Raw genomic sequence first — 57,671 nt, forward strand, 5'->3', positions numbered from 1 at the left:
TGGTCTCTCGGACGCGCACGCCGGTAATTTGCTCCACGGCATCGTTTAAGCTTTCGAGATGCTGGACGTTAACGGTCGAAATGACGGAAATTCCGGCATCAAGAATCGTAAGGACATCTTCATAACGTTTTTTAAAGCTGCTTCCCGGCACATTCGTATGAGCCAATTCGTCGATCAGCACCACCTCCGGAAAACGCTCCAGAATAGCAGGGACATCCATCTCCTGAAGGGTGGTTGTTTTATAAGGAATTGAAGCTTTGGGAATCATCTCGAGCTCGCCGATTTGCTCCATCGTATCCTTGCGGCCATGCGTCTCGAGCAGACCAATAACGACATCGATTCCTTTGCGGCGGAGAACATTTCCTTCCCTGAGCATGGTATAGGTTTTGCCAACCCCGGGTGCCGCGCCGATGTATACCTTGAAGGTGCCGCGTTTGAGGCGGTTGGTGGATTTCTCCTGCTCCGCCGGACTGAGTCTTTTATAGAAGGAATTGGCAGCGGCGTTCCGGTGCTTGACTGGCAGGATGCGTTCTCCTTCCGTTTCTGTCCGGTCCGCGACGAAGAAGACATCGATATGGCGGGCGTAGCGCAATATGCCGTCCACCACGGAGCCCCGAAGAAGCTCCTGCAGCGGGGTGTGCTTGGAGTGGCCCAGCACGATCCGGGTCACGCCATGAGCCATCGCGTAGTTGGCCATATGCTCCGGCAGCTGGCGCCGGCGAAGGCGAGGGATGGCAAGCTCCTCGAAGCTGGCTCCGATTTTCTCCGTCAGTTTGATGATGGACCGCTTGAACGCGGCTGCTTCCTTCGACAAAGCAAGGTCAGCGGGGACGAACGAGACTACCAACAGCTCGCCGCTCAGCCTTCTGGCGACTTGTTGGCCGCGCCGAATATGGATGGAACCGTTCCAGTAATATTGGGCCGCAACCAGAATCTTCTCCGCCGCACCCGATGGCCCAACCAATCCCTGCTGTCTCCGATGGCTCTCCAGCGATTCGTTCACATCCTCCGCCATCAGACGCAGAGCGAGCTCCCGCAGCTTGCCTAGATTACCTCTGCGGAGCAGATGAGGGGAGCTGGTATTGCACAGATTTCCTTCATCCAGACGCGTCAGAATGGTTTCCGGCGTAACGTCGATGAGACGAACTTCATCCGCAAGCTCCAGCGTATCGTCCGGTACCGTATGCTCGGCTTCGATCCCGGTCAACTGGTAAGCATGATCCGAGATATCCTCCAGCTCGTAAACATTAAGGGTTGTGATGACACTGATCCCGTGATCCAGCAAATGCTTGATATCATCCAGACGGGTGGGAAATTCGCTGCCCGGCCGGTTGCGGTGTGCAAGTCCGTCCACCAGCAGAACTTCGGGATTGCGTTTCTTGATGGCCGCAAGATCGAGGTCCTTGCGTTCGACGCCATCCTGCCGCCAGTGAATGCTTGGAATCCGGTCGAGCTCGGCAAGCTGCTCCATGGTATCCGGCCTCCGCATCGTGGAGACGGCGCTGGCGACTACATGAAGACCCTGCTGCTTAAGCTGCTGGCCTTCGCGCAGCATATGATACGTTTTGCCGGTTCCGCTGACGGCGCCGATATAGATTTTGAGCCGTCCATGATGAAGCTTTGTGATGGCCTGAAGCAGCTCTTCAGGGGTTTTGCGACGAAAACTGTCGTTCATAGGATATTCCTCCTTCCCGGTTGGCTTAGGAAAGCCCCGCATGCTCCTATTGAAGGGTCAGGCGGGGCTGATGTTATTTGCGAAGCTGGCTTAATTCGATATTCAGTTCAAGCACATTCACGCGGGGATCGCCAAACAGGCCAAGATCCCGTCCGTCCGTATGCTTCTCTACTAGCTGCTTCAGCGTATCCGCCGGCAGGCCGGTCAGCTTGCTGATTCGCGGGATTTGGACTTCGGCAGATGCCGGCGTAATATGCGGATCCAGACCCGAACCGGAGTTGGTGATAAGGGCAATTGGAAGCTTGCTTATCGGGACATCCGGGTTCGCTGCCTGCCAGGCAGTAATCGAGTCTTGCGTCCGTTTCAACATGTCGGGATTCGACGGTGCATAGTTGTTGGAGCCGGAAGCTTCCGCTTTATAGTCAATGCTGGATACTCGTCCCTGGAAATAAGCCGGGTCGGTGAAGCTTTGCCCGATTAGGGAGGAGCCGATAATCCGTCCGCTTGCATCCTTGATCATGCTGCCGTTGGCCTGATGCGGAAAGATCAGCTGGGCGAGGCCAGTGGATACAAGCGGGTATATAATTCCGCAAAGGACAATAAAAGCTATACCGGCTCGTATGGCTATGGCAAGAATAGAGCTATTTGATATTGAACCGGAGTTCGAATTCGAGTTTGTCATAACAATCTCTTCCTTTCAGGACGTTCTAGATCCATACATGAACGAGCAGGTCAATCAGCTTGATCCCGATGAATGGGGCAATTACGCCGCCAAGCCCGTAGATAAGAAGGTTTTTGCTTAACAGCTTCGATGCGCTCATCGGCTTATAAGCGACCCCTCGCATCGCCAGCGGAATAAGGAGCGGGATAATTACCGCGTTGAAGATAAGCGCGGATAGAATCGCCGATGAAGGCGAACCCAGCTTCATAATGTTCAGAGTATCCATCTGCGGAATCGCAAGCATGAACATCGCCGGAATGATGGCGAAATATTTGGCGATATCATTGGCGATACTGAAGGTCGTTAACGCGCCGCGCGTCATCAAGAGCTGTTTGCCGATGGCGACAACCTCGATAATCTTCGACGGGTCGGAATCAAGATCAATCATATTGGCGGCTTCCTTCGCCGCCACCGTTCCGCTGTTCATGGCAAGGCCAACGTCAGCTTGAGCAAGAGCAGGAGCATCATTCGTTCCGTCGCCGGTCATCGCAACAAGGCTGCCCGCTGCTTGTTCGCGGCGAATGAGCGCGATTTTATCCTCCGGCTTGCTCTCGGCCACAAAGTCATCCACGCCGGCTTCGCGGGCGATGGTTGCTGCGGTGAGAGGGTTATCACCCGTACACATAATGGTCTTGATCCCCATGCGGCGGAGCTGCTCAAATCTCTCCTGCATGCCGGGCTTCACCGTATCCTTCAAATAAATAATGCCATAGATGCGGTTATCCACCGCTACGGCAAGCGGCGTACCCCCGAGAACGGCAACTCCTTCGCCGGTAGAGTCAAGATCGGAAGGAACGGTACCTCCTTGCGATGCTACCCATTTCTTCACGGCATCCACGGCGCCTTTGCGGACCTTCCGTCCATCCGGAAGATCAAGACCGCTCATCCGGGTCTCGGCCGTAAATGGAATGACGGCTGCATTCTCTGCAAGCTGAGACGGAAAGCTCAGCTGTCTGGTCTTCATCAGCTCAAGCACGGAGCGGCCTTCCGGCGTCTCGTCTTTGGCCGAGCTGAGTGCCGCCCACTGTCCAAGCTCCTCAATACTGGTTCCTTTGACAGGAAGGAAGTCGCTCGCCATCCGGTTACCGTAAGTGACGGTGCCTGTTTTATCCAAAATCATGGTATTAATATCTCCGGCTGCTTCTACGGCTTTACCCGACATAGCCAGCACGTTGAACTGCGTGACGCGGTCCATGCCCGCGATGCCGATAGCTGACAGCAGACCGCCGATTGTTGTCGGAATGAGACAGACGAGCAGGGCAATAAGGACCGGAATATCGAGCTCAACCCCTACATATTTGGCGATAGGGGCAAGCGTCACAACAACAATCAGGAAGATCAGCGTCAGACTGGTCAGCAGCGTGTTAAGCGCCAGCTCGTTAGGCGTTTTTTGACGCTTCGCGCCTTCGACCAGGGAAATCATCCGGTCAATAAACGACTCGCCGGGATCACTCATAATTCGGACCTTGATCTGGTCGCTGACAACGCGGGTGCCGCCCGTCACGGAGCTGAAGTCGCCTCCGGCTTCCTTGATGACCGGTGCTGATTCCCCCGTAATCGCCGATTCATCAACGGAGGCAAGACCTTCAATGATTTCGCCGTCACCGGGAATCATCTCTCCTTCGGAGACGAGAACAATATCTCCTTTGCGAAGCTCGGATGACGATACTTGCTTTATAGCGGTGCCTGTTACTTTATTTGCCGTGATGTCCTGCTTGCTTTTCTTGAGTGAATCCGCCTGAGCCTTGCCGCGTCCTTCAGCCAATGCTTCGGCGAAGTTGGCGAACAGGACGGTAAACAGCAGGATTAGAAAAACGGTCAGATTGAATCCGACGCGGCCCTCGGTACCAAAGTAGCCGGGGAAGATGGTCATCAGCAAGACAACCAGGGTGCCGACTTCAACGACAAACATGACGGGATTTCTCATCATGGTCAGTGGATTTAATTTCAGAAAGCTGTCCTTCACCGCACGGTTTACGATAGCGGAAGTCAGCATGGATTTACGTTGTGTGGTCACGGTTATTCACCTCATCCTTATCCGTTAGCGAATCGTCAAATGCTCTGCAATAGGGCCAAGCACTACGGCAGGCAGGAACGTCAGCGCGCCAACAATCACTACGGTCCCTACAAGAATGCCGGCAAACAGCACGTTGTCTGTCCGGAAGGTACCCATCGTCTCGGGGACAGGCTGTTTGCGAACAAGCGAGCCGGCTACCGCGAGCATGGCGATCATCGAAATATACCGCCCAAACAACATGACCAGTCCGGTCGTAATGTTCCAGAATGGCGTATTGTCGGCGAGACCCTCAAAGCCGGAGCCGTTATTAGCAGCCGACGAGGTATATTCATAAAGCACCTGCGAGATGCCGTGGAAGCCCGGATTCGTAATAGCGCCTTGTCCCAGGTCGGTCAGGAAGGCGATTGCCGTCGGAGCCAGAATAATGAAGGGGTGAACCAGAATCGCGATGGCGATCAGCTTCATCTCCCGCGGCTCGATTTTGCGACCAAGAAACTCAGGTGTCCGTCCAACCATCAGGCCTGCGATAAATACGCCGAGAATGGCATACATGAGCATATTGACGAGTCCGACACCCTTACCGCCGAATACCACGTTCAGCATCATTTCCGCCAGCGGGACCATCCCGCCTAACGGGGTCAGCGTGTCATGCATGTTATTAACGGTACCTGTTGTTGCCGCCGTCGTAACCGCTGTGAACAGGGCGGATTGCGCCATGCCGAATCGGACTTCCTTGCCCTCCATACTGCCCTGCGAAGCATCGACACCCAGGTTATTCAGTACCGGGTTGCCATTCACTTCGGCGGTATAAACCGTTGCCAGGAAGACAAGGAACAGCGTCATCATTGCGCTGAATACGACCCAGCCCTGCTTGCGGTTGCCTGCAAAGCGCCCGTAGACATAAGGCAGGGAAGCAGGCAACGCCCACATCGACAGGATCTCGATCACGTTCGTCAGCGGATTCGGATTCTCGAACGGATGCGCCGAGTTGACTCCGAAGAAACCGCCGCCGTTGGTGCCCAAATGCTTAATCGATTCAAGCGAAGCAACCGGACCGATCGCGATGCTTTGCGTTGCTCCCTCGAGCGTTGTTGCCGTTACCGTTGGCTGCAGGGTTTGCGGCACATGCAGGCCGACCAGCACCAGCGTGATGAGCAGGGCCAGCGGAAGGAAGATCCGCGTATGGGACTTCACGAAATCGGAGAAGAAGTTGCCGATCGTTGAGCCTCTGCTTGTGATCCCGCGGATAAAAGCTATCGCAACCGAGAAGCCGGTAGCCGCCGACGTAAACATCATCATCATAATGACGGCCATCTGCGAGAAGTACGACAGCCCGGTCTCGCCGCTGTAATGCTGCAGATTCGTATTGGTGATAAAGCTGATGACCGTATTAAAGGATAAGGTTTCTTCCATGGCGCCAATTTTATTGGGATTACCCGGCAGCGCGCCTTGCAGGCGAAGGAGCAGATAGCTGATCGCGACAAGCGCGATATTGGTCAGAAGAAAACTTAGCGCATACTTTTTCCAGGTCATGCCATCACGTGATTTCAGGCCGATTATCCTATAAATAAACCGTTCGGTTCCGCCAAAGATGCGGTCGGTCCGGTTAGGTTCATCGGAGTATACGTGATACACGTAGGTTCCAAGTGGTTTGACGAGCAGAACAAGCACGCCAATCACGATTATCATCTGTAAAATATCCATTGTGACCTCCCGAAAGGGTTAGAATTTCTCCGGCTTAATTAATGCGTAGATCAGGTAAAGAAAGATAAACAAGGCAAGCAGCAGCGTGACAATCATCGTTTCTCCTCCTCATGGATGACAGCGTCGCACCAATGCATAAAGCCGGCGAAGAGTACAAATACGGCTGCCAGAAGCAGTACCATGTAGATATCTTGCATATTTTGTTCCTCCTTAAAAGAATTGCTACATAAACAGCCTAGTGTAGGCTGTTTGTGGTAATTCTTGCTTCGAAAGCGTGGACCTAAAGAATTGCTACATAAACAGCCTAGTGTAGGCTGTTTGTGGTAATTCTTGCTTCGAAAGCGTGGACCTAAAGAATTGCTACATAAACAGCCTGGTGTAGGCTGTTTGTGGTCATTCTTGCTTACCCGTTTAACTCGTTTGTAATGAGAAAAGACGTTTCCGCGCTGCCGGAATAAATCACGAAGTTAGCGCCCATTCCCTTATAGATCAGTCTCGGATTCGAGCTGTCTGTAATGACATAGATCGATTTCGACGTCCAGCTGCGGCAGATCTGAATATATCGGCAGCACAGATTCAAGCTTCTCTCGAATAAAAAGATCCGGCCAACCGGCAGCTCCGGTATACGCCAGGTAGCTTCATCCATGGTGTTGATGACAATTATTGTGCTCACTTGCAGCATAAGCATTCGCTCATATTCATTTTTGTTGTTTACAATTGCCGCAAACGGGATATGTCTGCGCTGCAGCTGTTTAATAAAGTCCTCACCCTGCACATTGGGTGCCGAGACGAGAATATAATCGTTCATGTATTTCGCTCCTCTGTTGTTAGAGGAATCAACGACAAACAAAAAAAGCCGCGGAAGAGGGACTCTTCACGCGGCTTATAAGCGCAGCAGAAAACAAACCGCGCCTATACTCACGATCATCGTTGCCTCTCTTGGTACGCTGACGAGGTTAGCTGACGGATTCGGGCGTAAGAGTCGCCCTACGCCATAACGGCCATATTACGGCCGCTGCGGCGATTCACCCCGTGGACGTACGGCTGTTGTCGCCGTTCATCCGATTGGTTCCCCCGTTCCCTTGGTGAAAGGGATTAAGCGATAAAGACACTTGAATAATAGAAAAAAGCCGCAGAGGAAAGTCCCCGCGGCCCGTTTGGGTCACAAGATAACATCATCCTCTCTACCTGGAAAATGCGCCGCAGCTCAGTAGCTATGCTGCAGCCGGCATTTTCATCGCTTACGAGGTTAGCTGACGGATTCGGACGGTGAGAGTCGCCCTACCGGGTCCGGCTGCATGCAGCCTTTTCCGGATTCACCCCGGACAAACAGGACGCAGCCGGCTCTCACACCGTCTGCGACTTCTGCTTATCATTTGGTTCCCCCGTTTTCCATTACGGAAACTCAGCGATTGAACACTACATTTCTTTTGGATGAATCGTATATTACGCCTGACTACAGCAGATGTAAATGAACGATAGAGGCGGCATATTGTCTAATTATGACATTGCAATTGGTTAGAGCGTTTACATTTACAGCGATCTCTATGATGCTCTTTCTGAAGCTGTATATCTCTCGAATGCGGCAATAATGCACAAAACGACTACTTTGGAGAGGCCCATTTACGGCTTGTTACTCGATTGAACAACCAAATAACAGGGAAAAACCGTGCTACAGCAGGGTTGGCGTAATGAAGCGGGGCAGAAACAGTCAAATAAGACGTAAAAACCGTGTTACAGCAGGGTCGGTGTACTGGAATGGGGCAGAAGCAGCTGAATAAGACGTAAAAACCGTGCTAGAGCATTGTTGGCATGTTAATGGCGGTCTATCTGGCGATGGGAGAGGCTATGATGGAAATGGGGGGAATCTCCCCTTGTTTTCGTCCGCCAATTTTGGGACAATAGTAGTCAGTATGCGGTTTAGGCCGCGTTTGTGAAAAGAGGATAAATGATGAGTACACCATCCATATATGGATTTACTTTAGATCAATTAACGGCATGGCTGGGCGAGCGCGGACATAAAAAGTTCCGGGCGACGCAGGTATGGGATTATTTGTACCGGAAGCGCGTGACGAGCTTTGCGGACATGAGCGAGGTACACGCGGACTGCGTGAAGCTGCTGGAGGAGAATTTCGCGATTCAGACGCTGGCCGAGCATACGAAGCAGGTGTCCAAGGACGGCACGGTTAAGCTACTGCTGAAGCTTGATGACGGCAACCTGATCGAGACGGTCATGATGCGGCATAAATTCGGTTTATCGGTCTGCGTGACAACGCAGGTAGGCTGCAATATCGGCTGCAGCTTCTGCGCGAGCGGCCTGCTGAAGAAGAGCAGGGATCTGACGAGCGGCGAGATTGTCGAGCAGATTATGAAGATTCAGCTTCATCTGGATGAAGCGGGTCAAAGCGAGAAGGTCAGCCACATCGTCGTCATGGGCATCGGCGAACCGTTCGATAACTTCATCCATCTCAATGACTTCCTGACAACCGTGAAGGATCACAAGGGCCTTGCGATCGGACCGCGCCATATTACCGTTTCGACGAGCGGTCTCGCGGACAAGATTCGGGAATTTGCCGATAAGGACCAGGGGGTTAACCTCGCCGTATCGCTGCATGCGCCTAACAATGAGCTGCGGACGCGGATTATGAAGATCAACCGCGCCATCCCGATCGAGAAGCTGATGGACGCCATCGATTATTACCTGGAGCAGACGAACCGCCGGATTACGCTGGAATATATCCTTCTGAAGGATGTGAACGACCAGCATGAGCATGCTCTTGAGCTTGCCGAGCTGGTGGGCGACCGCCGCCGTTCGCTCGTCAACGTGAACCTGATTCCGTATAATCCGGTTGACGAGCACAGCCAATATCAGCGCAGCGAGAATGATTCCATCAAGGGCTTCTACGACACGCTCAAAAAACAAGGCGTCAGCGTCAGCGTCCGCCTCGAGCACGGCGCCGACATCGACGCGGCTTGCGGCCAGCTGCGAAGCAAGCAGATGAACAAGGAAAAAGCGGGATAACCATACAAGAAAGCCATGATCAGAGGATCATGGCTTTTTGCTTAGGAGCGTTACGGGATTGATGACCGATGCAGGCGGCGATGCAGAACTGCGCGGCATAATAGGTGGTCATGATCAGAATATCCGAGCCCGCAACCTCCGAGACGAACTTATTCCAGGCCAGAACGGAGTCCGATGCCATGAACAGCAAGGCGCCGGCAACCGCCCAGACGTTGCCGGACATCATGGCCGACCATCCCATCAGCGATATCGCGGTTACATACACAAGCACCGGTCCCTTCAAGCTGCCGTCTCCCGATTTCGCGAGCGCATCCAGCAGTTCATTGCCCATATAGACGGCATATACTCCAATGGGAAGGATCGTTGCAGCCCGCCAAACGGAGAACTTCCATTGACTGAAAAATCCGCTTAAATAAAACAGATGCCCGATCAAAAAGGCGGACAGTCCTACGATGAAATGGTCGAGGGTAACATCTCCGATGATGCAGAAGACAAGACCGGCAAGCAGAATGCGTTGGAACCGCTTACCGTTTCCGGCAGATTGCAAGTAAGCATAGGCGATGATGAGAATCATCGGGATAGCTTTGAAAATTAGCTTGACGGCATGCGGTTCAGCAGGAATGATAAAAATGTACAGCAAACCCGTAAGCAGGATGAGTGCAGGCATGATTTTATACAATCAACATCGCTCCTTTTACACAGTACTATAGCATAGATTTTACCTTGGATTAGGCAGAAATAAATAGACTTCTATCGTAAAGGCGGGGTACATAATGAACGGATCTTTATTGCTCGAGAAACAGCAGGTTTATTACCGCACCGGCGCAACCCGTAGTCTCGAATTCCGCCTGGCACAGCTGGCGAAGCTGCGCCAGGCTATCGTGGAGCGGGAGGATGCGATCATGCTGGCGCTTCGCGAGGACTTGAACCGAAGCGAGCAGGAAGCTTTTATGCTGGAGATTGGGCTCGTGCTCAAGGAAATCTCGTTTGTTCGGAAGCGCCTGAAGCGGTGGATGAAGCCCGCCAAGGTGAAGACCGCGCTCACCCATGCCGGCAGCAAAGGGTATATTGTGCCCGAGCCGCTTGGAACGGCGCTTATTATCGCACCGTGGAACTACCCGTTCCAGCTGGCGGCCGCTCCGCTCGTTGGTGCAATTGCAGCCGGCAATACGGCTGTATTGAAGCCATCGGAGCTTTCTCCGGCGGTATCTAGCATCCTATCCTCGCTTATTCAGGATACCTTCGATCCCTCGTACATTGCCGTCATGGAAGGCGGGGTTGAAGTCAGCAGAGAGCTGCTGAACCTGCCGTTCGATAAAATCTTCTTCACGGGCAGCGTCAATGTCGGCAAGCAGGTCATGGCTGCGGCTGCGAAGCATCTCACGCCCGTTACGCTGGAGCTTGGCGGCAAAAGCCCGGCGATCGTTCACCATGATGCCAATCTCAAGCTGGCTGCGAGACGCCTTGCCTTTGGCAAGTTCATCAATGCGGGACAGACCTGCATCGCTCCGGACTACGTGCTTGTGCACCGCAGCGCAGAAGGGGAGTTTGTGGAGCAGATGCGCAAGGCGGTTGCGAAGTTTTACGGTGCGGAGCCGCTCACCCATCCGGATTACGGCAGAATCATTTCGGAGCGGCATTTCAGCCGGCTCGCCGGCTTCCTTCGGGATGGAGAAGCCGTAATAGGCGGCCGTGCCGATGAGCTGGCGCTCCGCATTGAGCCGACCGTTCTTACCGTGGTGGATTGGAGCATGCCGATCATGCAAGAGGAGATATTCGGCCCGATTCTGCCGGTGCTTGTCTATGACGAGCTGCAGGAGGCGATTGATCTGATTAATGCGCGGCCAAAGCCGCTTGCCCTCTATTTGTTCAGCGAGAATCCGGCTATTCAGAAGCGGGTGACGGAGGCGGTGCCTTTTGGAGGTGGGTGCATTAACGATACGCTTATGCATCTGGCGACGCCTTATCTGCCGTTTGGAGGGGTGGGCGAGAGCGGCACCGGGGCTTATCACGGCGAGTACAGCTTCAAGACCTTCTCCCACATGAAGAGCGTATTAAAGCAAACGACCAAGTTTGACTTTGCGTTCCGTTACCCGTCTGCCAAGGGTGGTCTGTCGATCATTCGGAGGCTGATGAAATAGCAGGTGGAGAGTGAAAACGTTTTATCTATTTTTTGGAAAAAATTTATTTGACTTCTGTCCGGTTTGCTCAGTAACATGGGGGAGCACAACCATTACTTGACAGCCGTTGTCCATCGCATCCCTGGCGTAATGGTGTATTCCATGTAGGAGGTCAAGCAGATGGAACAACGGTTAACCGATAATCCGCAGGAGCAGGAATTCAGTCTGAAAAGCATTCTGCTTCCGCTTGTCGCGATTATTCTCGGCTGCTTTATGGTCATTCTCGACACTACCGCCATGAACGTTGCCTTATCGAAGCTCGTAGAGGATTTCCATACGCAGCTTCCCATCCTGCAGTGGACGGTAACGGGCTATATGCTTGCGCAGGCTGCCGTTATCCCGCTCGCGGGCTGGCTGTCCGACCGGTTCGGCGCCAAGACGGTCTTCCTGACCTCGGTCGTTCTCTTTACGATCGGCTCGCTGTTATGCGCGCTGCCGAATGACCCGCATACGCTTATTATGTTCCGCGTCATTCAAGGACTCGGAGGCGGCTTTGTGCTGCCGGTTGCGATGGCTTATGTCTACCGGCTGAGCCCGCCCAATAAGGTCGGGCAGGTCATGGGTATGCTCGGCGTACCGATTCTGCTGGCTCCGGCTATTGGTCCGATCCTCTCCGGCTGGCTGGTCGAATATCATTCCTGGCGCTGGATCTTCCTGATTAATTTGCCGGTCGGAATTATCAGCGTATTGTTTGGTCTGTGGAGTCTGCCGAAGCTGGCGACCAAGAAGCTTGCCGGATTTGATATTCCGGGCATGATTCTGGGTCCGCTCGCCTTCGCCGCGTTGTCCTATGGCGTCAACCAGGGCGCGGAAAGCTGGACGTCGGATAAGACGCTGGGCGGTCTGATCGTCGGCGGCGTCGCGCTGATCGTCTTTATCTTCGTAGAGCTGCGCGCGAAGCATCCGCTGCTGGATCTGCGGGTATTCCGCTCGGTCGATTTCTCGTTTGGCATCGTCGTGCAGTGGATTGTTCAATTCTCGCTGTTTGGCGCGATCTTCCTCTTGCCGCAGTTCCTGCAGCAGGGCCGGGGATACGGTGCCTTCGATACCGGGCTTACCTTGTTCCCGCAAGCGCTGGCTTCGGCCTGCATGATGCCGATCGGCGGTTATTTATTCGACCGGATCGGAGTTCGCTGGCTGGTCGTTATTGGACTTAGCCTGGTATCGGGCGCGATCTTCCAATATTCGCATCTCGATATCCATACCGGCAGGGAAGATCTGCTGCTCCCGCTTATTATGGCGGGCTCAGGTATGGGATTAATGATGATGCCGCTTAACTCCCATCTGATTAACAAGACGCCGCGCGAGCTGGTCAGCCGGGTGACTTCGCTTACCAGCGCCATGCAGCAGGTTATCAGTTCCCTTGCGGTAGCGCTGCTTGTAACGATTCTGACGAAGCGGATTGCCAGGCTGATGACAGAAGCGAATGTTCCGCCCGAGGTGCTGGCGAATCAAGCTTCGGGCAATGCCGCGCAGGCGGATCCGGAGCAGATGCAGCAGCTTCTCGCGCTTGCCGTGGATGCCTTCGATTATACGTTTGGCATCATGCTGTTTGTGGCCATAACCGGCGCCGTATTAGGCCTGCTGCTCCGCAGAGGCAAGAAGAGCCCGGGCGAGAACACGCAGGCGGATAAGCCGGAAGCGGCGCTTGAAGGGCTTCATATGGGATAATCGTTGAGCGCTCGGCTGACCTTAGCCGGGCGCTTTTTTTCGCTTCGAACAGGTATGAAATGGTTGGAAACGATCACAATATAACGAGTTCTGCCTACACCAATTAATCCCTGAAGGAGCAAAGATTCAACATGATGAAGCGCAATAAACGTTTGAAAATGACCGTCCTCGCGGCTTCGCTGGCGCTTGGCTTAAGCCTTGCGCCAGCCCAGGGCTGGGCGGCTAACCAGGCGAGCGATCGGGCGCCGCAGCAGGTTTGCGTTAACCCGGCAGCCGAGAAGCTGAAGGATGATCTCCGGCTTCTGTGGATCGACCATGCCGTATGGACGCGCAATACGATGATCAGCATGCTGGCGGGGATCGAGGATGCTAACCCGGTGCTCCAGCGGCTGCTGAGGAATCAGCAGGATATCGGCAATGCGATTAAGCCTTATTACGGCGAAGAAGCCGGCAATAAGCTGGCCGTGCTGCTTAAGGAGCATATCGAACTGGCCGGCAAAGTGATTACGGCGGCGAAGGACGGCAACAAGAGGGATTTCGAGAAATACAACAAGGAGTGGTATCGGAACGCCGACGATATCGCGAAATTTCTGAGCGGCGCCAATCCGAACTGGGCTTACGCCGATCTGAAGCAGATGCTCGATAAGCATCTGGATCTGCTGGCGGCCAATCTCACGGCAAGGCTGGCGAAGGATTGGGAGAAGGATATTGCCGCTTACGACGAAGGGCAGAAGCATCTGATGATGCTCTCCGATGCGCTTGCCGCCGGTATCGTCAAGCAGTTCCCCGGGAAGTTTGGCGTTCCGGCAGCGGGAAGCCTGGTTCCCCGGGCTAATCCATAAGAGTCGGACCAATCGTTAACAGCATAGACAAGATAGACTGTCCCGTTAGCCCGGGACAGTCTTTTTTTCGATTAAACAGACTTATTTGTCGGGTGTTCATCTCTCACTTCTCCGGTTTTGCCGCTGCCTGTCTCATTAGATAATAGAGTCATAGCAGGAGTAACAGAAACGGAGATGTGGCGAGATATGAAATTTGGCGTTTGTTATTATCCGGAGCATTGGCCGGAAGAGCGCTGGCCGCTGGACGCGAAGCTGATGCGGCTGGCCGGCATTAATGTCGTGCGTATCGGTGAGTTCTCCTGGTCCAAGCTCGAACGAAGAGAGGGCGAGTACAGCTTCGAGTGGCTGGACAAGAGCTTGTCCATCCTCGCTTCCGAAGGTATTCAGGTCGTATTGGGCACGCCAACCGCTACCCCGCCCAAATGGATCATGGACCGTCATCCTGATATATACATGCGCGATAACAAAGGGATTGTCCGGGGCTTTGGCCACAGGAGGCATTATTGCTACAACAATCCAGACTACCATGCGCATGTCCGCTCTATCGTGACCAAGATGGCGGAGAGGTACGGCGGCCACCGGAGCGTTATCGCCTGGCAGATTGACAACGAGTTTGGCTGCACGGATACAACGCGGTGTTACTGCCAGAATTGCCGTACCGCCTTCCAGCAATGGCTGGAGGACAAGTATAAGGACATTGATAACCTGAATGAGCAGTGGGGAACGGTGTTCTGGAGCCAGATTTACAATGCGTTTAGCGAAATTGAACTGCCTGGCTACACGGTGTTTCCGCTTCATAATCCCGGAATGGAGCTGGACTTCCGGCGTTTCTCTTCGGATTCGGCAGTTCGGTTCCAGAAGATACAGCTGGAGCTTATCCGTTCCATTGCTCCAAACCAGCCTATCACCCATAACATGATGGGCATGTTTAACGAAATCAATGATTTTGACTTGTCGATAGAGCTGGATTTCACGTCACTGGACAGCTACCCGAACCTGATGTTCACCGACAAGCCCGACCCTCGTAACGCGGCACTGGCCCTTGACGCAACGCGAGGCTTCAAGCAGTCGAACTTCTGGGTGATGGAGCATCAGAGCGGCCCGCCCGGCGGGAACCTTCTCTTCCCGACCCCAAGGCCGGGCGAGCTCCGCAAATGGACCTATCAATCGATTGCCCATGGAGCGGATGCCATCCTGTACTTCCGGTGGAGAACTTGTTTATTCGGGGCCGAGCAGTTCTGGCACGGTCTTCTGCCGCATGACGGCATCCCCGGCAGACGCTACGATGAAGCGGCCCGTACGGGAGAAGAGCTGCAGAGGCTGCTGCCTCTCATGGAGGGAATCGGCAGCGGCGCGGAGGTTGCGATAATCCGCTCCTACGAGAATGAATGGACGATGGAGGTGCAGCCGCAGACCTTCGAGCACCGTTACGACCGGCAGCTGACGGCCTACTACCGCCACTTCTACAATAGCCGGGTTCCGGTTGACATCATCTCGGACGACAGTTCCTTCGAAAGCTATAAGCTGATTGTCCTGCCGCATTACATGATGGCGAAGCCGGGTGTTGCCGAGAGGCTGGAGCGTTACACGGCCGCTGGAGGCACGGTGGTGCTAGATATTCGCGCCGGAACAAAGCTGTGGAACAACCGGATGGACGATGCAACGCTGCCGGGAGCATTCAGGGAGCTGCTCGGGATTCGAATTTCCGATTACGGCACGCTTCGGAAGGGCGAAACGCGCCGGATTGCAGCCGCTAGCGGCGAGACTGTCGGACATGGAACGGTCTGGTATGATGTCATCGCTTGCGAGAAGGCGGAAGCCATCGCATGGTATGCCGACGATTACATGGCCGGCACACCGGCGGCCACGCGCAACGCTGTGGGCGCAGGCAACGCTTATTATTTTGGCATTGGAGCCGATCCTGACTGCATGCGCAGCCTTATGGGGCAGGTATGCGAATCGGCGAACATCGTCCCGATTGCCGGCATATCCGCGCCAGAGGAGGTGGAGCTGGCGAGAAGGGCTGACAGCACGCAGCGGTTTATCTTTGCGATTAATCATGCCGGAGAGGAACTAAGCATTCAGCTTGCCGTCCCGATGCGGGAGTTGATCTCGGATCGCGTGCTGGAAGGTACAGTCGTTATTCCTGCCTATGGCGTGTATGTATTTGCCTAGATGAACCAACGAAAGACAAACCTGCTGTCAAGAAAGGAGACTAACATGGCCAAACCCGCCAAAACACTAACGAATCAAGAGATTGTTCAACCGGCCGGGAAGAAGGCGGGCAAAAGCCTCGTCATACGTAGACAGTATCAGCTGCTGCTCATGTCAACGCCTTTCGTGCTTCTCGTTATGCTGTTTTCCTTCGGTCCGCTATGGGGCTGGATCATGGCCTTTCAGCATTACAAAGTAGCCTTGGGCCTTTGGCAATCGCCGTGGGCAGGCTTTGATAACTTCGAGCTGCTCTTCCGGGATCCGCAGTTCTTTAACGCGCTGCGCAATACCGTCGTCATGGGGGTACTGAATCTGGTGACGGGCTTTGTGGGCGCGATCGGGCTCGCGCTGCTCTTGAACGAAGTGCGATTCGTATTCTTCAAGCGGGTCATTCAGACATTGACGTACATCCCGCATTTCGTGTCCTGGGTTGTTATCGCGAACATCTTCGCAACGCTCTTGTCCCCGGATGCCGGCGTTGTGAACGCGATTCTGATGAAGCTGGGATTTATCCAGGAACCGCTCTATTTTCTCGGGGAGGAAAAATGGTTCTGGTGGATTCACACGGCGGCGAACTTCTGGAAGGAGCTTGGCTGGAATACGATTATCTACCTTGCGGTGCTTGTAGGCCTTAATCCGGAGCACTATGAAGCCGCGGAAGTCGACGGGGCAACGAGGTGGCACAAGATGCGCTATATCTCCATTCCGGGCATTATGCCAACAGCCGTCCTGCTTCTTATTCTGAGCGTTGGCTGGATCGTGCAAAGCGGGTATGAATCGCAATTCCTGCTTGGAAATCCGGTAGTTATAAACCGCTCCGAGGTGCTGGATCTCTATGCACTGAATTACTCGACCAGCATAGGCGATTATTCATACGGGGTAGCGGTCAGTATGTTCAAATCAATCGTCAGTCTTGTGCTTGTCCTGCTGGTCAATTACGCAGCGAAGAAAACATCCGGCAGCCGTTTATTCTAAGCCATGCCGGCGTGCCAAGGAGGTGAGAGAACATGTTAGTCAGGCGGTCTATAGGAGATGTCATCTTTAGTGCACTCAACTACATCCTGCTGCTGGTGCTTGGAATCGGAACGTTGTTCCCGTTCCTCAATCTGGCTGCCATCTCCTTGAACGATGCGGGCGATACGCTGAAGGGCACCATCTATGTCTGGCCCCGCGTCTTCACCCTGGAGAACTACAGCACGATTTTCGCCAATGACGGTCTGGCGGCAGCGGCGGTCCGTTCGGTCATCCGGACGGTCGTAGGCACGGCGCTTGGCGTTCTATGTACGGCCATGCTCGCTTACGCGCTGAGCAGGAGGGAGTTCTTCCTCCGCAAGCCGTTCAACATCATTCTGATTATTACGATGTACGTCAATGGCGGTCTAATCCCGTTTTATCTGCTGGTCAAAAATATCGGACTCATGAATCATGCAGCCGTCTATATCCTGCCGATGCTGATCGGAGTGTTTAACGTCATCATTATGCGAAGTTATTTCGAGCAGCTGCCGGAAGGAATTGTCGAGTCGGCCAAGATCGATGGCGCATCGGATTTTCAGATTCTGTTCCGCATCGTGCTTCAGATCAGCTTGCCCGTGTTATCGACGATTACGCTGTACATCGCTGTTCAGCATTGGAACTCCTGGTTCGACAATTATCTATACGCGAGCAGGAACGAGAACCTCAACCTGCTGCAATATGAGCTGCAAAAGATTCTGATCAGCTCCGTCAACCAGGTCATGAGCGCCAATACCCACATCGATGCAACGGATGCCAGAAGGACCAATCCGGAGACGATCCGGGCGGCTATGACAATCATCGTCACCCTGCCGATTCTGCTGGTTTACCCGTTCCTGCAAAAGTATTTTGTTAAAGGCATGACCTTCGCTGCCATGAAGGAATAGGCAGCCAAGATTAGTGTTGTCGGATCCATGAATCCGGTGATATTATCATGACAAGATGAGAGGGTGTCCATATGTCAAAGACATGGAAAAAAGGGTTAACACTGATGGCGGCTTCGGTTATGCTTACGGGTGTAATGGCCGGCTGCTCCTCCAATAACAACGGGGGCGGCAATACGGAAGCTTCGAACAACGGCGGTAACGCGCAGGCAACCAATGCCACAAATGAAGGCGCTTCCACGGAGCCGACGAAGGCGCCGGTTGAGCCGATTACTTACACCATGAATACAGCGGACGAGAAGCTGACCTGGGATACGCCGATTCAGAAGATTTTTACCGAGAAAACAGGCGTTTCCTTCAAATACGATCTGATCGTAGGCGAAGAAACGCAAAAGCAGGATCTGTGGCTCGCTTCCGGCGACTATCCGGACATTATGGCCATGGGCCCGCAGGAAATCCAGAAATATAAAGACGGCGGCGCCCTTGTTCCGCTGAATGATCTGATCGATCAATACGGCCCGAACATTAAAGAGAAGTTCGGCGAATACTTTAACCTCCTCAAGGATGCGGACGGCAAGATCTGGTCCATCTACGGCGTGAACAAAAGCCGTGAAGCCAAAGCCGACGCCGCCGCAAGCTTTATTGTCCAATACGACGTGCTTAAGGAAGCGGGTTATCCGCAGATTAAGACGCTCGACCAGCTTTACGAAATCCTCAAAGCCTACAAAGAAAAACACCCGCAGATTGACGGCAAAGACACGATCGGCTTCTCCGGCGCTATGGCTGGCTGGCAGGTCAACATCGAATACAACAATCCGATTATCAGCGCATCGGGATTGCCTGACCACGGCAACTTCCGGATTGACGCGAATGGCAAGGTAGAGTATAACCCGGTCTCCGAAGACGCGAAGAAATATTATTCCTTCCTGAACAAGCTTTATCAGAACGGGCTTTATGACAAAGAAGCCTTCTCGCAGGACGATCTGCAGAAGAAGCTGGCGCAAGGCCGCGTACTAGCAGCTTACGCACCAAAATGGATGGTCGGCAACGTAGAAACGCAATTCCGTCTTGACGGGCATGCGGAGCGTCAATACGCGTACCTGCCGCTGTTCTTCTCGGAGGATACGGTAGATCAATCGAATACGGTTGTTCCGACCTTCGCCGGCAGCTTGCAATGGGCGGTAACAACGTCCGCGAAAAATCCGGAGCGCTTTATCCAATTCATCGATTACTTGTTCTCGGATGAAGGCCAGATTTTATCGCAATGGGGTATTGAAGGAACGCATTACGAAGTGAAGGACGGCAAGCGCACCCTGCTGCCGGCGGAGCTGGAAGCACGCAAGAATGATCCTGACCACGGCACCAAAGAAGGCTTTACGAGCAACGGCACGGGCAGCGGCTCCTGGTTCAACGTTGGCGACGGAGCGAAGCTGAGCGACGGCGATTACGCGACTCCGTTGACCAAAGACTATCAGCTCAGCCTCTATGACGATACGACCAAAGAAGTTCTCGCCAAATACGGCAAGCAAACCTGGGCGGACTTCCTGCCGCCGGCTGAAGTGGTACCGGGTTACTTATGGCAGCTGTCGCCGCCTGAGAATATCAGCCTGCAAGCGAAGAAGATCGAGGAAGCCTGGAAGAAATATTTGCCGAAGCTTATTATGGCGAAGAGCCAGACCGACTTTGACGGCAGCTGGGACGGCATGAAGTCGACCATGGACAAAGCGGGGCTGCAAGAAGTAAATGATGCCTATACGCAGCTGTGGGCAGACTTTAACAGCAAATTTAAAGCCACCATCGGAGAATAAGCGCAGGCAGTAAGCTGCTTTAATATCGCGTACGCCTTGAACACTTGTGCAAGGCGTACGTTCTTTTGCTTCCTTGCGCGATATACGAAATTCAGGAGATGAGGGATAAGACGCATGAAGATCCGGACCAAGCTCATTCTAGCCAACTTGTTCATCGTCTTATTCCTGCTCGGCTCGGTCACTTATGTGCTGACCCAGCGCAGCAGCAAGCTTGTGCATGAGCACATCGTACAGAACGCAACCTTGTCGCTGTCGCAGATCGGACAGAACCTCGACAACCGGCTGGCCTCTTACGAAGATGTCGCGAACACGTTGTTCCTGAATCCTTCGCTCAACCTGATTCTTGATCAGCGTTATGCGGATCAGCTGGAAGCCTACGAAGTGTACTCGGAGCAATTCCAGCCGTTTCTTTCGGCGATCCAATCAACCCGAGACGTCATGAAGGTAGATGTGTACACGGATAATCCATCCTTCTTCTTTTCCAATGTGCAGCTGCTCGACAACGAGATTCTGTCCTCCGACTGGTACAAGGAGGTTATGTCCAATAACACGGGAGGCTACTGGACGCATCCTTATCTGACTTTTCCGAAAAAAGAACCGGTCATCAGCTTCCGCAAACGGCTGAACAACGTGAACCGGGATTCGCCAAGCGTGGTGTCACTGGAGATCCGGCTCAAGAATCTCGCGCAGCTCGTTGATCTGGAGAGCAAGAACAAGCGCGTCATTTTCGCCTTGTCCGACGGGACCGTGCTGATCGACAGCGATAAGGACAACGCGGTCCAGAATATCAGCCAGCTGCCGTTTGGCGGCGAGGTGATGAGGGGAACGGACGGAAGCTTTGATCAGATGATGAATAAGGATTCCTATCAAATCCTGTACCAGACGCTTGATTCCCGGAATATTGTCAAAGGCATGAAGGTAATCGCCTTTATTCCTACGCAGGAATTATCCGCGAAGCTGCTGCAGCTCCGTTCGCTTGCCGTCCTGCTCTTTGCCGTGGCGCTTGCCGCATCCGTTCTGCTGATCTCCATCATGTCTGTCAGTTTGACCGGGCGGTTAACCGAGCTTGCGATGAAGATGAAGCGGCTGAACCGGGATAAATTCGACAGCTTTGTCGAGGTCAAAGGCAGTGACGAGGTGGCGCAGCTCGGTGAAATGTTTAACTTGATGGTCCGCAGGCTGCGAGAGCTGATCGGCGAGGTCTATCAGTCGGAGATTGACCGGAGGGAAAATGCGCTTCGGACGAAGGAAGTGGAGCTGTATGCGCTGCAGACCCAGATTAACCCGCATTTTCTGTTTAATACGCTTAATATGATCCGCGGCAAGCTGCTTATTGCCGGCGACCGGGAGAATGCCAAGGTTATCGGCCTGCTCGCCAAGTCTTTCCGCATGATGCTGAAGAAGGGCGGGCCAACGATCCGGCTGTCGGAGGAGCTTGATTTCATATCCAGCTATCTGCAGATTCAGCAGTACCGGTTCGGCGACAAATTTACTTACGAGATTGACGTTCCTGAAGAGGAGATGGATGCGCTGGTTCCCAAGCTGTGCATCCAGCCGATTGTCGAGAATGCCATCTCCCATGGGATTGAGCTGAGTCCAAACCCTTCCCATATCCGGATAAGCGGACAGCGGCGAGGGGATGAGCTGCTTCTGATCGTCACGGACAACGGGCTTGGCATTTTCGCGGAACGACTGGCGGAAATTCAGAAGCGGTTAAGCAGCGATGACAGTTTGGCCGGCGATGCGCATATCGGTCTGCAAAATGTGCAGCACCGGCTGCGTCATCTGTTCGGGGAACGGTTCGGGCTTGAAATCTCGAGCGAGGCCGGGGCATGGACGAACGTAACGATGAGCATACCGAGGAACGAACAGGAGGAGGCGCCGGATGTACGACGTATTAATCGTGGATGACGAACCGGTTGCGCGGCAGTCGCTGCGTTATCTGATTGATTGGGAGGAGCTGGGCTTTACCGTTAAAGGGGAAGCGCAGGATGGACGTCAGGCGCTTGATATGCTGCGAAGCCAACATTATGCCCTGGTTCTTACCGATATTCGGATGCCAGTCTTGAACGGTCTGGAGATGGCTGCGGAGATGCAGGAATTTACGGATACTCCGGTTGTGATCTTGAGCGGCTACGATGATTTCGCCTATGCGCGCGAGGGTCTCAGGCTTGGCGTGAAGGAATATCTGCTTAAGCCCGTTGATGAAGAGGATCTGATTGCTCTATTGAAAAAGCTGGCCGCCGGCATGCGCGAGCAGCAGCTTCTCGAGAAAAGGCAGCGCCTTGGCCTGTCGGCCGGACGGGATCAGCTTCTGCGCCGCTGGGTGCATGGGCAGATTGCAGCCCGGGAGCTGGAAGAGCAGCTTCGTCTGCTTGGACTTCATGCCAATGAAGAAAAGTATGCCTGCCTCCTGCTGGAGCTCGATTTCATTGCGGACGGAGAGATGCGGGAACGGGATACCGATCTGATGCGTTTTGCCATCCGCAATATCGCGGAGGAATTAACGAATGGCCGCGGGTATGTATTTGAGGAGTCCGAGGAGAGGATCGGCATCCTGTTAGGCGGGGCTGCCAGCGTGATGGGCGTGGATGAATGCCGGCAATGGGCGGAGAAATTGCTGTCGTCGGCGGTCAAGTATGCCAAGGCATCAGTTACGATTGGCGTTGGCGGCAGCATTAGCGGGGTAACGGAAATCAAGCAGTCCTGGAGCGAGGCGGAAGAAGCGCTGGACGGGAAGTTTTTGTCCGGGGCGGGAACCGTTCTGATGCCGCGCGGGAAAGCAGGAGCAGGAGATGGGGAGCCGGATACGCTCCGGAGCCTGGAAGCTGAAGTGCTGGAGATGGTGCGAGGCTGCCGGCGAGCGGATACGATGCGGGCATTGGCCCGGCTGTGGGAGTGCTATAGGCTGGAGCAGTTGCCGGAAAGCCGCGCCAAGATGTCGGTATTGGAGCTGCTCATTCAGCTGTTCCGGCTGATGAAGGAGCAGGGCGCAAGCCATGACCGCCTGTTTGATTCTTCCTTGGGGGATTATGAGCGAATCATGAGGATCAAGACGATGGATGAGCTGCTGCGGTTTACGGAAAGCAAGTGCGGGGATGTTGTGGATGCCATGCTTCGGACGAAGGAGGTTCGTCCGAATAAAATCGTTGCGGAAGTGAAGCGGATCGTGCTGGAGCAATACGGCGGCCCGGTCAGTCTGCGGGATGTGGCGGCTACGATCTATATGAATCCGAACTATCTTGGGAAGCTGTTCAAGGCGAACACCGATCAGTCTTTTAACGATTATGTCCTGCAGGTGCGGATGGAGAAGGCGAAGGAGCTGCTTCTTCACACGGATAAAAAAGTATACGAGATTGCCCAAGAGGTTGGCTTCAGCGAGCTTGATTGGTTCTATAAACGATTTAAAGCGTACACGGGTTTAAGTACAGGCGATTACCGGAATGCCCGCTGACGGGTGAGAAGGAGGAGAAGATGGACGAGAATAGAGCGTGGATGGCGAAATGGATCTGGGCAGAGCCGGATCAGAACGGTCAAGTCACCAATGGAAGCATGGAGACGGTGCTTTTTCGAAGGAGCTTTCACATTCTTCCTGACGACAGCGGCAGGCAGCTTAAAATCGTTGTCTCCGCCGACAGCCGGTTCCGGCTGTATATGAACGGACAGTCCGTTGCTTACGGACCGTGCAAAGGGGATCTTAATGTTCACTATTACGATTCCGTGGACGTAACGCCGTATCTGCGTCCGGGTACAAACGTGCTGGCGGCGCAAGTCGTTCATTATCATGGCGAAAAGGGCCCGGCTTCCGTCTGGCGCAAGGACCGGGGGGTGTTTTTGCTCGAAGGCAGCCTGCTGGACAGGGAGAGCCGGGAGCTGGAGAGACTGGACACCGGTCTTGAAGGATGGTTATGCGAACCGGTTTCTGGAGAGTCGGCGAAGCTGGCGCCGGAGACGGCTACGCTCTTTATAGGGGGCGGAGAAATTGTGGATGGGGCCGGCTGGCCTCATGGCTGGCGGGATCCGGCCTTTCATGATGCGAGCTGGCGGGGAGCGGCGGTTGCGGCGGAGACGCATGACAACATGTACGGGGGGCTCAGCAGCTGGCTGCTTACTCCGCGTCCCATTCCTTTCATGAGAGAAGAGACCCGCGAGTTTACGGCGATCGTCCGCGGAGAATGCGGGGAGCGGGTATGGGCCCGCGAGCCAATGGAGCCTCGCGGGCGGCTGGGCATTGAGGTGCCGGCTCGCAGCCGGCTGGTGCTGGAGCTTAACGCAGGCGAGCTTGTGGCTGGCTTTCCGCAGCTGGCTCTCAGCGGCGGAGCAGGCGGTACCGCATCCATTCTGTACTCCGAGTGCTATGAATATGAGCGTCTGCCGAATGGGCAGCGCAATAAAGGTGTACGGGATGACCCGGAGGGCAAAGATTTGTACGGATTTGAGGATACGTATCGGATCGCGGGCTTCGGACGGGATAAGGGTGAGCACGAAAGGTATGAGCCGTTTCACCGGAGAGCGTTCCGGTTTATCCGTCTTACGGTGGAGGCGGCTGACGAGCCCGTTGTAGTGGAGTCGATGGCTTACCTTCGAACAGGCTATCCGCTGGATGTAAAGGCAAGCTTCGTCAGCTCGGATCCGTCGTTGTCGCCTCTTTGGACGATTAGCTTGAATACGCTTCGCAACTGCATGCATGAAACCTACGAAGATACGCCTTATTACGAGCAGATGCAATATGAATTGGATAGCCGACTGCAGGCGCTGTTCACATACTATGTCAGCGGGGATGACCGGCTGGGGCGCAAGGCCATCTATGACTTTCACAGCTCGCTGCTGCCAACCGGCATGCTTCAGAGCCGGTATCCGTCCGTTAACCGTCAGATTATCCCGGGCTTTGCCTTGTTCTGGATTATGATGGTTCATGATCATTATTGGTACACGGGCGATGCGAACCACGCGGCACGGTACAGGCCAACGATGGATGCTGTACTTGCCTGGTTTGAAGCTCGGGTAGAGCCGGATTCCGGGCTGGTTGGCATTATGCCGGAGGCGTATTGGTCCTTTGTGGATTGGACGGAGGAATGGCGCCATAACGCAGGCGCGCCGCCATCGGGCAGAACGCGTCCGAACACGATTTATAATCTGATGGTTGTGGATGCGCTGCTGAAGGCGGCCGAGCTGAATGAAGCAACCGGACGGCAGGATACGGGACTGGAATACCGCCGCCGCGCGGAAGCTTTGCAGCAAGCCATACGTCGGCATTGCTGGTCGGAAGAACAAGGCTTGTTCATGGATAGTCCCGACTCGCCCGACGCGCTCAGCCAGCATGCCCAGATCTGGGCGGTATTGACGGATACGGTCACTGGCGAGGAGGCGAAGCAGCTAACTTTGCGGACGCTGGAGACAAAAGGCCTTGCCAAGGTTTCGTGCGCGATGGCTTATTATTTGTTCCGCGTGCTCGCGAAGACCGGCCTGTATGCCAGAACCTTGCCTTTATGGGACGATTGGAAGGCGCAATTGGATCAACATTTGACCTCCTGGGTGGAGGACCCGGTATCGGTTCGAAGCGACTGCCATGCTTGGGGCGCATTGCCGCTGCATGAATTCCCGGCCGAGCTGCTCGGCGTGCAGCCGTTAACGCCGGGCTTTGCGACCATTGCCGTTGCGCCAAGAATCGGAGATCTTCGGGAGGCCTCCGGTACCGTTATAACGCCGCATGGGGCCGTTCATATCCACTGGCGCATTCAGGAAGGACGATTCCGCCTGCAGGTAGACCGGCCCGGAACGGTTCCCGTTCAGATTACGCTGCCCAACGGAGAATTGCGCTATGGTACCGGGGCGGGACCGCTTGTATGCGAATGCGACGTTTCTACTATTGAACCTGAAGAGGAGCTTATGCCATGAAGCTGGGAATAGCCTATTATCCGGAGCACGAGCAGCCGGAGCAATGGGATATCGATTATAGCAAGCTGGTAGCGGCGGGTATCCGTTCCGTCCGGATCGCCGAATTCGCCTGGGCGGTGCTGGAGCCGCGCGACGGGCAGTTTGAATGGGGCTGGCTGGATGCGGCCATCGAGCGTGCGGCATCGCACGGAATCAATGTTGTGTTATGCACGCCAACGGCATGTCCGCCGGTCTGGCTTGTGGAAAAGTATCCGGATGTGCTTCCCGTTAACAAGCAGGGAAGAGTCATCGGCTTTGGCGCCCGCCAGCACCGTTCTTATTCTTCGGATCATTATGTGCTGCACGCTCTGCGGATTGTGAACAGAATGGTGGAACGTTACGGCGATCATCCTAACGTTATCGCCTGGCAGCTGGATAATGAGTTTGGCGGAGAAACCAAATACGATTTCAGCGACGGGGCAAGGCGCGCTTTCCATGAATGGCTCGGCAAGCGATACGGCACGATTGAGGCGCTTAATGAGAGATGGGGAACCACCTTCTGGTCCCAGCGTTATGAACGGTTCGATCAGGTTCCGCTGCCTGCTCCGATCGGGGCCGACGTGCATATGTGGCAGCATCCAAGCCTGGAGCTGGATTTTGCCCGATTCTCCTCGGACAGCATGGTTCGCTTCGCGGGTCTTCAGGCGGCTGCTCTTCGTCCTTATGTAGGAAGCCGGCCGATTACAACCAATGCCTTCATGTTCTGTTGGGGAGATAATCTGAACTGGACGGATCTATTTGCGGATCTGGACGTTGTGGGCATGGATATCTACAGCAACAAGCCGCACGAAATTGCTTTTTATGCCGATGCGTGCCGTGGGGTGCTGGGCAAACCATTCTGGATGATGGAGTATGGAACGGGAACAACGGAGCTGGAGCGGGATATGCAGCTGGTCCGGGGCCGAGGCTGCAGCCGGTTCTATCTGTTCAAGATGAAGCCGTTCCCGTGGGGGCAGGAGCAGAGCGGCGGACAGCCGGAGCTGGTCACGCTGACCGGGGAGCCATCCCGGAATTACGGCGTCGTTCAATCGTATACCGTGAAGCATGGTCATGAGGCGGAATTAACCGAGACGGAGCGCGCAGGAGTAGGCTTGTATTATCATTTTGACAGCTCCTGGAGCTATCAACTGTCGGTGTCCGATAAAATCGCTTATCCGGATTACCTCGTTCATAACATCTACCGCCATCTCTATGAAGCGGGTATCCGCACGGAGGTCGTGTATACGGCAGACCAGCTGGCCGGACTCAAGACGTTAATTATTCCTCTTCATCAGATTTACGATGCGGCGCTGGAGGAGCGACTTATTGCGTTCGTGCAAGAGGGCGGCAGGCTCATTATCACCTCCGATCTGTTCCGCAAGAATGAGGACAATGTGTATCAACGCGTCGTGCCGCGTCTATTCGCTGAGCTGCTGGATTGGCAGGAGAACAACTTCGCAGGCGACGTGCTTGCCGAGAGCAGCGTTATGATTCGCAGGTATAAGAGCAGCAAGGGCGAGACCTGGCTAGTTCATCGCAACGCGACATCGGAGCAGTGGAAGGATGTACTGAGCGGAATAGTCGAATAATATTATTTGAAAAAGCCCCCGGTCGGCAGATTGAATATCTGTGGACCGGGGGCTTTTTGAGCTTAACGATGCGGCGCATCGTTAAGCGGCCAGCTGGTTCGCTAAGAGGTAACTTTTATCATTTCATTGTATGATAAAGGGACAACGAACGCCCGCAGGGAGGCGGGGAAAGGAATGTATTTATGTTACAGCCGTATACGCAGAGAGTAGTCGATATCATCAAGAAAATTCCAGAAGGGAAAGTAATGACCTATGGGCAAATCGCGGGGATGGCCGGAAGCAGCAGAGGGGCAAGGCAGGTCGTGCGCATCCTGCATTCCTTAAGCGGCATCCACCAGCTGCCTTGGCACCGGGTTGTTAATGCTAAAGGGGAAATTGCCATCCAGGATGATGAGTCCCGGATGATACAGCAGCACCTGCTCGAGGCTGAAGGGGTTTATGTGGGAATTCATGGACGGATTGCGCTTGATGAATTTCGTTATGAACCGGACATCCCTCCGGACAGATAAAGCTCCTCATATGTTAACCTTTATGTTAAAATAGGGTTAACATATACATGGGAAGGAGCAACCCGGATGCAATCGATAACGTTAAGAGGGCATCATTTATTTTGTCTGCTCGGCTATCGGGGCAAGGGATATTCGGAAGGCTTCTGCACGAATATGACCGCGATATACGAAACCTTGCGCGGGCAGCCGCAATCCATAATTGAGATAACGGAAGGTCCCGATATGATCTGCGAGGCCTTCCCTTCGGACCAGCCCAACCACTGCCATAATCCAAGCGTTTATCGAAAAGACAATGAAATACTGAGCGAGCTTGGGCTGGCGGTCGGCAGCCGCCTCAGCTGGGAGCAGCTATGCGGCCTTGTGGCCGACGCCATTCATCCAAGCGATATTCATCGTCTTTGTTATGATTGCCCTTGGGAGCCTTATGGTCTTTGTCAGGAAGGAGTGGCCCATATCCGGGAGGCGAAAGCTCTGCGGGCACTGCCTTGAATTGTCCCAGCAAGAATAAAGCGGCAGCCTAAGGCTGCCGCTTTGCAAGCTTCTCCTGAGCCATCCGGATCATCTCGCGAATCATCGCTCCGCCGATTTTCCCGCCTACATGGCCGGCATCCTCGGTCTTCATGTCTCCGTTGCCGCCCCCGCGGTTCATTCGAATCCCCAGCTCGCTTGCTACTTCATATTTCACGTCATCTGGCCTGTTCTCGTCCACCGCAAATCCTTCCTGCCGCATGACATTCGCCTTTAAGGTCTGCATCGCCGCCCCTGCTTCAGGAACCAATAATCTTCTGCTGCGTCTTGCCATTTCGCCTCACCGCCTCATCGAAATTTGACGGTCTTACTTTTCCCCGCAAGCCCTCCAATTATGAAGAGCCGGGAGCTAAATATATTGGCTGAGAATGGCGTCTACCTTCGTCTTTTTGGCTATAAAGGTATGCCGCTTGAGCAGCCGCTGGTTCAGCGTATTGCGGTCATGCACGACGACCATGTAATTGCGTTTGCCGGCAGTGGTCAGGACCTCATGCTTATGTTTAATGACGCCGCTGTGCCCGTCCACTGTTTTATAACGCAGTCCGCCGAAATACTGCTCCGACTTGTAAATCCATGTATAAAACGGCGGAGAGGATTTACTTACAGTAGCGATCCTGTGCCTGATGCTGTCATATATATAGCCGGCCTGGTTAATGAGGGCCCGCGTACTCGATTTCGGCTTGTATTTATGAAGCTGATCGATGAAGGTATGGTGGTAGGTGTCGTCGCAATCCAACCGGACCAGATAGAGGTATGCATTGCTGCCAACGGTTTTGCGCAGCTTTTCTTCATATTTCTTGTCTGCTACGAACCGGATGTTGACTGGCAGCTTTGGATATTTCGCCAATTGCGCCCGGACGATTCCTTCTGTCCTTTCCGTGTAGCGGATGAAGACATGGAAATTCTGGTTGGTTTGTTTGAGCAGGCTCTGAAGGGTATATTTCATGAAGATGGCCATCCGGTATTTGATCCACTGGGGAGTTAACCCGATTCTATAGACGCCGCCCCTGTTCGAACGGTTATTAAACTCGATTTCAACTACAACCGCTTTTGTCATCTCGCGCGCCCTCCTAATAAGAATTGCCATTATCCTGGCGCATTCCCAGTCGTTCGCGGCAATTTTTTGTCTGAGATAATATATTCGGACGATAAGGATTGGCTATAGGCGGCATTCATCCTCGATAAAAAATGTGGCAGAATATCCGGACCCCTCGCTTAGCACACTTAAAGGTGTACCAAATAACCGAGGGAGGTCTTCGCCAATGAAAAAGACAATATTCTCAACGCTTTGTGCCGCGACTATTCTGCTGTCCGCCGCTTCCGCTCCAACCTTTGCCGCAAATGCCAAAGATGAAGTAGCAGCAGACAACTACCGCTCGACGCATTATGGTGCAACCACTTATGGCACTTATGGTACTGATGGCGGCAGCACAATAAACCGCACAAACGACTACAATGCAACAACAAACGGTACAAGCCGAATGAATTCCAATACCTTTGGTACAACGGGTACAAGAGGTACAGGAAACTACGGCGTTACGAATCAAATGAGCAGCTATAGCACAAATGGTACAGGCACAACAATGAATGGCAACTACCGTTCTTTAGCCAACAATACGGCCGACGATGATTTCGATTGGGGCTGGCTTGGTCTGCTTGGTCTCGCTGGTTTGTTTGGCCTCAGAAGCCGTGACCGTGAGCGCACCTAAAAAACGGGCTAACGAGGAAGCGCCCCCTGTTCGGTACAGGGGGCCATTTTATGGAGTTGCAGCATATAAAAACCTCTTGAGAAGGAGCAATAATAAATGGGCATTCTGAGCGGTAATCCGAAAGATGAACCGATGCATTATGGGGAGGTTTATGCCGTGTGGCAAGCGTCTATGGCAGCCAAAAGCGCGGTTTCCTGTTATCAGGCATACTTGAACCATGCGGGCGACAAAGACCTGAAAAAGGCTCTGGATGCCCTTATTGATCAAGCAAAACTAGAGATCAAAGAACTGGACGTATTGCTCACGGATAACGGGATTACCCCAGCACCCACACCGCCGGAAAGACCGCCGGTCAAGCTTGAAGATATTCCTGCCGGGGCAAGATTCGCGGATAGTGAGATTGCTGCCGGCATAGGGGTTGATGTGTCAGCGGGCTTGGTGGCTTGCAGCCAGGCTATGGGCCAGTCTATCCGGGAGGATATCGGCGCGTTATTCGGAAAATATCATGTGGCGAAAGCAGCCCTTGGCCTTCGTATTCTGGAGATGCTCAAAGATAAAGGCTGGTTGGTCCCTCCTCCGCTCCAACTGAAACGTCCGGAGCCTGTAAAAGCATAAATTCATGGAAAGCCCTGCTCCCGGAGCAGGGCTTTTTGTAGGATTGACGAATATTTCAGATACATATAGACTGGGAGAACTTTCTTTTGCCCGCATGCCGTTGATGGAAGGGGGATTGCGATGTGGGAGAGATTGCAGCCCGGCGATCAGGCTATAGGAGCTCTACAATCGCCTTTATTTATAGCAGATGAAGTGAAGATGAACCTGCTGCACCGGATTTGCGAGATGAGCCAGTCGGTCGTTTACCGGCACAAAAGCGGCTCAGCGATATTTGCAGGCTCTCAGGGACACAATGCCTGGTTATGGCTGGATGATAGGCTGCGAGATGAGGAAAGGCTGCCGATTATGAAGGGACTGGTGAGACTTGCCGGTCATACCCTGCGCGGAATTACGGCAGAGCCAAGGCATGCCAAGCTGTTCGCGGAGCTGTACGCCGCTCGGTACCGAATGCGTCCCGAGTACAAAATGGGGATGGAAGCTTATTATTGTCCGGAGATTGTGTACCCGGCAGCCGTGAAAGGGTTGCTCCGGCCGACCGTTTCCGCGGATGTTCCGCTCATTGCGGATTTTATGGCAGGCTTCGCCGAGAGTGCATACGGCTACAAAGTCCATCCGGCCAGTCAAATCCCCGCTGCGGAAAATACGATTGCATCGGGTAACCTATATCTGTGGATGGCTGACGAAATTCCGGTATCGATGGCGCATATCGCGCATCGCTCACCGCGTCACGCGCGGATCAATTATGTCTATACTCCACTGGCCTTGCGCAAGCAGGGCTATGCAAGCGCAACGGTGGCGGCCTGCTGCGGTCTAATCGTACAAGAGAACCGGGTACCCATGCTGTATGCCGATCTGACCAATCCGGATTCCAATAAGGTATATCGGAACATCGGATTCGTGGAGAGCGGCAAGGTTGCCGATGTGAAGTTTGTGCCTTAATGGACGAACAAAAGAACCCTCTCCAGCTTGGGAGAGGGTTTTCTATTGCTATCGGGTACCGCGGTAGCTTTCCGGCGGACCAAGATAGCTGGGCTTCAGGCCGCCGGTATCAACGATGATCTTTTGCAGGACAACGATCGGATCAACCATCCATATTTTTAACGTATGATAGCCTGCTTCCGGTAAACTATGCTTCGTGACCGCCGTGCGTATGTTCAGAATAACGCTTTGCTCCCAATTAGGCTCCGAGTAGCTGCCGTCTGTGGCCAAACCAATCGCGCTGACAACCTGAATAGGGCCGTCATCGAAGGATACCCCAAGCCGCAGGCCCTGTCCCGGGATAAAGTCGATGGTTGGAGCGATCAAGGCGGATACGGTCAGGTTACCCGGCGTCACCAGATAAATCCGATACTCCAGACAAGGGGACTCGCCCGGAGCGGGCTCGGGAATGGAGGCGGCGGTTACTGGAAATACAGCCATGGACGACAATGTTCTGCCGTAATTGGGGATGACCTGCCAGCTTGCTCCGGCAGCCTCCTTATTCGCGCTATAATGCTCCGCTTCGATTGCGATATACCCGTTTGTCTCCATAAAGCCGGTCAGCGATTCGGGAGCAGGCGAGGCAGGGTTGGTTGCCTTGATCATTACGGTGAAGGCCTTGCTGGTCAGCATGTCGATCAGCGTAATGCTGCCGCTAAGCATATCGCCTTGCGGCAGCTCGTTCCAATCCATATCTACCCAGATGCGTGTTTCCACCTCTACGCTGCCTGTTGTCAGGCTTAGCTTAATCCACGGCTGATCCGCGCTTGCGCAGAAGGTGAATGGATCGGTTCCCCGGTTGAACAAGTCGATATAACGCTTCTCCCTCGTGTAATTATCGAATGGCAGCGAAGGAAGCTGCGGGTCGCGCGGCCATGCCAGCTCCGAGCCCTCAATCGCGACGCCCATTCCGGTATTGCCGCTGGTCAGCTTGACGGATCCGGTCTCCGGCATTATATGCTCCTCCGGCTGATTCCAATAGGTATAGCCGATATGGAGCTGATCCATCATATGGTTCCATTTGCCGCCTGCCAGCTCATGATTGTACATATAAGTGAGGGCGGCATCTGCCTCGAACAGCCGATTGGCTAGCATTGCCTCTACATTAGCAGAAGCTCGTCCTTGCGCTGCATACAGCTTGCTTCTGGCTACACGGATGTACATCTCCAGTACCTGGGCGGAAGCTTTTGCCGGATAGAGCACCGTCTGGAAGAAGGCATCCTTTGCCTCTTGATGCAGTTCATAATGAACCTTCTCGGCAAGCGCAACGGTCTCATGCAGCTCGTTAAGCAGGTTATCCGCTTCTTTATAATGAACAGAGCTATAAAGCGGCACGGCATTTAGCAGCTCCGGCTTCAGACGGCCGTTCCATTTGGAGTAACGGTTAATAATGAGTGCGGCATCGCTTGCATAACGGGAACCAAATTGCTGCTCCGCCCACCTTACGCTGTACTCTCCGATGTTGTCTTTATGGAAGTCGTCCATATTCCAAGCCATCCTCAGGAAAAATTCCAGCTGGCATTCCATCGGCTTCAGGTCGCCGACATTCAGTATCCAGATCCGGTCTGCGCCGTATTCGTATGCCTTGTGCATCTGCTCCCAGATTTTCTCGAGCGGCACGGTGTTCACCCACTTGTAGGAGCGGGGACCGCCGACATAATCGAGGTGGTAGTAGATGCCTGCGCCTCCGGAGCGATTCCGCTCATCCGTCGTGGGAACCCGCCGCAGGTTGCCATGATTGTCATCGGACCACAAGAGCGTAATATCCTCCGGCACCCGCATGCCGTTCTCGTAATAATCCTGAACTTCCTTATATAATGCCCACAGCTGAGGTACTTCGGCAGGATTGGTCTCCATCTGCTCGCCGATGATCTGCCGCTGGTCCTGTACGATCCGCTGGAGCAGCTCGATTTTTTCCCGGAACGACAATTGTCCTCCCATTGCCTCATCGCCGTCTCCCCGCATCCCAAGCGAGATCACATTCTCGTAGCCGGCGCTTCTGCGAATGCCCTCCTCCCAGAACTTGTACAACACTTCTTCATTTACGGAGTAATCCCACGGGCCTTGTTTATGCTTCTTCCAGTCGCCGTGCGGACGCTGCATGGGCTCGTGATGGGACGTGCTGATAACGATGCCGTACATGTCGGCTACGGCTGGGTTTAATTCATCATCCTCATAGAAGGTATTATCCCACATAGCCGGCCACAGATAGTTCGCCTTCAGGCGGAGCAGAAGCTCGAATACGTTTTCATAAAAGTTGTGTTTGAAATCCCCGAAGTTTTCTCTGACCCAGGCCATAAGAGAAGGGCCTTCGTCGTTGAGGAAAATGCCTCTATATTTAACCGACGGTTCTCCTTGCTTATAGAGGCCGTTGCGGAACATGAGCGCCGTGCGTTTAAGGATCGGCACATCGGCCCAGTAGTGCCAGGGCGAGACGCCAATCTGCTCGCATAGGTCGTAGATGCCGTAGATCGTGCCGCGTTTGTCGCTCCCGGCGATGACGAGTGCTTCGGCCACGCCCGGCAGCGGGCTTGCCACGGTCTGAAGCACAAAGGACTCCCATTTGCCCGTCAGCTCGCACGCTTCCAGCTTCCCTTCCTTAACAAGCGAATCGACAAGCTCGCATTTCCCGATCGTTCCTATGATAATCGTGCTGCTCTTAAGCTCCTCCGCCAGATGAAGGATCTGCGGATCGGTCTGAGAAACGTTATAAATATCCTGCTTCAAATCGGATACTGCACGGATCACCCCTGCATAGTCCTGCTGTGAAACGTAAATATCGGCCGCCTGCCCGTTATGGGAAAGCGGAAAATGGCCTTCGTGATAACGGAATGCGATGTACTTGTCGTTCAGCATGCCAAGACCCCCGTTCATTAAATGTAATGAAAGCGGGATTATTATATAACACGGTTTACGGCGAAAAATCGGGTTGAACGCAACATGTTTAATTTTCTAGATAAACCCTTTAATTTTTTAATCGAAATGGGAGCCGTATGAAATTCCGAAATGGGGAATAGTAAGGCATGGAAGAAATAATTTTAACAAAGAACAGGAAGGTGTTGTAGGAAATGAAATGGGACTGGATCTTGGCTTCCCGCGAGAACGAGAACAAAGGGAAGTCTAAAAAAGCCGGGAAAATCCTTGGTGCGGTTGTTCTGTCTGCTGCGCTTATGTTTGGCGGGGCTGGTACGACTCTTGCTGTCGGCAAAGGAGCGAAAGGCCCTGACATCTATGTTATTCAAGGGATGCTGAAGGGTATTGGCAGCTACTCCGGCAAAATCAACGGCTACTATGACAATACAACGGTAAGAGGCGTTAAGCACTATCAAAAAACGCATGGTCTCAAGGTGACCGGCTCGGTAGATGCGAAGACATTCCAGTCGATTTCTTACTCGTACAACACGGCGAAATACGGTAAGAAGGTAAGTGCTAAAGGCGTAGGCAAAGCGAGAGGTCTTGGCGCAGGCGGTAGCGGCGGAGCAGGCGGCGGCGCAGGAGCAGGCGGTGGCGGCGGAGCTGGCGGCGGCGCAGGAGCAGGCGGTGGCGGCGGAGCAGGCGGCGGCGCAGGAGCAGGCGGTGGCGGCGGAGCTGGTGGCGGCGCAGGAGCAGGCGGTGGCGGCGGAGCAGGCGGCGGCGCAGGAGCAGGCGGTGGCGGCGGTGCAGGCTTCGGAGGCGGAGCAGGCGGTGGCGGTGGAGCAGGCGGCGGTGGCGGCGCAGGAATCGGCGGCGGAGCAGGCGGCGGCAAAGGCTTCGGCGGCGGTCAAATCCAGGAAGGCGGCAAAGGCGGTAAAGGCTTTGGCGGCGGAGGCGGCCAAATGCAAGAAGGCGGCAAAGGCATCGGCGGTGGCGGCACTGGCGGCGGTACAGGCGGAGGCAATAACATTGCGCCAAATAACCAAGCGCCAAACGCAGCACCAAACCCGGCGCCAAATAAAGCGCCAAGCGAGAATTCCGCGCCTAACGTGCGTTAAGAGTCGGCAAAAGCATACAATAAACAAGGAGGTTGTCCAGTTGCTGACAACCTCCGCAAACTTTTTTTCAAAAACCCCTTTACATTTACCTTGAAATAAAGTATCTTAAAATCAAGATAAATGAAAGGGAGGCGGGCAAATGAAAAACGAAAAAGATGAATCACTTGATCTTTACATCGCGCTTGCCAGAGCAAGCCAATGGGTGAACGCTCATGCCGACCGGGATATTCGAAAGCATGGCCTTAACCGGACCGAATTCGGGGTACTCGAGCTTCTGTATCACAAAGGTCCCCAGCCGCTGCAGCAGATCGGCGAGAAGGTGCTGATGAGCAGCGGGAATATCACTTACGTGATTGATAAGCTGGAGAAGAAAGGCTTTGTGTGCCGCAGAGCTTCAACGGAGGACCGGAGATTAATTTACGCCGAGGTTACGGAAAAAGGCACTCAGTTTATTGAAGGAGTGTTCCCGCAGCATACCCTCATTATTGATGGTGCTGTAGCAGGTCTGACGACAGAAGAGAAGCAGGCGGCAAGCACGCTGCTCAAGAAATTAGGAAAGTACGCACAGACGACCTTCAAATAGGAATGGTCGTACAATAGGACAACATCAAGACATACCCTATATCTTAATTTAAAGAATCTTAAAAATTTACAAAATAACCTTATTAGGAGAGTGGCCATTATGACAACCAACCAACGTACAGCAGGTATTCACCATATTACGGCATTCGTGAAAAATCCTCAGGTAACAACAGACTTCTACGCAGGGGTGCTTGGACTGCGGCTCGTGAAAAAAACAATCAACTTTGATGCACCGGAAGTATACCATCTCTATTTCGGCGATGAGGCAGGCAGCCCGGGCACAATCATCACTTTCTTCCCTTGGGAAAACTCCCGTAAAGGCGTTGTAGGCGGCGGTCAAGTTGGTTACACCACTTATGTTGTACCGGAAGGCACGCTTGGATTCTGGAGAGAGCGTCTGGCGAAATTCTCGATCGAGTTCCAAGAGACTACCCGCTTTGGCGAGCAGTATCTGCAATTCGCTGATCCTGACGGCTTGCTCGTAGAGCTTGTGGCCCGCGAGGAAGGTCCGCGAAGCACATGGTCGTTCGGCGGCGTATCGGCTGACAATGCGATCAAAGGCTTTGGCGGTGCGATTCTGTACAGCACAAATCCTGCGGCTACCGCGCAATTGCTGGAGCATGTGATGGGTCTGTCGAAAGTCGATGAGGAGAACGGTCTGGCTCGTTACCAATCGTTTGGCGAACTTGGCAACATCATCGACGTGAACACAGAACCAATGGCGGCAGGTCATGGCGGACACGGAACCGTCCACCATATTGCTTGGAGAGCGAAAGACGATGCCGAGCATCTCACTTGGCAGCAGCATGTGGCAGCTAACGGCTTCCAGCCAACGCCGATTGTAGACCGCCAGTATTTCAATGCCCTTTACTTCCGTGAACAAGGCGGCATCCTGTTCGAGATCGCTACGGATCCTCCAGGCTTTGCTCGCGACGAAGAACAAGCGCATCTGGGCGAGAAACTGATGCTGCCGGAATGGTATGAGCAGCATCGTGCAACCATCGAGCAAATGCTCACGCCGTTTGATGTACGGGTAATGGAACTGGATCGTTAATCGACATCGACCGTGCTTTCGAAGCATGAATTTATCATAATGGCCGTAAAAAACCGGCCATAGAGTTTAAAATTCATTTTAGGAGGAACTAACCATGAAACATCTATTCAAACAAGGGACGAATCCGGCTGCGCCGGTCCTCGTCCTCTTCCACGGCACAGGCGGGACGGAGCATGACTTGCTGCCGCTTGCGGAAGCCCTATCGCCGGAGTCCTCGGTGCTGAGCATCCGAGGGAATGTATCCGAGAACGGAATGGCGCGTTACTTCCGCCGCATTGCAGAAGGCGTCTTTGACCTGGAGGACTTGGTGTTCCGGACAAAGGAAGTAAATGCTTTCCTTGATCAAGCAGCCGAAGAGTATGGCTTTGACCGCCGCAATCTGGTCGCTGTCGGCTACTCCAACGGGGCTAATATTGCCGGCAGCCTGCTGTTCCACTACAAGGACTCGCTTCGCGGAGCTGTCCTGCATCATCCGATGGTGCCGATCCGCGGACTTGAGCTGCCGGACTTGTCCGGAGTGCCGGTGTTTATCGGAGCTGGCGAGAATGATCCGATCTGCTCGCCCGAGGAGACAAAGGAACTGGAAGAGCTGCTCAGCGGAGCCGGGGCATCGGTTGACGTGCACTGGGAACGGTTCGGCCATCAGCTTACCCGCTCGGAGGTTGCGGCGGCTGTTACCTGGTACAAAGGTCAGTATCAATAAAGAGGAGGCGGCGGGAGCATGATTCGCATTAATCCGGAGGAAATAAGCGAACGCGAGAATTACAAGCTGCTGACGGGCACCGTTATTCCGAGGCCGATTGCTTTGGTAACGACCCTGTCAGAGGAGGGTGTGCTGAATGCGGCACCGTTCAGTTATTTCAATATCGTAACGGCTGATCCGCCGCTGATCTCTGTGTCCATACAACGCAAAAAGGGTATCCGGAAGGATACCTCTCGCAATGCCATCGCAAGGGGAGAGTTTGTCGTCCACATTGCGGATGAAGGTTATGTAGGGCAGCTTAACGCAACGGCTGCCAGTCTGCCACCGGAGGAAAGCGAGGTTGCCTTGGCCGGACTGACTGCCGTTCCGAGCGAGCGCATCTCCGTTCCCGGCATTGCCGAAGCCAAAGTGCGTCTGGAATGCGTGCTGGAGCAAGCGATCCCGCTAGGCGGAACGGCTGAAGCGCCTACTGTCGATATGCTTATCGGCCGCGTAGTCCGCTATCATCTGGATGATGCCATAGCTGATGAACGGTACCATATCGATGCGGCGGCCCTTCAACCGGTCAGCCGGCTGGCGGGCGCATCCTATTCGAAGCTTGGCGAGTTGTTCGAAGTGGAACGTCCCTCGTAGTTACTCTTCGCCGCGTGCTTCGAACCGTTTAATGATCTCGACGATAACCTGTACGGATTTGACCATGTTGTTAATGGACACATACTCGTATTTGCCGTGATAATTCTCGCCGCCGGTGAAAATGTTCGGTGTCGGCAGTCCCATATAGGACAGCTGCGAACCGTCCGTGCCGCCGCGGATCGCTTTGATAATCGGTTTGATATCGAGGCTCTCCATCGCTTCGCGGGCGATTTCGACGATATGGAAGACCGGCTCGATTTTGTCGCGCATATTATAGTACTGGTCTTTCAGCTCAAGCACGATGCTGTTTGGACCATAAATGGCCTTCAGCTCGTCTACGATTCGAGTTATCGTCGCTTTTCTGGCATCAAACTTCTCGCGGTTATGGTCGCGAATGATGTAGGACATCTTTGTCTGCTCTACATCGCCTTGCAGCGTGTTCAGATGATAGAAGCCTTCATAGCCTTCGGTGTGCTCGGGCGCTTCGTTCACCGGAAGACGGCTGTTAAGGTCCATCGCGATTTTCATGGAGTTAATCATCTTGCCTTTGGCCGTGCCGGGATGAACGTTGGTGCCGTTAACGGTGATCTTAGCCGCCGCTGCGTTGAAGCTCTCGTATTCCAGCTCGCCAAGCGGACCGCCGTCGACGGTATAAGCGTATTTAGCGCCAAAGGCAGCTACGTCAAAGCGGTGCGGACCGCGGCCGATCTCTTCATCGGGCGTAAAAGCGACGCGGATGCGGCCATGCTTGATGTCCGGATTCGCAATCAGATAAGCCATGGCCGTCATAATCTCGGCGATGCCGGCTTTATTGTCGGCGCCAAGGAGCGTTGTGCCGTCTGTTGTCATGAGCGTATGGCCTTTGTACTGGCTCAGCTCGGGAAAGTCCTTTACCGACAGCACGACGCCCAGCGCTTCGTTTAGCGTAATGTCGCCGCCTTCGTATTCAACAAGCTGCGGCTTTACGTTTTTGCCGGTGAAATCGGTCGCTGTATCTACGTGTGCCAGGAAACCGATCGTGGGTACCTGTTTATCTGAGTTAGCTGGCAGAGTTGCCATTACGTAACCGTTCTGGTCGACGGTCACCTCTTCCATCCCGATGGCTTTCAGCTCTTCGACAAGCTGGTTCGCAAGGGTAAGCTGGCCAGGCGTCGAGGGGCATGTCTCGCTCTCCTCATTCGATTGGGTATCTACGATGACGTAAGAGGTCAGTCGTTTAATAATTTCTTCTTTCATCAGATCCGGCTCCTTTCATGGGTAACTTGCATATGTCCTCATTATAAAGGAGTGGAGGGCAGAAATCGAATAACCGGATCGAGTGCGAAAAGGGCTGCAATTGATGGTCATGATGACCGTCAGCTGCAGCCCTTTTGCCGTGCTGGCCAATCCTCATCCGCTCAGCAGCTGCTCGGTCAGCTGGTTGGCGGCTTTGGCGGCGGATATGCCAAGCTTGTCGGAGCGTTCGAATACGTTCATGAGCGTGCCATAGATCCGCTCAACGCAGTTTCGGGCGTAGGAGGGAGAATTGTCATTCAGCTCGGCAGCGGTCACAATGATTCCGCCGGCGTTCAGCACATAGTCGGGCGAATACAGAATGCCCCGCTGATGCAGGATATCGCCATGCCGCTCTTCCGCCAGCTGATTATTCGCGGCCCCTGCAATAATCCGGCACTGCAGCTGCGGGATGGACTTATCGTTGATGATGCCTCCAAGCGCGCAAGGGGAGTAGATATCGCATAGCTCCTGCGCGATGTCATTCACTCCAACAGCTTTAGCCCCGTAATGCTGCACGGCCTTCTGGACCAGCTCGTCATTCAAGTCGCTGACGACAAGCTTTGCTCCTGCGTGCGCCAAGTAGCGGCATAGGAACATCCCGACCTTGCCGAGTCCTTGAACGGCAACGACTTTGCCGGACAAGCTCTCCAAGCCGTCCAGCTTTTTGAGGGAAGCTCTCATTCCTAAATAGACGCCGTACGCGGTCATATCTGCCGTGAAAGTTCCCGAAGCGCCCAGCGATCCGGAGATGTCGGTGACATACCTGGTCTCCTTGTACACCCAGTCCATATCCGCCGAGGTTGTTCCCACATCCATTCCGGTTATATATTCGCCCTGCAGCCGGTTGATAAACCGTCCGAGAGCACGAAATAACGGTTCATTCTTATCCTTGAGGGGGTCCCCGATAACGACGGCTTTGCCGCCGCCGAAGGGCAGCTCCGCCATGGCCGATTTATAAGTCATCCCGCGGGCGAGCCTTACCGCATCTATCACGGCATCCTCGACGGACGGGTAGTTCCACATTCTGCAGCCCCCAAGAGCAGGGCCAAGCTTCGTATTATGGATTGCGATAACAGCGGTTAGTCCACTCTGCACATCCTGAATAACTTCCAGCCGTTCAAAGTCATCAAGGTTTATCAAGCTCCGCAAATCCATATAAAAATCCCCCTTGTCTGGCAATCCAGCAGCGTTGGTATTACCGTTGTATTCAACAGCAATAGCCGATGCTACTGGGATGTCTGATAAGGGGGACGATAATTTTAACTTAAACGGTTGAGCGGCGGATCAGCACAAACGAGACGATGGCGTAACAAAGGATAAAAGGCAGGAGCCACAGCGACAGATCAAAGGCGGTCAGATCGGCGAACCAATTAATGATGTTATCCAACCAGTCGTAGGAGATAATCAAAACCGTCAATAGAGTTGTGCTGAGGAGGGAGGCCAGCGTCAGGACGAGCATGCCGATTCCCCGGAATTTCCGGAACACGCTACCGATCGCGAATCCCCAGAAGAACAGCATAACCAGGGCAAGAAAGTACACGCTGAACTGTTGAACGAGATTGCCGTCTGTTAGATAGGGAAGATGGAAGAAGTGAAGACCGGTACCCCAGTAATTCGTCGCCTTTTCGATAGCGCTGAGCAAGAGCAGACCGATAGCAGTGAAGAAGCCGATGATAACGGCGTTCAGCGCCGTGCCCACGAAATAATCGGTCCTCCGGATGCTGAAGCTGATGGCGAACGAAAACGTCTGCGGAAGAACGATGATGCCAAGCACGAGCATATAGATGAAGATGGACATGAGTCCCCCGGTGTATATTTCAACGCCGCTCAGAAACCCGACAATCAGATTGACCAAAAAGCTGGAGCCTAGAATCATGCCCGGGATGACAAGCCAGGCGGATTTGTCGCGTTGATGCAATTTCAGTACATTGCCGATTCGATTCATGAACGTGTGCCTCCTTTGACATCTGTTTTTTTGCTCGTTAATTGAACGATCAGCTGCTGCAGAGATATCGCGGCGATCTGAAGGCCGAGGGCGTCGGCCTTCTTCCGCTCCGCCTCGGACAACCTGCCGGTCACCCCAGCGGTCAGAAGGGCGCCAAACGGCTCGCGAGAAATGACTTTTTTGTCTGCGATGAAGCTTTCAACCGCGGTTGCCGTGCCTGCGACCGAATAAGCGGTGCCGCGCAGCTCCTCCGCGTCCTCATTAATGAGGACCTTGCCTCCGTCGATGACGATTACATGCTCCAATAGGCGGCTTACCTCATCGATCAAGTGAGTAGAAAGGACGATCGTCCGCGGGTTCTCGGAATAGTCCTCGATCAGCCGGTCATAGAACAAGGCTCTTGCCACGGCGTCGAGGCCCAAATAAGGCTCGTCAAAGATCGTAAGCGGCGCGCGGCTGGCCAGCCCGACAATGATTCCGACGGAGGAGTGCATCCCGCGGGACAGCTTTTTCATTTTGCGTTTCAGCGGCAGCTGGAAGTCCTTGAGCAGCTCGTTTGCAAACGCTCTGTCCCAGTTCGGGAACAGGGAGGAGGACAGCTCCAGCACATCCTGCACCGAATAATTATCCGGATACTTCTGGCTTTCTTTAATAAAACAAATCTGACTGAGCACGCGGGAATTCTCGTAAGGCTCTTCGCCAAATACCTTCAGCTCTCCGCTGGTCGCAAACAGCTGAGCGGTAATCATGTGCATGATCGTTGTTTTGCCGGCGCCGTTTCTTCCGAGCAGCCCGTAGATTTTATCCGGCTCCAGCGTGAACGATACTTCATTGACGGCGGTCACTTTCCCGTAGGATTTCGTTAACTGCTTCACTTCCACTGCATTGCCTGTCATTTTGCATCCCCTCTCCGGATCATATCCGTTAATTGATCAGCCGAAATGCCCAGCTTCTCCGCTTCCATCAGCATGGTCACGACATATTGCTCGAAAAACTGCTCCTTGCGCTTCTCCACCAGCACGGCTCGCGCTCCAGTAGCTACGAACATCCCAATCCCTCTTTTCTTATACAAGATTCCTTCGTCCACCAGCAGGTTGACACCCTTCGCGGCTGTTGCGGGGTTGATCTGATAAAAGGAGGCGAATTCGTTCTTTGAAGGAACCTGTGATTCCTCCGGCAGCCGTCCTTGGATGATGTCGTCTTCGATCCGTTCTGCGATCTGCACGAAGATGGGACGGCTGTCGTCGATGATTAGTGTCATATGTTTTTATCACCTCTTGGTTAGCTAAGTGGTTGATTACTCATGTAACCAACTATACAGGAGGTGTTTTAAAGAGTCAATAGGCTTTTTACAAAAAAAGGAGCGGACTTCCTGTTTATTACAGGAAGTCCGCTCCTTAATAGGATCGATCTTAGGTCGCTTCGTTAATCTTGCTCATTAAAGACTGCACTTGCTTGCGTAAGGCGAATAGCTCCTCCGGCTCAACCGCGGTGCCTTCAAATAACCGGAGAGGCACGCAGGAAGCCTTCTCCCGGAGCTGCTGTCCTTGCTCGGTCAAGCGTACGACCAAATGCCGTTCATCGGATTTATCCCGTGCTCTTGTCAGAAGTCCCATGGACTCCAATTTCTTGAGCAGCGGAGTAAGTGTGCCCGAATCCAGAAGAAGCTTGGCGCCAAGCTCCTTCACCGATACATTATCCTGCTCCCACAGGGAAAGCAGCGTAATGTATTGGGTATAGGTAAGGCCAAGCTCGGCCAGAAGTGGACGGTACAGCTTCGTAATTTCTCTCGAGCATGCATAGAAGGCAAAACATAGCTGGTTATCCAGCTTCATTAATTCCTCGCTGTTCATAGCTGTCGCAACCCCCTTTTTAGAAATCCATCTCTATATAAATTGTATGCAATTAATTGGGTGATTGTATTGTAGCACTGCCTCCATAACGTGTCAAAGGAACAAACAGGCTTTGACAACGGACAATAAATTTTATACAATTTAATCAATAACAATTTAACTAAAAGGAGATGCTTTCAAATGTCCCTGTACGATATCGAGGTAAAAACCATTCGAGGCGAGAAACAAACGCTGGCTCCCTACAAAGGTCAAGTGCTGCTCATTGTGAATACGGCAACGAAATGCGGGTTTGCCCCGCAATTCAAAGGCCTGCAGAAGCTCCATGACACGTATAAGGAGGATGGATTTGCCGTGTTAGGCTTCCCAAGCGGCCAGTTCATGAATCAGGAGCTGGAAGACAATGCGGAGATTGCCCAGTCCTGCGAGCTGAACTTCGGCGTAAACTTCCCGTTGTACGAGAAGGTTGATGTGAACGGCAGCACGGCCCATCCTCTGTTCCAGAAGCTCACCAAAGACGCGCGCGGGCTTCTTGGTTCGCAACGGATCAAGTGGAACTTCACGAAGTTCCTGGTCAATAAAGAAGGCAAAGTCGTGAAGCGGTTTGGTCCAAATGTAACGCCGGAGAAAATCAACGAAGAAATCCAATCGCTGCTTGGTTCTTAATACACGAATAAAGCCGGGGCCGACGCATCATGCGTCAGCCCCGGCTTTTCTGTGTCTTGACCTCCAAAGGGAATTGAAAGTTAATACGCAATGCCCACCCGGGCACGGTTATATTGCCCGCTGAACAGCTGGGCATAGGCAAAAGCAGCGGTATCGCCCGTTGTGATTCTCGATCCGTTCTCCGGCAAATAGCCGCGTTCCTCCCGGTAACCACCCTCAGCCGGACCGTCCGGCAAATAAGTCGGGCAGATCAGCGTCCAGTCGAGATCCGAATTCTCCAAGAGGCGTAATACCGCATGATGCTCCTCGGCAGCCCGCGTAAGTGATCTCCTTGATTCGCTTGACTGATAACGGAGCAGTCCGGGTTCAGAGCGGCTGTCCAGCACTCCTGCCGTGCCAATAGCCACAAGCCGCTTGATCCCCATTTGTTTCATGCTGTCCAGAATAAGAGGGAAGCTGCCTGACAAGACGGATCCGCCGTCTGTATTTAACGCGCTGAGGACGGCATCTGCTCCTCGCAACGTTTCGCGAACGGAGTTCGCATCCGTGGAATTCCCTTCCACAATCTTCAGCCCAGCCTCATTATCTATTAACTTTATTAATTTATCCGGCGTTCTGGCGAGAGCTGTAACCGCATGTCCATCCTCCAGGGCATGGGCACAAATCAAGGAACCAACCCGTCCTGACGCACCAAAAATAGCAATGTTCATTTTTTCGCCCTCCATATATAATAGATTCTATATTAAAATTTTATCATAATGGAGCAACATTCCAGCAATGTGCTGCGTCTAGTAGGTATGCTTGCATGCATATTTTTTTTGCCTTACGTTGCCCATTTTTTGTAAAACTATGTAATCGATTGATATTTAGGGGGAAATAAGTGAATGACTCGTGCCCGAGCAGCTCTTTGGACAAATGGTATTCTAATACTCCTATGTTTGGGGCTCCTAGCCGTATCTTGTTCGGCACCGGCAAGGAATAAGTCGGTCAGCTTTTACGTCAACGGGGAGAAGGTCAAGCAAACGCCGGCGGTGGATATGGTCGATGGCGAGCCGATGGTGCCGGCCTCATTCCTGGAAACAACTTTTCAATCCAAGCTGGAATGGACGCTGAAGGATGCCGGCGGCAGCGGCCTTTATTATAAGGATAAGGTAGCAGTACTGATGTATCATGATTTTACGAAAACGGCGGCGATGAAAACAAAAGGCGCGGAGGCGGAATCGGCCATTCCGACGGATGTGTTCAAGGAACAGATGGAGCTGCTTAAGGCAGACGGATTCCATGTAATCTCGATTGATCAATACGCCGATTTTATCGAAAACAAAGGCAATGTTCCGGACAACGCGGTGCTGCTTACGTTCGATGACGGTTACGAAAGCTTTTACACCGAAGCCTATCCTGTATTGAAGGAGCATGGCTATTCTGCGGTAAACTTCGTTATCGTCTCGGGAGCGGATCATGCGGACAAACCCAAGCAAAAGGGCCGTCCGAAGATGACTTGGAGCCAGATGAGGGAAATGCAGAAGTCGGGCATGTCCTTCTATAATCATACATACGACAGCCACAAATACGGCGTGATGCGCGCCGATGGCTTAACGAAGCCGGTGCTGACCCGCCATCAATATTTGAAGAAAGAGCAGCGGGTCGAGACGGACGAGGAATACCACGCCCGCGTGAAGACGGACCTGGAGAAAGCCGAACAGCGGCTGAAAGAGGAGCTGGGCAACACAAGGGGAATTATCGCTTTCCCTTACGGGGCTTATAATGCCGAGGTGCTGGATATTCTGAAGGAAGCGGGAATCTCGATCTCCTTCACGGTCAAAGAAGGCATTAACGTCCGCGGGCAGACGAACGGCTTCCGCGTGAACGGGGCGAGGGAAGGCGAGTCCGCAAGGCAGCTGATGGAGAAGCTCAAGGCACTGGACATGAATGATGCGGCGGTTACGGTGCAATTGGACGGTCGGGAAGCAGCCTTCAAGGAGCAGCCGTACAAAGGGCCAAACGGCGTTATGATTCCGCTTAAGGAATACTGCAAGATGAAAGGCATGAAGCTTCACTTCAGCAAATGGAAGAAGCAATATAAAATCACGGCATAATGAACTCATAAGAGTTATAAATACAAGAGCTGCATTCCTTGGTCATGCTAGGACCAGGGGGTGCAGCTCTTTTTTGTGCTTTCCGGCGTATCCGAAACCGTATCCGGTATTCGCTGGCAATCCGGTTTCCGGGGGATATTCGATTCTGAAAAGAACAAATAATAACCGCACAGGCAATTAAAGTTCGACATCATTCGAGTGGGGGATATTTAGGGGGGGAATCTCAAGACCTAAAGAAAACCTACCTCATATCCTAAGTTCACACATTGTAAGGGTTTGCAGAATTAAAGATAATAAGGACATCACAAACAAAGGGGATAAACAAATGGCTAAAATGAATATCAAGGGTGTTCTTGGTCTTGTACTTGCGGGTTCCTTGGCACTCAGCCTGACAGCTTGCGGCTCGAACAACAACGGCGGCAACAATGCTCCAGCTTCCGACAATGCAGGCGGCGCTACTAACGCTGCTACAGAGAAACCTGCAAGCGGAGAAAAAGTAACAATCACTTTCCAAAACATTTATCCAGATCCAACGGATCCGAAAAACGGCATGATGAAAAAGATCGTAAAACAATACGAAACTGATCATCCAAACGTGAAGATCGAGCTGGACTCCTTGAATACCGACCAACAAAAGCAAAAGCTGAAAACGCAAGCAGCTTCGCATGAAGTGCCGGACATCACAATCGTTAACCCGGCAGCTCAAATGCAGCCTTACGTTGACGCAAAACTGTTTGCGCCGCTGAACGACATGGTTGAGCAAAACGGCCTGAAAGATACATTCCAAGACGGCGTTCTTGACTTCTATACATTCGACAATAACTTGTACGCATTGCCTGACGGCAACAACATCGGCGTTGTTTACTACAACAAAGATCTGTTCCAGCAAGCTGGCATCGCTAACCCGCCGACAACATTCGAAGAAATGATCGCGGACGTTAAAACCCTGAAAGCTAAAGGCATTCAGCCAATGGCAATCGGCGAAAAAGATACTTGGACGGGTTCGTTCCTGTTCATGAACATCCTGCTTCGCACAAACGGCGGCCCTGGCTTCCTGTCTGATGTTGCAGCTGGCAAGAAAACATTCGAAGATCCAGCATTCGTTGAAGCTGTAGACGCTATGCAAAACCTGATTCAAGCAGGAGCGTTCCAAGAAGGCGTTACATCGTTCGACTATAACGCCGGCGAGAACATTTTCAAAACGGGTAAAGCTGCAATGTACTACATGGGCTCGTGGGCAACTGGCGGTATCGAAACATCTGAAGCTCTGAAGGATAAAGTAGGCGTATTCAAATTCCCTACGGTTAACGGCAAAGGCGACCCTAACCAATTCATGCTAGCTCCGGGTTCCGCATTCGCGATCTCTGCAGACAGCAAACACCTGCAAGAAACAAAAGATTTCCTGAACTACTTCATGCTGAACTTCCCTAAAGAAGCATTCGCGGTTAAAGGCGCGGTAGGTCTTGCTCAAAAAGTGGACGGCGACTTCAAAGCTGCCGGCTATTCCGACATGGCGATCAGTGTACTGGACCTGTTCAAAGATGTTAAAGGCGGCGACCTGTCGTTCGATAACACAATGAACCCTGGTACTTCCCAAGGCCACTTGACTTCCATCCAAAACATCTTCGTTCAGAAGAAAGATTCGGCTGAAGTTGCAAAAGAGCACCAAACCGCTTACGAAAGCAATAAATAAGCATTAAACAAAAGATAGAGATATAAAAAGCTGCATACTGTGCGAAAGGGGTTCTCTCCCAGGAACCCCTTTTGTACGGATGTTAAAAAATAGCTAAAAGATAGGAGGGCACACGAGATGAACGTACTGAAGGTTTCGAAGTTAACGATAGCGCTGTTCGTGCTGCCGTGTTTGATACTCTATGTCTGTCTGGTTTTTGTTCCAATCATCGTTTCCTTGTATACCAGCACGCTTGAATGGAACGGGATCGGCTCATCAAAATTTATTGGCCTGGACAACTTCAACAAATTGTTATTCCATGATGCCGTATTTTGGCCGGCTGTACGCCATACTTTAATGTTTGCCGTATTTTCCATGCTTGAAATTCCAATCGCTTTGTTTGTCGCAATCTTGCTTAGCCGCTTCGTAAAGAAGCCGAATTTCCTTGTATCCAGCTATTTTATGCCGGTAATTTTGTCGGTTGTTATTATCGGACAACTTTGGAAAACAATCTACAACCCTGCGTCCATGGGCGGGATGCTAAACCAGGTGCTTGACTGGGTAGGCCTGCACAGCTGGTCCCAACAGTGGTTGACGGATCCAGATATCGCGATGTACAGCTTGTACTTCGTTGCTTTGTGGCAATACCTTGGTTACCACACTCTCATTCAGTTCACGGGTATTCAGAACATTCCGTCGGATATTTACGAAGCCGCCAAGATTGATGGCGCTGAAGGCTTGAAGGCTGACTGGTATATTACACTGCCAATGAACGTTCCGATCTTCAAAATTTCGATTGTCCTTGCCTTTATCGGCTCGCTTCAATCGTTCGACATGATTATGGTTATGACAGGCGGCGGTCCTGGTAACGCAACGGACGTTATCGCGACTCATATGTACAGAATGTCGATCTTGTCGATGAAATACGGATACGGAAGTGCCATTGCAGCCATTCTGGTTGTAGTCTGTCTTGTAGCAACGGTGGTTATCAACTATGGATTCAACCGTCTGGAACGGAAATACACGTAACGAAGGAGGGATACGACTATGAGCCAAAGTACAACTACAGCAGCGCTGCCAAGAATAAAGCCGCAAAGAAAATTTTCGATCGGGAAAATATTGATGTGGGTTCTTCTGTCAGCTCTGATAGTCACCCAATTGTATCCGCTCTTGTGGCTGGCTATCTACTCGTTAAAGACTAACGAAGAAATTTTGTCCGGCCAATTCTTTGCTCTGCCGCATGCTCTACAGTGGGGCAACTATAGTGCTGCGATGGAGTCGGGCAATTACGTTAAATATCTGCTTAACAGCTTGAAAGTTACATTGATAACAATGGTTGGCGTTTTGTTCCTCAGCTCGCTTGTATCGTTTGCCATCAGCCGCTTTAAGTGGAAATACGGTCAGGCAGTTATGGTTATGTTCCTGATTGGGATGATGATTCCGATGCAGGCGACACTGCTGCCGCTGATGATTATCTTCAAGAACATGCATATTCTGAATACGCATTGGTCGCTCATTCTGCCTTACATTGCATTCCAGACACCAATTGCCGTATTTATTCTAAGCGGATTTATGAAGTCGATTCCTAATGAGATTGAAGAATCGGCAATCGTGGACGGAGCAGGCGTCTTCCGGATATTCTGGAACATTATCCTGCCGGTATCGGTTCCGCCAATGATGACGGTATGTATTCTGACCTTCATTAACATTTGGAATGAGTACATCCTGGCAGCAACATTTATCTCGAGTGAACGACTGAAGACTTTGCCTTTCGGGGTATACAGCTTCGTCAGCCAGTATTCGGTTAACTACGGAGCGATCGGCGCATTCCTCGTGCTTGGGGCATTGCCGGTTATCATTATTTACTTCTTGCTCGCAGATAAGATTACTAAAGGTATGGTAGCAGGCGCGGTGAAGGGTTAATCCCCTTCTCCGCTTTTTTGAATTTTAAGCAGTGTAAATCTTTTTCTATGGAACGGTTGAGCTGCCAAATGTCAGCGCAACCGTTTCGCCATGTGTTACAATGAGGGAATGAGTATTAGTGCAATTTTTTTATGCTTACGATGTAGAATTATCACAAAAAGCGTGATAATTCTTTTAGGAGGATCCAAAGTTGGCGCGCTATCATGGAATGCACTCTATACAGAATCGTTTGTTTTTATTGCTGTTTTCATCGATGATGACGCTGCTCATCTTGGTTAGCTTCCTCTATTATCAGAAGACAACCCAGATTATTCATTCAAAGATCAGCGATCTTGCGGAGAAGAACGTTTCCCAAACGGTAGGGTTATTTGATCTGCTTCTAGAGGGATATGACAGCGTGACCAAATCACTTAACAGTAACTATGAATTGACCAGACTGCTTAAGGAAGCAGACAATGAGAAGAATATAAACGTCAGTGTCATGAATGAACGGGCGATTACGAATATTATTGGAGCCGCATACTTTTCGCGAGATGATATTGTAGGCATCCATGTCATGACCAATGGCGGAAAGCTGTACAACTATGAGCGGCGGTTCGCCGGCCTAGTCAATCAGGATTACACGTCTGCTGATTGGTACAGCAAACTTAAAAATTCTAAAGGCGAAATGGTATGGCTTGGCTTGATGAAAGGCTCGGTTATTAACAGCATGCTGCCGGAGCCTGTATTTGTATTTGGACGTCAGCTGTTTGATCTTAATAATTATAAGCCTGTTGGTATTGTCTTGATCGAGGCGGATCCAAATCCGATTCTATCGGCCTTATCTAACGCGTCGATCAGCCCAAACAGCCGGGTCTTTATTGTTGATAAGAACAATGGCGTAATCGCATCGACGGATAAAAATCAGGATGATTTGTCGATGGAACCAACTGGCGAGCCGCAGGCGGTACCCTCTTTTAATGGGTTGCCTAGACCTAAGGGTAATGAGATCGTTGTTGATAATAAGACCAATCACTTAATTGTTGCTGCCAAAACAGCCGTTGCGGAATGGACGGTATTCGGGCTGACGCCTAAGTCGGACATCAGCGAAGAGCTGGTTCAGACAAGACTGTATCTGCTTGCCGTCATTATTGCCGTCATATTGCTCTCGACGATGCTGGCGACATTAATCTCGCGCAACATCTCCTCGCCGCTAAAGCTGCTGATCCGGGAGATGAAGCAGGTGGAGCTGGGTAATTTCAGAGGTGCGGTGAACGTCAAATCCTTCGAGGAAATTAACAGCCTTGTCTCTTCCTTTAACCGAATGGTTCATCGGATCGACGAGTTGATTGAACGGATCACTCTCTCCTCCATAAGCGAGAAAAACGCGGAGCTGCAGGCGCTTCAGTCGCAGGTGAACCCGCATTTTTTGTATAACACGCTGGACATGATTTATTGGATGCTGGACGAGCGGGAGAATGACCGTCTGGGACGCGTTATTTTGTCGCTGTCCCATATGTTCCGTTACAGCAGTGACTGGGAGGAAGCATCGAAGACGACACTCCGCCAGGAGCTGGAGCAAATGAGGCATTACATGACGATTATCGAGAACCGTCTGGTCGGGCGCGTAAGCACCGAAATCCAGGTGGACAACATTTGGCTTGATGCTATCGTTCCGAAGATGACGATTCAGCCCGTCATCGAAAATGCGGTGAAGAGCGGCCTTGAGCCTCTCGACCGCCCGGGACTGCTAAGGGTATCGACAATAGCCGATGAGGAAGCCAATGAACTGCGTATCGTTATTGAAGATAACGGCGTTGGCATCCATGAAGAGGAACTGAAGAAGCTGCAGGCCATGCTTGAAGACTCCAGTCCCGGACGCAACTACAATGCCGCGCAGCAAGGGCGAGGAAGAAGAGGAATCGGCCTGCCGAATGTGCACCGCCGCATTGTGCTGATGTACGGCGAGCCGTATGGCTTGCGAATTTCAAGCGAATCAGGAAAAGGAACGACGATTATTATCGCAATACCACTGCCTGCTATAGGAGGTAAAACGGGCGATGAACATATTAATCGTAGATGACGAGAACGTTATACGGGAAGGCATCCAGCGGGCATTAAACAACCGGTTTCCGGCATACAGCACCTATCTCGCCGTCAACGCGGAAGAGGCGGTTGCCCAGCTGCGCAAGCACCGGATTGATATTGTGCTGACCGATATTCTGATGCCGGGCATGACCGGACTTGAGCTCATGAATTTGACCCGCGGCATTTATCCGAGCGTGAAGTGGGTCGTCATATCCGCTTACTCGGAGTTCAGCTATGCGCAGGAGGCGGTTCGGCTTGGGGCGAAGGACTATCTGCTCAAGCCAATCGGCAAGGAAGTGCTGGCGGAGATGATCGAGAAGATAAGCAAAGAGATCGAGCAGGAGCGGGAGCTGATGGAGGAAGCGGAGCTTCTGAAGACAAACCGCAATTACTTGCGGGAAGCGGTGTTCCAGCGCTGGGCACAAGGTCTTGATATCGGGCGCATCGATATGAAGCCTTTTATGGACAGCCATCCGCACTTCAATCTCATTATGGTCAAGATGGAGAGCGACAAGGTTGTGCAGCTGGAGCATTTCATGATTGAGAACGTGCTTGGCGAGCTGATCGAAAAGCATGGCCAAGGCTTTGTGACCATCTATGATAATAAGAGTCTGCTTGGCCTAGTTACGCTTCCCGAGGGAGCAGCGATAACGGGCCTCCTGGAAGAGCTGCGCACGCACTTGATCAAATATTTGCGCGTACCGTTCCAGATCATGCATACCGACGTGATTAAGGATATCAATGCGGTGCCGGGCGAAGTGCAGCGGATGCGCCAAGCTTCCTCCACGCAGGTATATGAGCATTATGCAAGCGGCAGCGACCAATCGATTGAGGTTGCGCTTCAATACATTCGCACGCATTATCATGCCGATCTGTCGCTTGAGAAGGTTGCCGCTGTCGTGTACCTGAATCCGGTATACTTCAGCCAGCTGTTCAAGCAGAAGACGGGGGCCGGCTTTAAGGAATACGTCATTGGCCTAAGGCTCGAGCAAGCGAAGCAGATGCTGCTTAATCCGAAGCTGAAGCTCGCTGATGTGGCCGAGCGGATCGGCTATCAGGACATGCGCCACTTCTCGCAGCTGTTCCGCAAGAAGTACGGGGAGACCCCTTCCGAGTTCCGGCAAAACAACCGGATGGACGGTGCGGAGAAGCAGCTGTAATCTTAACAGGATCGGATAGATGACTATGTCCATGAACAAGACGCCGACCAATCGGGTCTATACCTATATCGCTCAGCGGGGCGTCGTATCGCGGGCCGAGCTGATGAAGGAATTCTCGATGACGAGCAGCAGCATGACGCGCTTGCTCGAAGAGATGATTGAAGATAACAAGCTGCAGGAGAGCGGGCGGGGCAGCTCTACCGGCGGCAGAAGACCCATCTTATACGAGACGAATCCAACGTACGGCTATTTGTTTGGACTCGAAATCTCGCGGATTTACTCGTCCATGGGTCTCTACGACATGCATATGAACCGGCTGTCGGCCATACGCTGGACCATGGATGAGAGCATGACGCCGGATGTGTTCGTGGAGCGGGTGCAGTCCGCCGTCAGCAGGTTTATGCAGGAGCATGGCCTCGCGGAGTCTAGCATTGTCGGAATGGGCGTTGGGGCGGTAGGTCCGCTTGACCGGGAACGGGGTCTAATTCTGGACCCCGTTTATTTCCCTGCCCAGGGCTGGCATAACCTGCCGATCTGCGAGCTGCTGGAGGAACGGCTTGGATTCCCGGTGCTGCTCGATAACGGCGCAAATACCGCGCTGGTCGGGGAGCATTGGGCGCTGAGGAGCGAGCACTACCAGCATATGCTGTATGTGCATGTGGGCGCCGGCCTCCGTTCGGCCGTGATGTCGAACGGCCAGCTCGTCTACGGAGCGACGGATATGGAAGGGGCCATTGGCCGGATGATCATTCAGGCGGGCAATCCTTTGCAGCCGGGCAGCTCTATTGGCGGGGCGCTGGAGTCATTCGTATCCGTCCACGCGATCGAGAGCGAGGTCCGTGAGCTTGCGGCGGCGGGATCGCTGCCGCTGCAGAGCGGCAGAGGCGAAATTTGGAGTTTTGAGAAGCTGCTCCACGCTCTGTCGGCCGGTGATATAATGGTGCAGGAGAAGTTTGAGCAAGCAGCCGCTTATCTGGGTATAGGTTTGGCTAATTTGATTAATGTGCTGCACCCGGAGAAGGTGATCCTCGGCGGAGCGCTTATTAATGCGCATGAAAGTGTGTTCGAGAAGGCCGTCGAGGTAGCTAGAAATCATACCTATTATTATCCGCAGTATAAGCCGTTGTTTTCAAAGGGTTTGCTTAAGGAAGAAGCTGTTGCAGCCGGTGCGGCTGTAATGGTGCTGAAGGAGCTGCCGCAGAAGAATTTGACTTAAGAAGAGGTGTCATCATGACGGCCGCACAAGCGGAAAAGCCATCGAAGGAGTTTAATTTATTTTTCCTCACATGGCCGATATTTCTGGAATTATTGTTATTTATGCTAATGGGAGTGGCCGATACGTTTATGCTGAGTTCGATCTCGGATAACGCGGTATCGGGCGTTGGCGCGTCCAATCAATATCTGTTTATTGCACTGCTCGTGCTTGAGGTCATCGGTAACGGGGCATCCATTGTGGTTGCGCAGTACATCGGATCGAGGAAAATGAAAGAAGCCGCCAAAATCTCGGCGCTTAGCGTCACGCTTAACCTGGCGGTTGGCCTCGTACTTAGCATTGCGTTTGTGGCGTTTAACGGCATGATTCTTCAGAGTCTGAATCTGCACGGGGAAGTGCTGGAACACGCGAAGACGTACTTGTCCTTCGTTGGCGGATTTATTTTCCTTCAGGCGCTCATTAATTCGGTATCCGCCATTATCCGGGTGCATGGCTTTACGAAGGAAGCGATGTTCGTATCCGTCGGAATGAACATCATCCATCTGATCGGCAATTACGCCTTGATCTTTGGCCATTTTGGGTTCCCTCAGATGGGAGTTCACGGTGCAGCGATTTCGACGGTGATCAGCCGTGCGCTGGCGCTTGTCGTCTTCTTCTGGATGCTGTACCGCATTATGGAAGTTCGCATGAAGATGCGTTATTATTTCACATTATCCAAAGCTTATATTGGCAAAATATTAAGAATCGGCATTCCGTCCGCGCTTGAGCAGGTTATGTATCAGGGATGCCAGATGGTATTCCTGTATTATGCTACCTTCCTTGGCGAAGAGTCGCTTGCTGCCCGTCAGTATGCGGCGAATGTTTCGCAGTTCATTTATTTAATGGCCTTCTCGATCGGATTAGGCACATCCATTATTGTTGGACGGATGATTGGCGCTGGCCGCCAGACGGATGCTTACTACCGGGTATGGTACAGCACGGGCTGGGCTTCCGCATCGACCGCGGTGATGATTGCGGTGGTGATGATCTTCCGCGAGCAGCTGATGACGATGTTCACAAACGACCCGGAGATTATTCGCCTTGGCGCCAACGTGCTGCTGTACAGCGTTATTCTGGAGACTGGACGCACGATCAACATTATTCTCGTGAACTCGCTTCGCGCTTCGGGAGACGCAAAGTTCCCGCTATTGGCGGGGACGGTATCGATGGTGGGCATGAGCCTGCCGCTTGGTTATTTCTTTGTATTCCAGCTTGACATGGGTCTTCCGGGTATCTGGCTTGCTATTGCCGCCGATGAATGGCTTCGTGCCTTTGCGATGTTCTTCCGCTGGCGGAGCAGGGCTTGGGAGAGGCATGCACTGGTGAAACGGGATCACGCGGAGCCTTCGGTGACGACTGCGACGTAACATTGGCAAAGGGAGAGTTTGACCATGACAACAACAGTGATGGAGCAGCCTCTTAGTTCGTATCATTTGATTGCGCAGACCTGTTTGCTCGCGGGCAAAATCATCCTGCAAAACGGCGGCGAAACGTACCGGGTAGAAGATACCATGGTGCGGATCGCCGCCGCTTACGGTATTGCGGATGCGCAGAGCTACGTGACGCCAACGGGCATCTTGTTTGCAATGGATGCCTCTGTGCCAACGACGAGGCTGATTCGAATCTCGGAGCGCTCGACAAATCTGCGCAAGGTGACGCTCGTGAATGATATTTCGCGGCGGATCAGCCAAGGGAAGCTGGAGGTGAGCGAAGCCCACCGGCTGCTGACGGAGATTGATCAGCAGCCCAACGCTTATCCGGTCTGGCTTCAGGTGCTGGTTGCCGCGTTTGCAAGCGGCTGCTTCCTTGTGATGTTCGGCGGAAGGTGGCATGATTTTATGGCAGCTGTCGTAGCCGGAGGATTAGGCTTTACGAGCGTGGTGCTGCTGCACCGGCTGGTACCGGTCAAGCTGTTTGCCGAGTTTGTGGCATCCCTGATCCTCGGCGGAGCGGCTATATTGCTTGTGAAGAGCGGGGCAGCCACAAATATGGACTCGGTCATTATTGCTTCCGTGATGCCGCTTGTGCCGGGGCTGCATATTACCAATGCCGTGCGGGACTTGATGGCAGGGCATCTGGTATCCGGATTGTCCAAGGGAGTAGAGGCATTCCTGACCGCTTTTGCGATTGGAGCGGGTATCGCGGCCGCATTGTCATTTTATTAAGGTGAGGAGGGGACAAGCATGTCCTGGGTCGAGCATGCCGTCTTGAGCTTTATAACAGCAGTAGCCTTTGGTCTGATTTTTAATGCGCCCAGACAGACGCTTCCCCAGTGCGGCATTGTCGGAATGGTCGGGTGGCTGCTCTATATGTCCTGCACGGAGATGGGGCTGGAGGCGATTCCGGCAACGCTGGTAGCCGTCATCATCGTCGCGATTATTAGCCAGCTGTTTGCCAAGCTGTATAAGACTCCGATCATCGTGTTTAGCGTTGCGGGCATTATCCCGCTTGTGCCGGGCGGCATTGCTTATGATGCGATGCGCAAGGTTGTGGAGAACGAGTACGATATCGCGGTTCAGCTTGGCGTTAAAGCCTTTATGATCTCCGGCACAATCGCCATTGGCCTAGTTCTCTCGGAGGTTGTGAACCAGGTGATTCGCCGGATAGAGCGTTTATAGGGTTTTACATAGAAGGGCGTATTCGTGGAAGAAACGGGGGCGTTCTTTTTGTATTTTCGGGAGGAGGATCATGATGCGATTTTATATGGTGGATGTGTTTGCGGAGAAGAAATACCAGGGGAATCAGCTCGCGGTGCTGCTGCCTGAGGGGGAGATGGATACCTCTGAAATGCAGCGGATCGCGAAGGAATTCAATTTCTCCGAGATTACCTTTATTATGTCGGGCAAGCAATCGGATGGGGGATATGACGTGCGCATCTTCACCCCTGACGTTGAAATTCCGTTTGCGGGACATCCGTCGCTCGGCACGGCTTCCGTTATCCGGCATCTATTCGAGCGGGATAACGACGGGCCTGTTGTTTTGAACCTTGGAGTCGGACAAATTCCGGTTACCTTCTCTGAAGGCGGCGAGCCCGTATTATGGATGACCCAGAAGCAGCCCGTATTTGGCGATGCTATTGAGCCCGCTGTTATTGCGGAAGTCCTTCAAATCGATGCGGAGGATATCGATGCGCGCTTCCCGGTCCGAGTAGCATCAACCGGTCTGCCCGCGGTTATCGTTTCTGTAAAGACATTGGAGGCTGCCCGGCGCTGCTCTATTCATCATGGGA

The 57,671-nt window shown here is 52.9% G+C and carries 51 protein-coding genes and 2 riboswitches (2 of these 53 only partly in view); of the genes, 34 read left to right on the plus strand and 17 right to left on the minus strand.

What is annotated here, in order from left to right; all coding sequences use genetic code 11:
- The 6 genes from M3194_RS10975 to M3194_RS10995 all read right to left on the minus strand — a co-directional run.
- A protein-coding gene (locus M3194_RS10975) for a histidine kinase (RefSeq protein WP_251653469.1) crosses the window boundary here: on the minus strand, positions 1-1,675 show its 5' portion. It extends 656 nt beyond the left edge of the window; the window shows 1,675 of its 2,331 coding nt (coding positions 1-1,675); the start codon lies at positions 1,673-1,675; its stop codon lies beyond the left edge, outside the window.
- Positions 1,676-1,748: 73 nt separating this feature from the next.
- Positions 1,749-2,357 (minus strand): potassium-transporting ATPase subunit KdpC, encoded by a 609-nt coding sequence (kdpC, locus tag M3194_RS10980; protein WP_251653470.1) that lies wholly within the window; start codon positions 2,355-2,357, stop codon positions 1,749-1,751.
- A gap of 25 nt (positions 2,358-2,382) precedes the next feature.
- Positions 2,383-4,392: a potassium-transporting ATPase subunit KdpB gene (gene kdpB, locus M3194_RS10985; RefSeq protein ID WP_251654224.1), complete on the minus strand. Its 2,010-nt coding sequence runs from the start codon at positions 4,390-4,392 to the stop codon at positions 2,383-2,385.
- Between the two features lie 45 nt (positions 4,393-4,437).
- Positions 4,438-6,117, minus strand: a complete 1,680-nt coding sequence (gene kdpA, locus M3194_RS10990) for a potassium-transporting ATPase subunit KdpA (protein ID WP_251653471.1) — start codon at positions 6,115-6,117, stop codon at positions 4,438-4,440.
- A gap of 18 nt (positions 6,118-6,135) precedes the next feature.
- Entirely contained in the window at positions 6,136-6,213 is a 78-nt protein-coding gene (gene kdpF / locus M3194_RS31630) for a K(+)-transporting ATPase subunit F (protein ID WP_397334308.1), read from the minus strand.
- A gap of 307 nt (positions 6,214-6,520) precedes the next feature.
- Positions 6,521-6,925 (minus strand): hypothetical protein, encoded by a 405-nt coding sequence (locus M3194_RS10995; protein WP_251653472.1) that lies wholly within the window; start codon positions 6,923-6,925, stop codon positions 6,521-6,523.
- 121 nt (positions 6,926-7,046) lie between these two features.
- Positions 7,047-7,229, minus strand: a riboswitch (cyclic di-AMP (ydaO/yuaA leader).
- A 111-nt stretch (positions 7,230-7,340) separates the two neighbouring features.
- Positions 7,341-7,538, minus strand: a riboswitch (cyclic di-AMP (ydaO/yuaA leader).
- A 530-nt stretch (positions 7,539-8,068) separates the two neighbouring features.
- On the opposite strand from M3194_RS10995, the gene rlmN reads away from it, so the two are divergent.
- Entirely contained in the window at positions 8,069-9,139 is a 1,071-nt protein-coding gene (rlmN, locus tag M3194_RS11000; protein ID WP_251654231.1) for a dual-specificity RNA methyltransferase RlmN, read from the plus strand.
- Between the two features lie 19 nt (positions 9,140-9,158).
- Here rlmN and M3194_RS11005 read toward each other — a convergent pair whose 3' ends face one another.
- Positions 9,159-9,818: a lysoplasmalogenase gene (locus M3194_RS11005; protein WP_251653473.1), complete on the minus strand. Its 660-nt coding sequence runs from the start codon at positions 9,816-9,818 to the stop codon at positions 9,159-9,161.
- Between the two features lie 94 nt (positions 9,819-9,912).
- Here M3194_RS11005 and M3194_RS11010 point away from each other — a divergent pair, with 94 nt between their 5' ends.
- The 13 genes from M3194_RS11010 (at position 9,913) to M3194_RS11070 (ending at position 28,252) form a co-directional block, all read left to right on the plus strand.
- Entirely contained in the window at positions 9,913-11,280 is a 1,368-nt protein-coding gene (locus M3194_RS11010) for an aldehyde dehydrogenase (RefSeq protein WP_251653474.1), read from the plus strand.
- A 159-nt stretch (positions 11,281-11,439) separates the two neighbouring features.
- Positions 11,440-12,990: a DHA2 family efflux MFS transporter permease subunit gene (locus tag M3194_RS11015; protein WP_251653475.1), complete on the plus strand. Its 1,551-nt coding sequence runs from the start codon at positions 11,440-11,442 to the stop codon at positions 12,988-12,990.
- A gap of 131 nt (positions 12,991-13,121) precedes the next feature.
- Entirely contained in the window at positions 13,122-13,832 is a 711-nt protein-coding gene (locus M3194_RS11020) for a glycosyltransferase (RefSeq protein WP_251653476.1), read from the plus strand.
- 186 nt (positions 13,833-14,018) lie between these two features.
- Positions 14,019-16,007: a beta-galactosidase gene (locus M3194_RS11025; RefSeq protein ID WP_251653477.1), complete on the plus strand. Its 1,989-nt coding sequence runs from the start codon at positions 14,019-14,021 to the stop codon at positions 16,005-16,007.
- Between the two features lie 45 nt (positions 16,008-16,052).
- A complete protein-coding gene (locus tag M3194_RS11030) occupies positions 16,053-17,021 on the plus strand; it encodes an ABC transporter permease (RefSeq protein ID WP_251653478.1) in 969 nt (322 codons plus the stop codon).
- A 32-nt stretch (positions 17,022-17,053) separates the two neighbouring features.
- Positions 17,054-17,944 (plus strand): carbohydrate ABC transporter permease, encoded by an 891-nt coding sequence (locus M3194_RS11035; protein ID WP_251653479.1) that lies wholly within the window; start codon positions 17,054-17,056, stop codon positions 17,942-17,944.
- A gap of 71 nt (positions 17,945-18,015) precedes the next feature.
- Positions 18,016-19,749 (plus strand): extracellular solute-binding protein, encoded by a 1,734-nt coding sequence (locus M3194_RS11040; protein ID WP_251653480.1) that lies wholly within the window; start codon positions 18,016-18,018, stop codon positions 19,747-19,749.
- A gap of 114 nt (positions 19,750-19,863) precedes the next feature.
- Positions 19,864-21,660 carry a sensor histidine kinase gene (locus M3194_RS11045; RefSeq protein WP_251653481.1) on the plus strand — a complete coding sequence of 599 codons (1,797 nt, stop codon included), beginning with the start codon at positions 19,864-19,866 and terminating at the stop codon, positions 21,658-21,660.
- Positions 21,635-23,203 (plus strand): response regulator, encoded by a 1,569-nt coding sequence (locus tag M3194_RS11050; RefSeq protein ID WP_251653482.1) that lies wholly within the window; start codon positions 21,635-21,637, stop codon positions 23,201-23,203. Before M3194_RS11045 ends, M3194_RS11050 begins: the two co-directional genes overlap by 26 nt.
- A gap of 20 nt (positions 23,204-23,223) precedes the next feature.
- Positions 23,224-25,647, plus strand: a complete 2,424-nt coding sequence (locus M3194_RS11055) for an alpha-L-rhamnosidase-related protein (RefSeq protein ID WP_251653483.1) — start codon at positions 23,224-23,226, stop codon at positions 25,645-25,647.
- Positions 25,644-27,254: a beta-galactosidase gene (locus tag M3194_RS11060; protein WP_251653484.1), complete on the plus strand. Its 1,611-nt coding sequence runs from the start codon at positions 25,644-25,646 to the stop codon at positions 27,252-27,254. The genes M3194_RS11055 and M3194_RS11060 overlap by 4 nt, the downstream gene beginning before the upstream one ends.
- 182 nt (positions 27,255-27,436) lie before the next feature.
- Entirely contained in the window at positions 27,437-27,763 is a 327-nt protein-coding gene (locus M3194_RS11065; RefSeq protein ID WP_251653485.1) for an MGMT family protein, read from the plus strand.
- 66 nt (positions 27,764-27,829) lie between these two features.
- Complete coding sequence (locus tag M3194_RS11070) at positions 27,830-28,252, plus strand: DUF1284 domain-containing protein (protein WP_251653486.1); 423 nt, start codon at positions 27,830-27,832, stop codon at positions 28,250-28,252.
- Between the two features lie 28 nt (positions 28,253-28,280).
- On the opposite strand, the gene M3194_RS11075 is transcribed toward M3194_RS11070, so the two are convergent.
- Positions 28,281-28,565, minus strand: coding sequence for an alpha/beta-type small acid-soluble spore protein (locus tag M3194_RS11075; protein WP_251653487.1), 285 nt, complete (start codon positions 28,563-28,565; stop codon positions 28,281-28,283).
- Between the two features lie 75 nt (positions 28,566-28,640).
- Positions 28,641-29,348: a glycosyltransferase family A protein gene (locus M3194_RS11080; RefSeq protein ID WP_251653488.1), complete on the minus strand. Its 708-nt coding sequence runs from the start codon at positions 29,346-29,348 to the stop codon at positions 28,641-28,643.
- A 205-nt stretch (positions 29,349-29,553) separates the two neighbouring features.
- Between M3194_RS11080 and M3194_RS11085 the strand changes: the two genes are divergently transcribed.
- From M3194_RS11085 to M3194_RS11095, 3 genes are all read left to right on the plus strand, one after another.
- On the plus strand, positions 29,554-30,000 hold the full coding sequence (locus M3194_RS11085) for a WGxxGxxG family protein (protein ID WP_251653489.1): 447 nt from the start codon (positions 29,554-29,556) through the stop codon (positions 29,998-30,000).
- Between the two features lie 96 nt (positions 30,001-30,096).
- Positions 30,097-30,615, plus strand: a complete 519-nt coding sequence (locus tag M3194_RS11090; RefSeq protein WP_251653490.1) for a DUF3231 family protein — start codon at positions 30,097-30,099, stop codon at positions 30,613-30,615.
- A gap of 120 nt (positions 30,616-30,735) precedes the next feature.
- Positions 30,736-31,554 carry a GNAT family N-acetyltransferase gene (locus M3194_RS11095; protein WP_251653491.1) on the plus strand — a complete coding sequence of 273 codons (819 nt, stop codon included), beginning with the start codon at positions 30,736-30,738 and terminating at the stop codon, positions 31,552-31,554.
- Positions 31,555-31,602: 48 nt separating this feature from the next.
- Here M3194_RS11095 and M3194_RS11100 read toward each other — a convergent pair whose 3' ends face one another.
- The gene (locus M3194_RS11100; RefSeq protein ID WP_251653493.1) at positions 31,603-34,449 is read right to left on the minus strand and encodes a glycosyl hydrolase 115 family protein; all 2,847 of its coding nucleotides are present in this window, start codon (positions 34,447-34,449) and stop codon (positions 31,603-31,605) included.
- Positions 34,450-34,661: 212 nt separating this feature from the next.
- On the opposite strand from M3194_RS11100, the gene M3194_RS11105 reads away from it, so the two are divergent.
- The 5 genes from M3194_RS11105 (at position 34,662) to M3194_RS11125 (ending at position 38,536) form a co-directional block, all read left to right on the plus strand.
- A complete protein-coding gene (locus M3194_RS11105) occupies positions 34,662-35,564 on the plus strand; it encodes a peptidoglycan-binding domain-containing protein (protein WP_251653494.1) in 903 nt (300 codons plus the stop codon).
- A 139-nt stretch (positions 35,565-35,703) separates the two neighbouring features.
- Positions 35,704-36,147 carry a MarR family winged helix-turn-helix transcriptional regulator gene (locus tag M3194_RS11110; protein ID WP_251653496.1) on the plus strand — a complete coding sequence of 148 codons (444 nt, stop codon included), beginning with the start codon at positions 35,704-35,706 and terminating at the stop codon, positions 36,145-36,147.
- Between the two features lie 99 nt (positions 36,148-36,246).
- A complete protein-coding gene (locus M3194_RS11115; RefSeq protein ID WP_251653497.1) occupies positions 36,247-37,200 on the plus strand; it encodes a VOC family protein in 954 nt (317 codons plus the stop codon).
- 94 nt (positions 37,201-37,294) lie between these two features.
- Entirely contained in the window at positions 37,295-37,903 is a 609-nt protein-coding gene (locus M3194_RS11120) for an alpha/beta hydrolase (RefSeq protein ID WP_251653499.1), read from the plus strand.
- Positions 37,904-37,921: 18 nt separating this feature from the next.
- Positions 37,922-38,536, plus strand: coding sequence for a flavin reductase family protein (locus M3194_RS11125; protein ID WP_251653500.1), 615 nt, complete (start codon positions 37,922-37,924; stop codon positions 38,534-38,536).
- Here the strand turns inward: M3194_RS11125 and pepT are convergent, their stop codons facing one another.
- From pepT to M3194_RS11155, 6 genes are all read right to left on the minus strand, one after another.
- Positions 38,537-39,772 (minus strand): peptidase T, encoded by a 1,236-nt coding sequence (pepT, locus tag M3194_RS11130; protein WP_251653501.1) that lies wholly within the window; start codon positions 39,770-39,772, stop codon positions 38,537-38,539.
- A 153-nt stretch (positions 39,773-39,925) separates the two neighbouring features.
- Complete coding sequence (locus M3194_RS11135) at positions 39,926-40,966, minus strand: Glu/Leu/Phe/Val family dehydrogenase (RefSeq protein ID WP_251653503.1); 1,041 nt, start codon at positions 40,964-40,966, stop codon at positions 39,926-39,928.
- A gap of 109 nt (positions 40,967-41,075) precedes the next feature.
- Positions 41,076-41,756 (minus strand): hypothetical protein, encoded by a 681-nt coding sequence (locus M3194_RS11140; protein WP_251653504.1) that lies wholly within the window; start codon positions 41,754-41,756, stop codon positions 41,076-41,078.
- Positions 41,753-42,652 (minus strand): ABC transporter ATP-binding protein, encoded by a 900-nt coding sequence (locus M3194_RS11145; protein ID WP_251653506.1) that lies wholly within the window; start codon positions 42,650-42,652, stop codon positions 41,753-41,755. Before M3194_RS11145 ends, M3194_RS11140 begins: the two co-directional genes overlap by 4 nt.
- The gene (locus M3194_RS11150; protein ID WP_251653507.1) at positions 42,649-43,017 is read right to left on the minus strand and encodes a GntR family transcriptional regulator; all 369 of its coding nucleotides are present in this window, start codon (positions 43,015-43,017) and stop codon (positions 42,649-42,651) included. Before M3194_RS11150 ends, M3194_RS11145 begins: the two co-directional genes overlap by 4 nt.
- A gap of 151 nt (positions 43,018-43,168) precedes the next feature.
- A complete protein-coding gene (locus M3194_RS11155) occupies positions 43,169-43,609 on the minus strand; it encodes a MarR family winged helix-turn-helix transcriptional regulator (RefSeq protein ID WP_251653508.1) in 441 nt (146 codons plus the stop codon).
- 180 nt (positions 43,610-43,789) lie between these two features.
- On the opposite strand from M3194_RS11155, the gene M3194_RS11160 reads away from it, so the two are divergent.
- Positions 43,790-44,272 (plus strand): glutathione peroxidase, encoded by a 483-nt coding sequence (locus M3194_RS11160; RefSeq protein WP_251653510.1) that lies wholly within the window; start codon positions 43,790-43,792, stop codon positions 44,270-44,272.
- Positions 44,273-44,352: 80 nt separating this feature from the next.
- Here the strand turns inward: M3194_RS11160 and M3194_RS11165 are convergent, their stop codons facing one another.
- On the minus strand, positions 44,353-44,982 hold the full coding sequence (locus M3194_RS11165; protein ID WP_251653511.1) for an NAD(P)-dependent oxidoreductase: 630 nt from the start codon (positions 44,980-44,982) through the stop codon (positions 44,353-44,355).
- A gap of 174 nt (positions 44,983-45,156) precedes the next feature.
- On the opposite strand from M3194_RS11165, the gene M3194_RS11170 reads away from it, so the two are divergent.
- The 11 genes from M3194_RS11170 to M3194_RS11220 all read left to right on the plus strand — a co-directional run.
- On the plus strand, positions 45,157-46,368 hold the full coding sequence (locus tag M3194_RS11170; RefSeq protein WP_251653513.1) for a polysaccharide deacetylase family protein: 1,212 nt from the start codon (positions 45,157-45,159) through the stop codon (positions 46,366-46,368).
- A gap of 325 nt (positions 46,369-46,693) precedes the next feature.
- Positions 46,694-48,061 (plus strand): extracellular solute-binding protein, encoded by a 1,368-nt coding sequence (locus tag M3194_RS11175; RefSeq protein WP_251653514.1) that lies wholly within the window; start codon positions 46,694-46,696, stop codon positions 48,059-48,061.
- Between the two features lie 117 nt (positions 48,062-48,178).
- Positions 48,179-49,069, plus strand: a complete 891-nt coding sequence (locus M3194_RS11180; RefSeq protein ID WP_251653516.1) for a carbohydrate ABC transporter permease — start codon at positions 48,179-48,181, stop codon at positions 49,067-49,069.
- Positions 49,070-49,162: 93 nt separating this feature from the next.
- A complete protein-coding gene (locus tag M3194_RS11185; protein WP_397334309.1) occupies positions 49,163-49,963 on the plus strand; it encodes a carbohydrate ABC transporter permease in 801 nt (266 codons plus the stop codon).
- A 208-nt stretch (positions 49,964-50,171) separates the two neighbouring features.
- A complete protein-coding gene (locus M3194_RS11190) occupies positions 50,172-52,025 on the plus strand; it encodes a cache domain-containing sensor histidine kinase (protein WP_251654233.1) in 1,854 nt (617 codons plus the stop codon).
- A complete protein-coding gene (locus M3194_RS11195; protein WP_251653523.1) occupies positions 52,003-53,190 on the plus strand; it encodes a response regulator transcription factor in 1,188 nt (395 codons plus the stop codon). The genes M3194_RS11190 and M3194_RS11195 overlap by 23 nt, the downstream gene beginning before the upstream one ends.
- A 19-nt stretch (positions 53,191-53,209) precedes the next feature.
- The gene (locus tag M3194_RS11200; protein WP_311290441.1) at positions 53,210-54,406 is read left to right on the plus strand and encodes an ROK family protein; all 1,197 of its coding nucleotides are present in this window, start codon (positions 53,210-53,212) and stop codon (positions 54,404-54,406) included.
- 14 nt (positions 54,407-54,420) lie between these two features.
- Complete coding sequence (locus tag M3194_RS11205; RefSeq protein ID WP_251653524.1) at positions 54,421-55,809, plus strand: MATE family efflux transporter; 1,389 nt, start codon at positions 54,421-54,423, stop codon at positions 55,807-55,809.
- Between the two features lie 24 nt (positions 55,810-55,833).
- Positions 55,834-56,607: a threonine/serine exporter family protein gene (locus M3194_RS11210; protein ID WP_251653525.1), complete on the plus strand. Its 774-nt coding sequence runs from the start codon at positions 55,834-55,836 to the stop codon at positions 56,605-56,607.
- Between the two features lie 18 nt (positions 56,608-56,625).
- A complete protein-coding gene (locus tag M3194_RS11215; protein ID WP_251653528.1) occupies positions 56,626-57,060 on the plus strand; it encodes a threonine/serine exporter family protein in 435 nt (144 codons plus the stop codon).
- A gap of 70 nt (positions 57,061-57,130) precedes the next feature.
- A protein-coding gene (locus M3194_RS11220; protein ID WP_311290446.1) for a PhzF family phenazine biosynthesis protein crosses the window boundary here: on the plus strand, positions 57,131-57,671 show its 5' portion. The gene runs 335 nt beyond the window's last position; 541 of the gene's 876 nt are visible here — the first part of the coding sequence; the start codon lies at positions 57,131-57,133; the stop codon falls past the right edge of the window.

It is taken from the genome of Paenibacillus glycanilyticus, from assembly GCF_023715145.1.
GTDB classification, from domain to species: domain Bacteria; phylum Bacillota; class Bacilli; order Paenibacillales; family Paenibacillaceae; genus Pristimantibacillus; species Pristimantibacillus glycanilyticus_A.

Coding starts and splice junctions, on each gene's coding strand:
- M3194_RS11105 (WP_251653494.1), top strand. CDS start 34,662: ATGAAATGGGACTGGATCTTGGCTTCCCGCGAGAACGAGAACAAAGGG.
- M3194_RS11165 (WP_251653511.1), bottom strand. CDS start 44,982: ATGAACATTGCTATTTTTGGTGCGTCAGGACGGGTTGGTTCCTTGATT.
- M3194_RS11070 (WP_251653486.1), top strand. CDS start 27,830: ATGCAATCGATAACGTTAAGAGGGCATCATTTATTTTGTCTGCTCGGC.
- M3194_RS11155 (WP_251653508.1), bottom strand. CDS start 43,609: ATGAACAGCGAGGAATTAATGAAGCTGGATAACCAGCTATGTTTTGCC.
- M3194_RS11125 (WP_251653500.1), top strand. CDS start 37,922: ATGATTCGCATTAATCCGGAGGAAATAAGCGAACGCGAGAATTACAAG.
- M3194_RS11120 (WP_251653499.1), top strand. CDS start 37,295: ATGAAACATCTATTCAAACAAGGGACGAATCCGGCTGCGCCGGTCCTC.
- M3194_RS11055 (WP_251653483.1), top strand. CDS start 23,224: ATGGACGAGAATAGAGCGTGGATGGCGAAATGGATCTGGGCAGAGCCG.
- M3194_RS11010 (WP_251653474.1), top strand. CDS start 9,913: ATGAACGGATCTTTATTGCTCGAGAAACAGCAGGTTTATTACCGCACC.
- M3194_RS11040 (WP_251653480.1), top strand. CDS start 18,016: ATGTCAAAGACATGGAAAAAAGGGTTAACACTGATGGCGGCTTCGGTT.
- M3194_RS11200 (WP_311290441.1), top strand. CDS start 53,210: ATGACTATGTCCATGAACAAGACGCCGACCAATCGGGTCTATACCTAT.
- M3194_RS11150 (WP_251653507.1), bottom strand. CDS start 43,017: ATGACACTAATCATCGACGACAGCCGTCCCATCTTCGTGCAGATCGCA.
- M3194_RS11100 (WP_251653493.1), bottom strand. CDS start 34,449: ATGCTGAACGACAAGTACATCGCATTCCGTTATCACGAAGGCCATTTT.
- M3194_RS11110 (WP_251653496.1), top strand. CDS start 35,704: ATGAAAAACGAAAAAGATGAATCACTTGATCTTTACATCGCGCTTGCC.
- M3194_RS11160 (WP_251653510.1), top strand. CDS start 43,790: ATGTCCCTGTACGATATCGAGGTAAAAACCATTCGAGGCGAGAAACAA.
- M3194_RS10995 (WP_251653472.1), bottom strand. CDS start 6,925: ATGAACGATTATATTCTCGTCTCGGCACCCAATGTGCAGGGTGAGGAC.
- M3194_RS11095 (WP_251653491.1), top strand. CDS start 30,736: ATGTGGGAGAGATTGCAGCCCGGCGATCAGGCTATAGGAGCTCTACAA.
- M3194_RS11170 (WP_251653513.1), top strand. CDS start 45,157: ATGACTCGTGCCCGAGCAGCTCTTTGGACAAATGGTATTCTAATACTC.
- M3194_RS11085 (WP_251653489.1), top strand. CDS start 29,554: ATGAAAAAGACAATATTCTCAACGCTTTGTGCCGCGACTATTCTGCTG.
- M3194_RS11030 (WP_251653478.1), top strand. CDS start 16,053: ATGGCCAAACCCGCCAAAACACTAACGAATCAAGAGATTGTTCAACCG.
- M3194_RS11140 (WP_251653504.1), bottom strand. CDS start 41,756: ATGAATCGAATCGGCAATGTACTGAAATTGCATCAACGCGACAAATCC.
- rlmN (WP_251654231.1), top strand. CDS start 8,069: ATGAGTACACCATCCATATATGGATTTACTTTAGATCAATTAACGGCA.
- M3194_RS11075 (WP_251653487.1), bottom strand. CDS start 28,565: ATGGCAAGACGCAGCAGAAGATTATTGGTTCCTGAAGCAGGGGCGGCG.
- M3194_RS11145 (WP_251653506.1), bottom strand. CDS start 42,652: ATGACAGGCAATGCAGTGGAAGTGAAGCAGTTAACGAAATCCTACGGG.
- M3194_RS11015 (WP_251653475.1), top strand. CDS start 11,440: ATGGAACAACGGTTAACCGATAATCCGCAGGAGCAGGAATTCAGTCTG.
- M3194_RS11215 (WP_251653528.1), top strand. CDS start 56,626: ATGTCCTGGGTCGAGCATGCCGTCTTGAGCTTTATAACAGCAGTAGCC.
- M3194_RS11045 (WP_251653481.1), top strand. CDS start 19,864: ATGAAGATCCGGACCAAGCTCATTCTAGCCAACTTGTTCATCGTCTTA.
- M3194_RS11205 (WP_251653524.1), top strand. CDS start 54,421: ATGACGGCCGCACAAGCGGAAAAGCCATCGAAGGAGTTTAATTTATTT.
- M3194_RS11080 (WP_251653488.1), bottom strand. CDS start 29,348: ATGACAAAAGCGGTTGTAGTTGAAATCGAGTTTAATAACCGTTCGAAC.
- M3194_RS11035 (WP_251653479.1), top strand. CDS start 17,054: ATGTTAGTCAGGCGGTCTATAGGAGATGTCATCTTTAGTGCACTCAAC.
- M3194_RS11135 (WP_251653503.1), bottom strand. CDS start 40,966: ATGGATTTGCGGAGCTTGATAAACCTTGATGACTTTGAACGGCTGGAA.
- M3194_RS11210 (WP_251653525.1), top strand. CDS start 55,834: ATGACAACAACAGTGATGGAGCAGCCTCTTAGTTCGTATCATTTGATT.
- M3194_RS11025 (WP_251653477.1), top strand. CDS start 14,019: ATGAAATTTGGCGTTTGTTATTATCCGGAGCATTGGCCGGAAGAGCGC.
- M3194_RS11020 (WP_251653476.1), top strand. CDS start 13,122: ATGATGAAGCGCAATAAACGTTTGAAAATGACCGTCCTCGCGGCTTCG.
- M3194_RS11050 (WP_251653482.1), top strand. CDS start 21,635: ATGTACGACGTATTAATCGTGGATGACGAACCGGTTGCGCGGCAGTCG.
- kdpA (WP_251653471.1), bottom strand. CDS start 6,117: ATGGATATTTTACAGATGATAATCGTGATTGGCGTGCTTGTTCTGCTC.
- M3194_RS11175 (WP_251653514.1), top strand. CDS start 46,694: ATGGCTAAAATGAATATCAAGGGTGTTCTTGGTCTTGTACTTGCGGGT.
- M3194_RS11190 (WP_251654233.1), top strand. CDS start 50,172: ATGCACTCTATACAGAATCGTTTGTTTTTATTGCTGTTTTCATCGATG.
- M3194_RS11115 (WP_251653497.1), top strand. CDS start 36,247: ATGACAACCAACCAACGTACAGCAGGTATTCACCATATTACGGCATTC.
- M3194_RS11090 (WP_251653490.1), top strand. CDS start 30,097: ATGGGCATTCTGAGCGGTAATCCGAAAGATGAACCGATGCATTATGGG.
- kdpF (WP_397334308.1), bottom strand. CDS start 6,213: ATGATTGTCACGCTGCTGCTTGCCTTGTTTATCTTTCTTTACCTGATC.
- M3194_RS11195 (WP_251653523.1), top strand. CDS start 52,003: ATGAACATATTAATCGTAGATGACGAGAACGTTATACGGGAAGGCATC.
- M3194_RS11060 (WP_251653484.1), top strand. CDS start 25,644: ATGAAGCTGGGAATAGCCTATTATCCGGAGCACGAGCAGCCGGAGCAA.
- pepT (WP_251653501.1), bottom strand. CDS start 39,772: ATGAAAGAAGAAATTATTAAACGACTGACCTCTTACGTCATCGTAGAT.
- kdpC (WP_251653470.1), bottom strand. CDS start 2,357: ATGACAAACTCGAATTCGAACTCCGGTTCAATATCAAATAGCTCTATT.
- kdpB (WP_251654224.1), bottom strand. CDS start 4,392: ATGCTGACTTCCGCTATCGTAAACCGTGCGGTGAAGGACAGCTTTCTG.
- M3194_RS11185 (WP_397334309.1), top strand. CDS start 49,163: ATGTGGGTTCTTCTGTCAGCTCTGATAGTCACCCAATTGTATCCGCTC.
- M3194_RS11180 (WP_251653516.1), top strand. CDS start 48,179: ATGAACGTACTGAAGGTTTCGAAGTTAACGATAGCGCTGTTCGTGCTG.
- M3194_RS11065 (WP_251653485.1), top strand. CDS start 27,437: ATGTTACAGCCGTATACGCAGAGAGTAGTCGATATCATCAAGAAAATT.